The sequence below is a fragment of the Streptomyces sp. NPDC031265 genome (genome assembly GCF_055570295.1).
Genome location: NZ_JBVIHM010000017.1, coordinates 127,709 through 171,412, shown reverse-complemented (window position 1 = coordinate 171,412; position 43,704 = coordinate 127,709). Strand labels below are relative to the sequence as shown.

Annotated in this window: 41 protein-coding genes (1 of these 41 running past the window's edge); 19 read left to right on the top strand and 22 right to left on the bottom strand. The window is 72.3% G+C overall.

The annotated features are described in order from the left end of the window. The 3 genes from ACZ499_RS25185 to ACZ499_RS25175 form a co-directional block, all read right to left on the bottom strand. Nucleotides 1-1,454 (bottom strand): FAD-dependent oxidoreductase (locus ACZ499_RS25185; RefSeq protein ID WP_468678134.1); only part of this gene is annotated, 1,454 nt, incomplete at its 3' end. After that, complete coding sequence (locus ACZ499_RS25180) at nt 1,438-1,749, bottom strand: (2Fe-2S)-binding protein (protein WP_468678132.1); 312 nt, start codon at nt 1,747-1,749, stop codon at nt 1,438-1,440. The genes ACZ499_RS25180 and ACZ499_RS25185, both read right to left, overlap by 17 nt. Before the next feature lie 135 nt (nt 1,750-1,884). Beyond that, nucleotides 1,885-3,042 (bottom strand): NAD(P)/FAD-dependent oxidoreductase, encoded by a 1,158-nt coding sequence (locus tag ACZ499_RS25175; RefSeq protein ID WP_468678131.1) that lies wholly within the window; start codon nt 3,040-3,042, stop codon nt 1,885-1,887. 182 nt (nt 3,043-3,224) lie between these two features. Between ACZ499_RS25175 and ACZ499_RS25170 the strand changes: the two genes are divergently transcribed. From ACZ499_RS25170 to ACZ499_RS25150, 5 genes are read left to right on the top strand one after another with little or no spacing between them, the layout of a single operon-like run. Further along, nucleotides 3,225-4,976 (top strand): ABC transporter substrate-binding protein, encoded by a 1,752-nt coding sequence (locus tag ACZ499_RS25170; protein WP_468678129.1) that lies wholly within the window; start codon nt 3,225-3,227, stop codon nt 4,974-4,976. A 14-nt stretch (nt 4,977-4,990) separates the two neighbouring features. Then, nucleotides 4,991-5,923, top strand: a complete 933-nt coding sequence (locus ACZ499_RS25165) for an ABC transporter permease (protein WP_468678127.1) — start codon at nt 4,991-4,993, stop codon at nt 5,921-5,923. Continuing rightward, entirely contained in the window at nt 5,920-6,906 is a 987-nt protein-coding gene (locus ACZ499_RS25160; RefSeq protein ID WP_468402106.1) for an ABC transporter permease, read from the top strand. Before ACZ499_RS25165 ends, ACZ499_RS25160 begins: the two co-directional genes overlap by 4 nt. Further along, complete coding sequence (locus ACZ499_RS25155) at nt 6,906-7,964, top strand: ABC transporter ATP-binding protein (protein ID WP_468678124.1); 1,059 nt, start codon at nt 6,906-6,908, stop codon at nt 7,962-7,964. The genes ACZ499_RS25160 and ACZ499_RS25155 overlap by 1 nt, the downstream gene beginning before the upstream one ends. Beyond that, nucleotides 7,961-8,941, top strand: coding sequence for an ABC transporter ATP-binding protein (locus tag ACZ499_RS25150; RefSeq protein WP_385545053.1), 981 nt, complete (start codon nt 7,961-7,963; stop codon nt 8,939-8,941). The genes ACZ499_RS25155 and ACZ499_RS25150 overlap by 4 nt, the downstream gene beginning before the upstream one ends. A gap of 76 nt (nt 8,942-9,017) precedes the next feature. Here the strand turns inward: ACZ499_RS25150 and ACZ499_RS25145 are convergent, their stop codons facing one another. Then, nucleotides 9,018-10,250: a M6 family metalloprotease domain-containing protein gene (locus tag ACZ499_RS25145; protein ID WP_468678123.1), complete on the bottom strand. Its 1,233-nt coding sequence runs from the start codon at nt 10,248-10,250 to the stop codon at nt 9,018-9,020. Nucleotides 10,251-10,351: 101 nt separating this feature from the next. Between ACZ499_RS25145 and ACZ499_RS25140 the strand changes: the two genes are divergently transcribed. Beyond that, nucleotides 10,352-11,323, top strand: coding sequence for a LysR family transcriptional regulator (locus tag ACZ499_RS25140; protein WP_468402109.1), 972 nt, complete (start codon nt 10,352-10,354; stop codon nt 11,321-11,323). Nucleotides 11,324-11,556: 233 nt separating this feature from the next. On the opposite strand, the gene ACZ499_RS25135 is transcribed toward ACZ499_RS25140, so the two are convergent. Next, entirely contained in the window at nt 11,557-11,871 is a 315-nt protein-coding gene (locus ACZ499_RS25135) for a L,D-transpeptidase (protein WP_468678122.1), read from the bottom strand. A gap of 227 nt (nt 11,872-12,098) precedes the next feature. Here ACZ499_RS25135 and ACZ499_RS25130 point away from each other — a divergent pair, with 227 nt between their 5' ends. Then, nucleotides 12,099-13,190, top strand: coding sequence for a Dyp-type peroxidase (locus ACZ499_RS25130; protein WP_468678120.1), 1,092 nt, complete (start codon nt 12,099-12,101; stop codon nt 13,188-13,190). Between the two features lie 45 nt (nt 13,191-13,235). Here the strand turns inward: ACZ499_RS25130 and ACZ499_RS25125 are convergent, their stop codons facing one another. Next, entirely contained in the window at nt 13,236-14,225 is a 990-nt protein-coding gene (locus ACZ499_RS25125; RefSeq protein ID WP_468678118.1) for an Acg family FMN-binding oxidoreductase, read from the bottom strand. A gap of 211 nt (nt 14,226-14,436) precedes the next feature. Here ACZ499_RS25125 and ACZ499_RS25120 point away from each other — a divergent pair, with 211 nt between their 5' ends. The 4 genes from ACZ499_RS25120 to ACZ499_RS25105 all read left to right on the top strand — a co-directional run bounded on the left by ACZ499_RS25120 (nt 14,437) and on the right by ACZ499_RS25105 (nt 19,351). Further along, nucleotides 14,437-15,312 carry a universal stress protein gene (locus ACZ499_RS25120; RefSeq protein ID WP_468678116.1) on the top strand — a complete coding sequence of 292 codons (876 nt, stop codon included), beginning with the start codon at nt 14,437-14,439 and terminating at the stop codon, nt 15,310-15,312. Between the two features lie 47 nt (nt 15,313-15,359). Then, nucleotides 15,360-16,184 carry an HAD family hydrolase gene (locus ACZ499_RS25115; protein WP_468678114.1) on the top strand — a complete coding sequence of 275 codons (825 nt, stop codon included), beginning with the start codon at nt 15,360-15,362 and terminating at the stop codon, nt 16,182-16,184. Next, on the top strand, nt 16,181-18,562 hold the full coding sequence (locus ACZ499_RS25110) for a glycoside hydrolase family 65 protein (RefSeq protein WP_468678112.1): 2,382 nt from the start codon (nt 16,181-16,183) through the stop codon (nt 18,560-18,562). The genes ACZ499_RS25115 and ACZ499_RS25110 overlap by 4 nt, the downstream gene beginning before the upstream one ends. 96 nt (nt 18,563-18,658) lie before the next feature. Beyond that, nucleotides 18,659-19,351, top strand: coding sequence for a response regulator (locus tag ACZ499_RS25105; protein ID WP_468678110.1), 693 nt, complete (start codon nt 18,659-18,661; stop codon nt 19,349-19,351). A 23-nt stretch (nt 19,352-19,374) separates the two neighbouring features. Here the strand turns inward: ACZ499_RS25105 and ACZ499_RS25100 are convergent, their stop codons facing one another. The 4 genes from ACZ499_RS25100 to ACZ499_RS25085 form a co-directional block, all read right to left on the bottom strand. Then, on the bottom strand, nt 19,375-21,108 hold the full coding sequence (locus ACZ499_RS25100; RefSeq protein WP_468678109.1) for a sensor histidine kinase: 1,734 nt from the start codon (nt 21,106-21,108) through the stop codon (nt 19,375-19,377). Nucleotides 21,109-21,204: 96 nt separating this feature from the next. Further along, nucleotides 21,205-22,290 (bottom strand): DUF1918 domain-containing protein, encoded by a 1,086-nt coding sequence (locus tag ACZ499_RS25095; RefSeq protein WP_468678107.1) that lies wholly within the window; start codon nt 22,288-22,290, stop codon nt 21,205-21,207. A gap of 47 nt (nt 22,291-22,337) precedes the next feature. Continuing rightward, on the bottom strand, nt 22,338-23,198 hold the full coding sequence (locus ACZ499_RS25090) for a universal stress protein (RefSeq protein ID WP_468678106.1): 861 nt from the start codon (nt 23,196-23,198) through the stop codon (nt 22,338-22,340). Then, nucleotides 23,198-24,097, bottom strand: coding sequence for a universal stress protein (locus tag ACZ499_RS25085; RefSeq protein ID WP_468678104.1), 900 nt, complete (start codon nt 24,095-24,097; stop codon nt 23,198-23,200). Before ACZ499_RS25085 ends, ACZ499_RS25090 begins: the two co-directional genes overlap by 1 nt. A 473-nt stretch (nt 24,098-24,570) precedes the next feature. Between ACZ499_RS25085 and ACZ499_RS25080 the strand changes: the two genes are divergently transcribed. From ACZ499_RS25080 to ACZ499_RS25070, 3 genes are all read left to right on the top strand, one after another. After that, entirely contained in the window at nt 24,571-24,738 is a 168-nt protein-coding gene (locus ACZ499_RS25080; protein WP_468678103.1) for a hypothetical protein, read from the top strand. A gap of 28 nt (nt 24,739-24,766) precedes the next feature. Next, on the top strand, nt 24,767-25,474 hold the full coding sequence (locus ACZ499_RS25075) for a CBS domain-containing protein (RefSeq protein WP_468678101.1): 708 nt from the start codon (nt 24,767-24,769) through the stop codon (nt 25,472-25,474). Between the two features lie 216 nt (nt 25,475-25,690). Beyond that, on the top strand, nt 25,691-26,344 hold the full coding sequence (locus ACZ499_RS25070; protein WP_468678099.1) for a CBS domain-containing protein: 654 nt from the start codon (nt 25,691-25,693) through the stop codon (nt 26,342-26,344). 39 nt (nt 26,345-26,383) lie between these two features. Here the strand turns inward: ACZ499_RS25070 and ACZ499_RS25065 are convergent, their stop codons facing one another. The 4 genes from ACZ499_RS25065 to ACZ499_RS25050 form a co-directional block, all read right to left on the bottom strand. Next, the gene (locus ACZ499_RS25065; RefSeq protein WP_468678098.1) at nt 26,384-26,671 is read right to left on the bottom strand and encodes a dsRBD fold-containing protein; all 288 of its coding nucleotides are present in this window, start codon (nt 26,669-26,671) and stop codon (nt 26,384-26,386) included. Nucleotides 26,672-26,693: 22 nt separating this feature from the next. Further along, the gene (locus ACZ499_RS25060; protein WP_468678097.1) at nt 26,694-29,381 is read right to left on the bottom strand and encodes a cation-translocating P-type ATPase; all 2,688 of its coding nucleotides are present in this window, start codon (nt 29,379-29,381) and stop codon (nt 26,694-26,696) included. Nucleotides 29,382-29,477: 96 nt separating this feature from the next. Continuing rightward, complete coding sequence (locus ACZ499_RS25055) at nt 29,478-30,155, bottom strand: helix-turn-helix domain-containing protein (protein WP_468678094.1); 678 nt, start codon at nt 30,153-30,155, stop codon at nt 29,478-29,480. A gap of 21 nt (nt 30,156-30,176) precedes the next feature. After that, complete coding sequence (locus ACZ499_RS25050; RefSeq protein WP_468678093.1) at nt 30,177-31,250, bottom strand: alcohol dehydrogenase catalytic domain-containing protein; 1,074 nt, start codon at nt 31,248-31,250, stop codon at nt 30,177-30,179. 179 nt (nt 31,251-31,429) lie between these two features. Here ACZ499_RS25050 and ACZ499_RS25045 point away from each other — a divergent pair, with 179 nt between their 5' ends. Then, a complete protein-coding gene (locus ACZ499_RS25045; protein ID WP_468678091.1) occupies nt 31,430-32,866 on the top strand; it encodes an MBL fold metallo-hydrolase RNA specificity domain-containing protein in 1,437 nt (478 codons plus the stop codon). Nucleotides 32,867-32,960: 94 nt separating this feature from the next. Continuing rightward, on the top strand, nt 32,961-33,431 hold the full coding sequence (locus ACZ499_RS25040; protein ID WP_468678090.1) for a Crp/Fnr family transcriptional regulator: 471 nt from the start codon (nt 32,961-32,963) through the stop codon (nt 33,429-33,431). Between the two features lie 57 nt (nt 33,432-33,488). On the opposite strand, the gene ACZ499_RS25035 is transcribed toward ACZ499_RS25040, so the two are convergent. The 7 genes from ACZ499_RS25035 to ACZ499_RS25005 form a co-directional block, all read right to left on the bottom strand. Next, complete coding sequence (locus ACZ499_RS25035) at nt 33,489-34,310, bottom strand: ABC transporter permease subunit (protein WP_468678088.1); 822 nt, start codon at nt 34,308-34,310, stop codon at nt 33,489-33,491. After that, nucleotides 34,307-35,224: an ABC transporter ATP-binding protein gene (locus ACZ499_RS25030; RefSeq protein WP_468678086.1), complete on the bottom strand. Its 918-nt coding sequence runs from the start codon at nt 35,222-35,224 to the stop codon at nt 34,307-34,309. Before ACZ499_RS25030 ends, ACZ499_RS25035 begins: the two co-directional genes overlap by 4 nt. Nucleotides 35,225-35,320: 96 nt before the next feature. Beyond that, a complete protein-coding gene (locus ACZ499_RS25025) occupies nt 35,321-35,491 on the bottom strand; it encodes a hypothetical protein (protein ID WP_468678084.1) in 171 nt (56 codons plus the stop codon). 94 nt (nt 35,492-35,585) lie between these two features. After that, on the bottom strand, nt 35,586-35,795 hold the full coding sequence (locus ACZ499_RS25020) for a hypothetical protein (RefSeq protein ID WP_468678082.1): 210 nt from the start codon (nt 35,793-35,795) through the stop codon (nt 35,586-35,588). A 340-nt stretch (nt 35,796-36,135) separates the two neighbouring features. Beyond that, a complete protein-coding gene (locus tag ACZ499_RS25015; RefSeq protein ID WP_468678080.1) occupies nt 36,136-36,633 on the bottom strand; it encodes a flavodoxin domain-containing protein in 498 nt (165 codons plus the stop codon). 4 nt (nt 36,634-36,637) lie between these two features. Beyond that, a complete protein-coding gene (locus ACZ499_RS25010; RefSeq protein ID WP_468678079.1) occupies nt 36,638-36,952 on the bottom strand; it encodes a CBS domain-containing protein in 315 nt (104 codons plus the stop codon). 13 nt (nt 36,953-36,965) lie between these two features. Then, a complete protein-coding gene (locus ACZ499_RS25005) occupies nt 36,966-40,286 on the bottom strand; it encodes a GNAT family N-acetyltransferase (RefSeq protein WP_468678078.1) in 3,321 nt (1,106 codons plus the stop codon). Between the two features lie 99 nt (nt 40,287-40,385). Between ACZ499_RS25005 and ACZ499_RS25000 the strand changes: the two genes are divergently transcribed. From ACZ499_RS25000 to ppk2, 3 genes are all read left to right on the top strand, one after another. Then, complete coding sequence (locus ACZ499_RS25000; RefSeq protein ID WP_468678076.1) at nt 40,386-41,255, top strand: universal stress protein; 870 nt, start codon at nt 40,386-40,388, stop codon at nt 41,253-41,255. Between the two features lie 362 nt (nt 41,256-41,617). Further along, nucleotides 41,618-42,283 (top strand): CBS domain-containing protein, encoded by a 666-nt coding sequence (locus ACZ499_RS24995; RefSeq protein WP_468678074.1) that lies wholly within the window; start codon nt 41,618-41,620, stop codon nt 42,281-42,283. Nucleotides 42,284-42,368: 85 nt separating this feature from the next. Further along, nucleotides 42,369-43,214, top strand: coding sequence for a polyphosphate kinase 2 (gene ppk2, locus ACZ499_RS24990; RefSeq protein ID WP_468402135.1), 846 nt, complete (start codon nt 42,369-42,371; stop codon nt 43,212-43,214). Nucleotides 43,215-43,244: 30 nt separating this feature from the next. Here the strand turns inward: ppk2 and ACZ499_RS24985 are convergent, their stop codons facing one another. Next, nucleotides 43,245-43,704, bottom strand: partial view of a universal stress protein gene (locus tag ACZ499_RS24985; protein WP_468678072.1) — the 3' portion only. Its footprint extends 455 nt past the window's final position; only the last 460 of its 915 coding nucleotides appear in the window; its start codon lies off the right edge, out of view; its stop codon occupies nt 43,245-43,247.

The following is a 43,704-nucleotide window of genomic DNA, read 5'->3' as shown; positions in this document are numbered from 1 at the left end:
TGGAAGGAGCAAAGTGTGCGGAGGGGTACAGAAACGGAGAGGTCCCGCCGTGGGGGGGGAGGACCCGCGGGCGTTTCCGTTCCCCCTCCCCGCGCGGCCAGACAGGCCACGGCCGCACCGCACATCCGGCCCTGGCACCAGCCCATCCCGGCCCGGGTGAACAGCTTGACGGTGCGCGCGTCGCGCGCCCCGAGGTCGGTGACCGCCGCGCGGACGCTCTGCGCGGTCACCTCCTCGCACCGGCACACCTCGGTGTCGTCGGCGAGCCACTGCGGCCAGCCGGTACCCGGTGCGTGCTCGGCGGCCATGGCGTCGGCGAAGGCGCGCATCCGGTCCCGGCGGCGCTCCAGTTCCCGGACGCGGCCGCGACGGTCGGGGCGCCCGCGCAGCCGGGCGGCGATCGCGAGACCGGCCAACTCGCCTTCCACGCCCGCCAGTCGGGCCCCGCCGACGCCGCCGGTCTCCCCCGCCGCCCACAGGTCTCGTACCGAGGTCTCCTGGGAGGCGTCCAGGACCAGGGCCGTGGTCCGGTCGGGGGTGCTGCGGGTGGCGCACCCCAGGGTCGTGGCGAGTTCGATCTGCGGTGCCAAGCCGTGGCCCACGGCCACTGCGTCGCACTCGATCCGGCGACCGCTGCCGGGTGCTGGCCGCCAGTCGCGGTCGAGCCGGGACACGGTGACCGCCTCCACGCGGTCGGTGCCGTGCACCTCGGTGACGGCGCTGCGGGTGCGCAGCCGTACCCGGTGGCGCAGCAGCGCACCGCCGTGCACGGCCGCCTCGGCGATCTTGCGCGGGTTGGCCGCGAGCGCGTACGGGTGGCGGGCGTAGCCGAGGTAGCCGGACGCCTCGATGACGGCGGGCACCTGCGCCCCGGCGGCGGCCAGCGAGGAGGCGACCGCGAGCAGCAGCGGTCCGCTGCCCGCCACGACGACGCGCCGGCCGGGGAGCACGAGGCCGGACTTGAGCATGGCCTGAGCCCCTCCGGCCCCCACGACACCGGGGATCGTCCAGCCGGGAAAGGGAAGTTGGCGCTCGTACGCGCCGGTCGCGAGCAGCACCGCCCGGGCCCGGATCCGCACCGACCGCTCCTCGCCTCCGTCGGCCCCGGTGACGGCGTGCACCACCCAGGGGCCTCCGTCGCCGTCGCGCGTGACGGTCCACACGTGGTGGCCGCCGAGACGGTCCACCGCACTCGCCTCCAGGCGACGGCGGAGCCCGGCGAAAAGGGACCAGTCGTGGTGCAGGGCCTCGGGGCGGGCCGCCCCGGTGGCCGGTGCGGGGTGCCGGAAGAACTGCCCGCCGATCTGCGGCGAGGCATCCAACAAAACGACAGACAAGCCGAGTTCGGCGGCGGCGACGGCACCGGCGAGCCCGGCGCAGCCCGCGCCGATCACCGCGAGATCGTAGGGGTCGCGCTCCTCCGGCGCCGCGGGCGTCTCAGCCGAGGGACGCATGGCCGTGTCCTTCCTGGGTGACCACGGTGTCTCCGGGGCGGGCTGGCACCAGACAGGCCCTGCGGTTGGGCTGCCCGTTGATGGTGGCGAGGCAGTCGTAGCACTGCCCGATGCCGCAGAACGCACCGCGCGGGCGGCCGGTGGTGCGGGTGGTCCGCCAGGCGAGGATGCCCGAGGCCCAGAGCGCGGCGGCGACGGACTGCCCGGGCAGCGCGGGCACGGGCCGGTCCTCGAAGGTGATCTCGAACGATGGGCCGGTGCGCGTCCCGACCAGGTCGGCGGGGGTTCGGGCCACGGGAAGCCTCCTTGTGCAGCGGGCGGGGTCGGTCCATCCACAGGAGTACGGAGCGGACGGACGAGGGGGGATGACAGGGGTGCCCTTCCGGGAAGTCCGGGAGGAGGCCCGCGCGGACGGCGAGCCGGGCTCGTCTCAGCCCTTCGCCGCGAACCGGCCGGGAGCGAACGGGGCGATGTCCAGCGACAGTTGGCCGCCCGTCACGCACGCCGCCACGATCAGCCCGGTGACGGGGGCGAGCCCGACCCCCGCTCCTTCGTGGCCGCAGGCGTGCAGGAGGCCGGGGACCTCGGGGTCGGGGCCGATGGCGGGCAGATGGTCGGGCAGATAGGGGCGGAAGCCCGCGTACGTACGGAGCGCCCGCACGGTGCCCAGGACCGGGAAGAGGGCGACGGCCTGGGCGGCGAGACGGCACAGCGCCTCGGTGGACAGGGTGCGGTCGAAGCCGACCCGCTCCCGGCTGGCACCGATCAGGACCGGGCCCGCCGCGGTGCCCTCGACCACAGCCGAGGTCTGGAGCGCCGCGGAGTCGCTGGCGACATCGGCGACGTAGTCCGCCGCGTACACCTTGTGCCGCACCACGCGCGGCAGCGGCTCGGTGACCAGGACGAAGCCGCGGCGCGGCAGGACGGGCAGCTCCACACCCGCGAGCCGGGCGACCTGGCCGCCCCAGGTGCCCGCCGCGTTCACCACGTACGGGGCGTGGATCCGCGCGCCGCTCGCCGTGTGGACCCCCCTCACCTCGCCGCCCTCCCCGGTGAGCAGAGCCATGACCTCCTCACCGAGCCGCAGCCGGATCCGGTCGCCGCCCGCGCGCAGCAGATGGGCCGCGGCGAGGGCGGGCATGACCTGGGCGTCCTGCGGGTAGTGGTAGCCGCCCGCCAGGCCTGGGGCCAAGTGGGGCTCCAGGTCGTTCAAGCGGTCCGCCGGGATCTCCTTGACCCGTACACCGGCGCTCTCCTGTCCGGCAGCGAAGCCGCGCAGTGCCGCCATCCCGGCCTCGCCGGAGGCGACGACCAGGCCGCCCTTGGGTTCGTACTCGATCTGCGGCGGGAGCAGTTCGGCCAGCTCGCGCCACAACTCGGCGGAGGCGAGGGCGAGGGAGAGTTCGGGGCCGGGTTCCTTGTCGGAGAGCAGGAGGTTTCCCTCACCGGCGCCGGTGGTGCCGCCCGCTACGGGGCCGCGGTCGACGACGGTGACGGTGAGGCCGGCGCGTGCGGCGTAGTAGGCGCAGGCCGCGCCGACCACGCCCGCACCGATGACGATGACGTCCGAGGATGTTCTCGTGGGCACAGCAGTAATATTTCACATTGCACTGCGTTGGCCAAGGGGTGCGCCTCGACGGCCCATTGGGACACGAGTAGGTAAAGGAGCGGCCAATGGGTTGTCAGTACAATTTCACATTACTATGTTACAGGTCACATTCCAGCCAGCTCTGGCTGTCAGACTGCTCTCGCGCTCCGGAGTGACCACTGATGAACAAGCGCACCCTCACCGCCCTCGCCACCGCCCTGGCGGCGTCCCTCGCCCTCGGGGCGACCGGCTGTTCGAAGACCAAGCACTCGGACGCGGGCCCGGACGCCGGGGGCAAGAATCCGGCGACCGCCAACGCCGGCACCGTCGTGGGCGGCACTCCCCAGAAGGGCGGCACCCTGACCGTCCTGTCCAACCAGGACTTCACCCATCTCGACCCGGCCCGCAACTGGGTCATGAACGACATGGACTTCGGCACCCGGCTGCTCTACCGCACCCTGGTCACCTACAAGGCGACCCCCGGCACCGGCGGCGGCGAGCTCGTACCCGACCTGGCCACCGATCTGGGCACCTCCTCCAACGGCGCGAAGACCTGGACCTTCCACCTCAAGCCGGGGGTCAAGTACGAGGACGGCAGCCCCGTCACCGCCCAGGACGTCAAGTACAACGTGGAGCGCTCCTTCTCGCCCGACCTGCCGGGCGGCGCCGACTACGCGGCCCGCTACCTCGCCGGCGCCGACGGCTACCAGGGCCCGGCCCAGGGCAAGCACCTGGACTCCGTCAAGACGCCGGACGACCACACGATCGTCTTCGAGCTGCGCAAGCCCTTCGCGGAGTTCCCCAACGCCACCGTGATGCCGACCTTCGCGCCGGTCCCCCAGGCTCAGGACAAGGGCCCCCAGTACGACAACCGGCCGTTCTCCTCGGGACCGTACAAGATCGAGTCGTACCAGCGGGGCAAGAAGCTGGTGCTGGTCCGCAACACCCACTGGGACGCCGCCACCGACCAGGTGCGCAAGGCGTACCCGGACAAGCTCGTGATGGTGATGGGACTCAAGGCCAACCAGATCGACGACCGGCTCATCGCCTCCCAGGGCGCCGACGCCTCCGCCGTCTCCTGGGGCGCCCTGCGGCCGGAGAGCGCGGCCAAGGTGCTGCCCAGCGCCGAGGTCCGCAAGCGGCTGATCGCCGAGTCCACCAACTGCACCGACATGGTCCAGATGAACACCGGGCGCGCCCCGTTCGACAACGTGAAGGTCCGTCAGGCCGTGCAGTACGCCCTCGACAAGGACGCGGTCCTCACCGCGTCCGGCGGCCCCGCCTTCAACGACCCCTCCACCGCGTACATGCCCGCCTCCCTGTTCGGCGGCAAGCAGCCGGACACCGTGAAGGTGCCGGTGGCCGGCGACGTGGCCAAGGCCAAGCAGCTCCTCAAGGACGCGGGCAAGCCGGACGGGTTCACGACCAAGATGACCGTCTCGACCGGCGACAAGGGGCGCGCCGAGGCGATCCAGCAGGCGCTCGGCAAGGCCGGGATCAAGGTCACCATCGAGACCGTCGACCCGTCCGCGTTCTACGCGACGATCGGTGACACCAAGAACCGGACCGACATGGTCTACACGGGCTGGTGTCCCGACTACCCGTCGGGATCCACCTTCCTGCCGTTCGTCTTCGACGGCCGCTACATCAAGGAGAAGGGCAACTCCGGCAACCACTCGCTCTTCCGCGACGACACCACCATGAAGAAGATGGACGAGATCGCCGCCATGACGGACGCCAAGCAGGCCAACGCCGCATGGCAGCAGCTGGACGGCGAGATCCTCGCCAAGGCCCCGGCCGTACCGGTCCTGGTGCGCCGCTGGCCGCTGGTGCTCGGCACCAACATCGCGGGCGCCTACGGCCAGACCTCCTTCGGCGGTCAGCTCGACTACGCCACGGCCGGCCTCAAGGACCCCTCGAAGAGCCAGGGCTGAGGGTCTGCCGGATCATGACCACCACCCTCGCACCGGCGGCCGCGCCGGCGGGCCGCGGCCCCTGGCAGCTGGCCCGCGCGGAACTGCGCCGCCGCACCTCCGTCAAGATCTCCCTCGCCGTCGTGGCGCTCTTCGTCGTCATGGCGGCCGCCGCCCCCCTGCTGAGCAGGCTCGGCGGCTGGTCGCCCGAGGAGTTCGACAAGACCGCCGTCGACCCGTACCTGGGCGGTCAGCCGCTCGGGACCCTCGGCGGTGTCTCCGCCGACCACTGGCTGGGCGTGGAGCCCGTCACCGGGCGCGACCTGTTCGCCCGGGTCGTGCACGGCGCCCAGGTCTCCCTCCTGATCGCCTTCACCGCGACCGCGATCGTCGTGGTCGCGGGTACGGCCGCCGGGATCGCGGCCGGCTACTTCGGCGGGCGCACCGACGCGGTCCTCAGCAGGCTCATGGACCTCACCATGTCCTTCCCCTCCCTCATCTTCATGATCGCGATGATGTCGGTGGCCAAGGACGTCAACCGCATCGCCCTGATGACCGCCGTGATCGGCCTGTTCGGCTGGCCCGGCATCGCCCGTGTCGTCCGCGGCCAGACCCTCTCGCTCAAGCACCGCGAGTACGTCGACGCGGCGCGGGTCAACGGCTCGGGCTCCTGGCGGATCCTCACCCGCGACATCCTGCCGGGCGTCGCGGGGCCCGTCATCGCGTACACCACCCTGATCATCCCCGGCATGATCGCCACCGAGGCGGCCCTGAGCTATCTCGGCGTCGGCGTCCGCCCGCCCACCCCCTCCTGGGGCCAGATGATCGCCGAGAGCGTCGCCTTCTACGACACGGACCCCATGTACTTCGTCATCCCGAGCACCTGCCTCTTCCTCACGGTGCTCGCCTTCACCCTGCTCGGCGACGCGCTGCGGGACATCCTCGACCCGAGGGGAAGCCGCTCATGATCCTCTACATCGGCCGTCGGCTGCTCGGGGTGACCGGCGTCCTGATCGCGATCGCCGCCGTCACCTTCACCATCTTCTACGTCCTGCCGTCCGACCCGGCCGCCGCCGCGTGCGGCAAGTCGTGCAGCGTCGAACGTCTGGCGGCGATCCGCACCCACATGGGCCTGGACCAGCCGGTGTGGAAGCAGTTCTGGGAGTTCGCCTCCGGCATCTTCACCGGCCGCACCATGGGCAGCGGCCAGTACGCGCTGCACTGCGACTTCCCGTGCCTGGGCTACTCGTACGAGAACAGCGAGTCGGTGTGGGGCCTGCTCATGGACCGCCTTCCCGTCTCCGCCTCGCTCGCCCTCGGCTCGGCGGTCCTGTGGCTGGTGCTCGGTCTGTCCGCCGGGGTCACCGCGGCGCTGCGCAAGGACACCCTCACCGACAAGGTCCTGATGGTCGGCGCGGTCGCCGCCGCCTCGCTGCCCGTCTACTTCACCTCCATCATGCTGATCTACGGCCTGATCAGAACCGCCGGGCTGCTGCCCTATCCGCAGTACGTGCCCCTCGGCTCGGACCCGGTCCACTGGGCGTCCAACCTGCTCCTGCCCTGGCTCGCGCTCGCCGTCCTGTACGCGGCCATGTACGCACGCCAGAGCCGCAGTTCGATGATCGAGACCATGGCGGAGCCGTACATCCGCACCGCCCGCGCCAAGGGACTGCCCCGCCGCACGGTCGTGGTCAAGCACGGGCTGCGGGCGGGGATGACACCGATCCTCACCATCTTCGGCATGGACCTGGGCGGCCTGCTCGCGGGCGCGGTGATCACCGAGTCCATCTTCGGGCTGCCGGGCATCGGACGGCTCTTCTACGGCGCCCTGTCCAGCGGCGACCAGCCCGTCATCCTCGGCGTGACCCTGCTCGCCGCCGCCTTCATCGTCGTCGCCAACCTGGCCGTCGACCTGCTCTACGCCGTCGTCGACCCGCGAGTGAGGTACTGATGGACGCGCCCCGCCCCACCTCGCCCGCACTCCCACCCCGAGCCGCGCACCTGCGGGACGCGCGCGAGCCCCTGCTGACCGTGCGGAACCTGAGCGTCACCTTCCCGACGCAGCACGGTCCCGTACGGGCCGTCGACTCCCTCGACTTCGACGTCCACCGGGGCCGCACCCTGGGCATCGTGGGAGAGTCCGGCTCCGGCAAGTCCGTCACCTCCATGGCCGTCCTCGGCCTGCACACCGGCGCCGAGGTCACCGGCTCCATCGCACTCGACGGCCAGGAGCTGGTGGGCCTGACGGAGCGTGAGCTGAACCGGCTGCGCGGCCGCCGGATGGCGATGATCTTCCAGGACCCGCTCTCCAGCCTCCACCCCTACTACACGGTCGGCGAGCAGATCGCCGAACACCACCGCGTCCACTTCCGCTCCGGCCGCGCGGTGGCCCGCCGGCGTGCGGTGGAGATGCTCGCCGAGGTCGGCATCCCGGAGCCGCGGCGCCGGGTCGGCGAGTACCCGCACCAGTTCTCGGGCGGCATGCGCCAGCGCGTGATGATAGCGATGGCGCTGGCCTGCGAGCCCGAGCTGCTGATCGCGGACGAGCCGACCACCGCGCTCGACGTCACCGTGCAGGCCCAGATCCTGGAACTGATCGCCCGCTTGCAGCAGGAGCGGGGGCTCGCCGTCGTCATGATCACCCACGATCTGGGGGTGGTGGCGCGCGTCGCCCACGAGGTCCTGGTGATGTACGGCGGCCGGGCGGTCGAACAGGCCCCCGTGGACACCCTGTTCGCGGCCCCGGCCCACCCCTACACCCGCGGCCTGCTCGACTCGCTGCCCCGCCTCGACGACCCCGACGACGCACCGCTGCGGGCCATCCCCGGCAGCCCGCCGTCCCTGCTCACCCCGGCTCCCGGCTGCGCGTTCGCTCCCCGCTGCTCGCGGGCCGCGTCGGCCGCCGCGAGCGAGCGGCTGCGCTGCGAGACCGAACCGCCCCTGCTGTCCGGGCCCGCCGGCCACGCGTCCGCCTGTCACCTCACCACGCACGAAGGCGCCCCTTCATGACCACAGCGACCCAACCCCTGCTGTCCGTACGGGACATGACGAAGGTGTACCCGGCCCGGCGGCGCGGCTCGGCTCCCGTACGGGCGGTCGACGGCATCAGCTTCGACGTGGCACCCGGCGAAACGCTCGGCCTCGTCGGCGAGTCCGGCTGCGGCAAGTCCACCACCGGCCGCACGATCGTGCGCCTGCTGGAACCCTCAAGCGGATCGATCGCCTACGACGGCCACGACATCAGCCATCTCTCCCAGCGCGACCTCAAGCCGCTGCGCCGCGAGATCCAGATGGTCTTCCAGGACCCGCACTCCTCCCTCAACCCGCGCCAGACCGTCGCACGGATCATCTCCGACCCCCTGCTGGTGCAAGGGAGTTCGGCGGCGGACGCGCGCCGGCGGGCCGCCGAGCTGATGGAGCTGGTGGGGCTCATCCCCGAGCAGATCGACCGCTTCCCGCACGAGTTCTCCGGCGGCCAGGCCCAGCGCATCGGCATCGCCCGCGCGCTGGCCACCCGGCCGCGGCTCGTCATCGCGGACGAGCCCGTCTCGGCCCTCGACGTCTCCGTCCAGGCCCAGATCGTCAACCTGATGGAACGCCTGCAGCGGGAACTCGGGCTGGCCTACCTCTTCATCGCCCACGACCTGTCGGTGGTCAAACGGGTCTGCGACCGGGTCGCCGTCATGTACCTGGGCCGGATCGTCGAGATCGGCGCGAAGGAGCGGGTGTACGCGGCCCCGGCCCACCCCTACACCCGCGCACTGCTCTCCGCCGTCCCGCTGCCCGACCCGGCCGCCGAACGGGCCCGCGAGCGCATCACGCTCCTGGGCGACCCGCCGAGCCCGGCCGCACCCCCGCCGGGCTGCTCCTTCCACCCCCGCTGCCCCAAGGCGCAGGCCCGCTGCCGCAGCGAGGCGCCCGTACTGCGGATCGCCGCACCGGGCGAGGCACGCCAGGTCGCCTGCCACTTCCCCGAGGCGGCCTGACCGCGGGTGTGCCCCGGAACCGCGAACGGTTCCGGGGCACACCTGCGTGGTCCGGACGCGCCTTCCCCGATTCGGCCTATGACTTGGTGATACGGACCCGCTCCCCGTACCCGTCGGCGCTCAGCACGTCGATCCGCACCCCGGCCGCGGGGTCCGCGAACGACTCGCCGGACCAGTACGGCGCGTCGTCCAGCGGACGGCAGCCGCCGGCCGGAGTGGCGGCGGGCTTGGCGTCCACGACGCGGATCGGCCCGTATCCGGTCGGCACGGACGTGTCGACCTTGTAGATGAGCGCGCCGGTCGAGCAGGCCGCCGTGTCCGCCTGGACCGCGCGGCGCGATTCGACGACGTACGCGGTCGTCGGCCCGGTCGGCACCACGGCGATCTTGGTCCCGCTGCCGTACTCGACGGCGGTGAGGTCCACCGTGCGGGTGCCGCTCGACGCCTGGCAGGCGACCTGGCCGTCGTCGGTCCAGCCGAGCTTCCACGACTCCCACCCGAAGTACTGCGACGCCTTCCCGCCTATCAGGCCCATGACGTCCCAGCCGCCGACGAACCGGTGTGCGTCGCCGCCGGCGTCGAAGGCGTACAGGTCGGGCAGGCCGAAGGTGTGCGCCGTCTCGTGGCCGACCAGCTTGGGGCCCCAGTTCCACATGTCCTGGCCGAAGGTGACCGCCCACTTCACGGTCGTACCGTCGGCGACCACGCCCGCGGTGCCCGGTTGGTACACATAGGTCGGCGTGAAGGAGATGGCTTTCGCGTTCCTGGTGGGGACGACGTAGACCATGTCGTACCGGGAGAAGTCCACCGCCGGGTCGGCGGCCCTCACCGCGTCCCTGAGGTACGCCTCGTGCGCTTCGTGGCTCAGGCCGCGCGCGAAGCCGTACGAGGTGGAGTCGTGCGGCATGCGCACCCACCACCGGTGCTGGCTGACGGCGAGCCACACCTTGCCGTACGAGGCGTTCCACAGCCAGTTCGCGCCGGGCGTGAGCTGCGCCGCGTCATCGGCCGGGGCCTCGGTGGCCGCCGCGTCCGGGAAGTCCACGAAGATCATGGCGACCTTGAGGGTGCCGGTCGAGCGCTGGAAGACAGTGCGGTCGGTGCTGTGACCCTCGTCCGACCAGCCGGTCGTGCCGCGCAGTGCGCAGTCGGAGGCGGTGTCGGCCTGCGCGCGGGCCGGCGCCACGCCGAGCAGGAGGAGCAGCACGGTGACGGCCAGGGCGGGCAGTTGCAGAGCCCGGCGCAGAGCCGGCCAAGGCCGCTCGGCGCGCGCGGACTTGGGGGAAGGGACAGGAGCGGTGCTTCTCATGGACTCGCGACCTCCATATGAATGGCATGTGACATTTCACATAAGAGTGGTGGAGTCTCGCCCCTGTCCGAAAGATGTCGTCGCTCCATAACATCCGCGCCATGGATCTGGAGCTGCGGCACCTGCGAGTGGTGTGCGCGATCGCGGAGGCCGGGAGCCTCACCAAGGCGGCCGCCGCGCTGCGCATGACCCAGCCCGGGCTCAGCGCACAGCTCCGCCGGATCGAGACCATGCTCGGCGGGGCGCTCTTCGACCGCAGACGGGACGGCGCGGTCCCCACCGGCTTCGGTGAACTGGTCCTCACCCGCGCCCAGTCGATCCTGCCCGGAGTAGACGGTCTGCTCGCGGACACCACCCGCGCCGCCCGCCGGATGTCCGCCCCGCACCGCGTCCGCCTCGGCTCCGTCGGCGGCCCCCTCCTCGGCCATCTCATCCTGGCGGTACGGGAGTTGCTGCCCGGCACCGAGGTCACCGCCCGCTCTCACCCCTCCCCCGTGCCCCTCCTGGAGGACGTGGCCGCGGGCCGCCTGGAAGCCGCCGTGCTCGGTGACAACCCCCACGACGAGCTCCTGCCGCGCGACGGGGTGGTCCTCGTCCCGTTCGCCACCGAGCCCGTGTTCGCCCTGCTGCCCGCGGCCCATCCGCTGGCCGCCCAGCGGGAAGTGGCCCTGGCCCAGCTCCTCGACGAGGACTGGGCGGTGCCCGGCCCGGACCGGGACCGCACCCGCGAGTACTGGTCGTCGGTCTGCGCCCTGCAACACCGCCGCCCCTCGGCCCCGTACGAGGCCGAGGGGCGCCAGCTGATCGAGATCGTGCGGGCCGGCCTGGCCGTCAGCCTGTGCCAGGCCACGTTCATCGAGGTCCCGGGTGTCGCCGTGCGCCCGCTGGCCGGAAATCCCCTCCACTACCGTCATGTTCTGGCCTGGCGCCGCGACGGGCCGCTCGCCCCGCACGACACCGAGATCCTCCGCCGGGTGCACACCGGTTACGCGAACGCCCGGGCCGGCAGCCCGGCGTACACGCGGTGGCTGAAGCACGGGTCGTACGAGGTGCCGGGGCCGGTGGAGCCATGACGCCGGGCCCCCCGGGGCGCCTCCCTTCCCCTTTCCCTTGTCCGGTTCGCCTCTCTGGTTCACGAGGCTGATCTCGATGCCCTGCTCGGCGTTGGCGGCCGTCACCGTGTACGGGCCGGTCACCGGCTGCGCGGGCACCGCCCGGAATCGGATCCGGCCCGAGGGAGGCCGTGGAGGATGGTGCATGGTGATGTCTCACCCGTGCGCTACGACGGATACAGCCGGGCGGTCCTTCACGTCGCCGGTTTGCGGCCCCAGATGAAGACGGCGTCGCCGAGGTCCGTGGTGTTCCACAGCAGCTGGGCGTCGTGGAGCTGGAGGTTGATGCAGCCGGCCGAGCCGCCGCCGTTGAACAGGTCGCCGTAGACACCGTGGAAGGCCTGGCCGCCGGAGAAGTACTGGGAGTACGGCATGGGCGCGTTGTCGTACAGCTCGGAGTGGTCGTCGATGCGGCGCTCGGTGATCTCGTGCCAGCCGTTGCGGGTCTGGTGGCCCCAGCGCCCGGTGCGGACCGCGACCGCCGGGAGTCGTCCGCCGGGCCGGAACACGCCGGAACGAGCAGGAGCAGCGCGGCGACGGGCAGGCCGAGCCGACGCCGCGGCAGAAGACGAGAAACGAGAGCGAGCCCGGTGCCAGGTGTATCGTGCGAAGTGCCGCGAATGCGAACTACACCCCTTATACGACTACTTGCCGTGTGACCGGCATGAAGGGGGATGAACAGCGTGCCTCTTCCGCACGAAGCTCATCGGACGGCGGTCCCGCCGGGGGCGCCGACGTGAACGGGCCGGCCCGGCGCGGCCTGCTCGGCGGGCTGGCCGCCCTGGGCACGGCCGCCGCCGTGAACGGCTGCCAGGGATACCGCGCCCCCGCGCCCGCCCCGTCCTCCCAGCCCGGCCGCCAGCCGGGCGTGACGGACCCGCAGCCTCCCCGTGTGCTGCTGCTGTCCTACGACTTGAGCCCGGGCACCCACGGTCCGTCGGGCCGGGACGCCGTCCGCCGTATGTTCGCCGCGTGGACGCCCCTGCTCACCGCCCGCCCGTCCACCGTCCGCGACGGGCCCACCGTCACGGTCGGCTTCGGCCCGGCCTTCTTCCCCCGCCTCGGCTCACGCACACCGGAGGCGCTCCGCGACCTCCCCGCCTTCGCCGGTGACCGGCTGCGCCCCGCGGCCGGCGGCGGCCAGGTGTTCCTGCAGATCTGTGCCGGCACCCCGGCCGTCTGCACCGACCTCGCGCGGCGGCTGGAGCGGGCCGTGCCGGGCGTGCTGCGCCCGCGCTGGCACCAGGCGGGCGTCCTGCCCGCGACGCCGCCAGGAGAGACCCCCCGCAACCTGTTCGGCTTCAAGGACGGCACCTCCAATCCGAACGCGAAGGAGGCCGAACGGTGGGTGTGGCTCGGCCCCGGGCCCCACCACAACGCCACCTACCTGGTGGTGCGCCGCATCCGGCTGGCCACGGCCGAGTTCGGCAGTCTGCCCGTCGAACGCCAAGAACGCGTCGTGGGCCGCCGCAAACCGCACGGCGGCCCCCTCCAGGGCGGCCCCGAACACACCGAGGCCGATCTCTTCGCCAAGACGTCGCAGGGCAGCTACCTGCTCCCCGCCGACGCCCACGTCCGCCTCGCCCACCCCCGATTCGACGGCGGGGCCCGGATACTGCGCCGGGGATACTCCTACGACAACGCCCCCGACGACCAGGGCCTGCTCTTCCTCGCGTACATGAACGACCCCGACCTGTTCACCCGCGTACAACGCCGCCTCGCGGGCCACGACGCACTCGGCCCGTTCGTCGAACACTTCGGCTCCGCCCTGTTCTTCGTCCCGCCCGGCGCGGGCCCGGAGCGGCCGCTGGGCAGCACCGTCCTGTAGGCACCGGCGGCAGCTCCGGCCAGGAGCCGACGCGTGTCCAACGCCCTAGGCGAACGTCACCACGTCGCGCACCCTGCGCCGGGGGCTGCTCGGCCCGGTCGGCCCGTAACCGATCCGCAGCACCATCTGTACGTACGACATCGCGGTCAGCGGATCCCGGGCGGCCCAGCGCAGTTCACCGCGTTCCAGGACCTGGCTGCTGAGGCCCACGGCGAGATCGTGGCAGGTGGCCAGGAGCAGAACGCGCTGCAGGGCCTGACCGGACCTGAGCCACGCGGCGGGATCGTCCTCCGAGGTTCCCAGCAGGGCGAGTTGGGGCACGGACTCGAAGTCCACCGCACCCCGGTCGGCCACCGGCCGCCGCGCCGCGAAGTCCCGCACCGCCGCACCGCCGGTCCGCCTGCGGGGCCCGAAGGCGTACTCGGGTACACCGTCGGCAGCGGTGTCGGCGGCCGCCGCGCCCAGCCGGGTCCACCGGCCCAGCTCGGCGACGCGTTCAGGGTCCTCGGAGTCGTGCCGCTCCGCGTCCTCGACGAGGTCCAGCAGCGCCTTTACGTGCCACGCCCCGGGGAAGACGAGCAACGCGCCCTCCGCGAGCGCCGCGGCGGCGAGCGCCTCCCTGACCTCCTGCGGCACAGGTGTGTCCGCGAACGGGAAACGGCTGGTGTGCCTGCGCCGCACGGCCGGGTGGAGCGCCGCCAGCTCCTCGACCGTGCGCGGAGACCTCGCCAGGCGCACGGCGGCGAGCAGACCGGGCCGGGCGGCGTCGGGCAGCACGGAGACCTCCGGCTCCCAGCCCCGGTGGGCGGCCGCGACCCGGAGCGTGAAAAGCGCGGCCCCGCAGCTGATGTGCAGTGCCCGCCCCGCCGGATCGGCGTGTGGCAGGGACCTGCTCGGGTCCGCGTGCAGCTCCAGCACGCCGGACTCCCGGCGGAAGACGAACTTCCACGGCTGGGCGTTGTGCAGCGACGGCGCGGTCGTGGCGTCGTTGACGAGCGCGGTCACCGTCTGTGTGTCGAGCACCGAATACTCCATCGTCTCTGCCCCGTCCTCATCCGCAACGGCCTTTTCCCGGCCTTTCACCCACGTTCCCCCCTCCTGACGCGCGCCCCAGTGCCGAACGGCCCGGGGAAGGGGCCGGATGGCCCGGACAGGGGCCGAACCGGACCTGTCGAACACCGCCGTCAAGGGGCGACTGTGGCAGCGAAGAGCCCTGTCCGAGGTGAGATGAGAGGGGATGGCCGCCATGAGGATGCCGTTGGTCGTCGGGGTCGACGGCTCCGAGTCGAGTCTTCGGGCACTGGACTGGGCGGTGGACGAGGCCGAACGCCTGGGGCTGCCGCTGCGCATCGTCCACGCCTCGCTCTGGGAGAGGTACGAGACCGCCCCCTATCCGTACGGATATGTGATCCCCTCGGCTGAAGTCCCCTCGGAAGACCTCCTGGACTCGGCCGCCGAGCGCGCTCGGCGGCGCGTGCCGGATCTGGTGATCTCCACCGAGGAGCTGCCCGAGGCCCCCGAGACCGCGCTGCTCGACGAGGCCCGCAACGCCACCGCTCTCCTCACCGGTTCACGGGGCCGGGGGCCGTTGACCGAACTGCTCCTGGGCTCCGTGGGCCTGGCCGTCGCCTCCCGTGCGCACTGCCCTGTGATCGTGGTACGCGGCACCGAGGAGAGCCTCAAAGCCCGGCACCACCGCGTCGTCCTCGGCATCGGGGAAGCCGACACCGCGGGAGCGGCGGCCAGCTTCGCCCTGCGCGAGGCCGAGGCCCGTGGATGCGTGCTGGAAGCGGTCCGCGCCTGGCGCTGCCCCGCCTATGAGGGCGCCGGTCACCCGTCCCTGGCGAACGGGCCCGCCGACGACCACAAGGAACGGGCCGCCGCGCTCATCGACGACACGCTGCGCGAGCCCCTGCGCGAACACCCGGGCCTCGACGTCCTGCGGACGACGTCCGAGGGACCGGCCCACAAAGTCCTCCACGACCGCACGGCGACGGCGGATCTCCTGGTCCTCGGCGCCCGTCGGCGCCACAGTCACCTGGGGCTCCAGCTGAGCCGGGTCGCCCACACCCTCCTCCACCACGCCGACTGCCCGGTGGCGATCGTGCCCCAGCACGGCTGACCGTTCCATACTGCTCGCAGTGACACGGAGGAGCCGCTCATGACCGCATGCGTCAGCGACACCGGGCCCGGACCCGTCCACCACCGGGGGCCGCGCGCCACGCCGCCGTACGGTATCCGCCCCGCCACCCGCCCGTGATCGCCGGGCCGCTGAAGGGGATCGCGGCGGTGGTCCTCGACACCGACGGAGTGATCACCGACTCCGCCCGGGTGCACGCAGCCGCCTGGAAGGCGGCCTTCGACGCCCATCTGAGGGAACACCCGCCTCCCGACCCGGCACAGCGGCGCCCGTTCGACGACCGTACGGACTACCTCCGTTACGTCGACGGCAAGTCCCGGCACGACGGCGCCGCGTCCTTCCTCGCCTCGCGGGGGCTGCCCTCGGACGATCACGCCGTGGCCCTCGTTGCCGAGCGCAAGGAGCAGCTCTTCGCCGCCCGGCTGCGCAGCGGCGACATCCCCGCCTACCCGGGGACGGTGCGGCTGCTGCGGGCGCTGCGCGCCGAGGGCGTCAAGCTCGCCGCCGCCTCCGCTTCCCGGCACGCCCGGGAGCTCCTCGACCGCGCCCAGGTGCTGGACCTGTTCGAAGCACTGGTCGACGGGGCGGAGGCGAGCCGTATGGGACTGCCGGGGAAGCCCGATCCCGCGCTGTTCCTGGAAGCCGCCCGGCGCCTCGGCCGGCCGCTCACCCGGACCGCCGTCGTGGAGGACTCGCTCGCCGGTGTCGAGGCCGGGCGGCGCGGCCGCTTCGCGCTGGTCGTCGGCGTGGACCGGACGGCGGGAGCGGGCACCGGCGACGCCCTGCTGCGGCACGGCGCGCATCTGGTCGTCCGGGACCTCGCCGAACTACTCACCGAGGAAGCGGGCCCGTGAACGACTGGACGTGGGAGTACGAGGGGTACGACCCGGCACGCGAGCGCCTGCGCGAGTCCCTGTGCACCTTGGGCAACGGCCTCTTCGCCACCCGTGGTGCCGCACCCGAGTGCGCGGCGGACGACATCCACTATCCGGGGACGTACGCGGCGGGCTGCTACAACCGTCTCACCTCGACCGTCGCGGGCCGCCAGGTCGTGAGCGAGGACATGGTCAACCTGCCCAACTGGCTGCCGCTGCGCTTCCGGATCCTGGACCCGCAAGGACAGGGCGCCTGGTTCACCCCCGACGGCGAGGCGCTGGACTCCCACCGCCAGTGGCTCGACCTGCGCGCCGGAATCCTGGAGCGCGAGGTGCGCTACACCGGGCCCGAGGGCCGTGCCCTCGCGGTGCGCCAGCGGCGCCTGGTCCACATGGGCGATCCCCATCTGGCCGCTCTGCGTACGGAGTTCACCGCCGGGAACTGGCAGGGCGTGCTGGAGGTCGAGTCCGCGCTCGACGGCGGCGTGCGCAACAGCGGTGTCGAGCGCTACCGCTCGCTCAACTCCACCCATCTGACGCACGTCCATACCGGGACCTCCGGGCCGCAGACGATGTGGCTGCGGTGCCGCACGAGCTCCTCCGACATCCGCGTCGGCATGGCCGCCCGCACCACGGCCCCCTCCGGTACCGAGACACACAGCGGCGAGCACAGAGCGGTCCAGCGCTTGCGGATCCCGCTCTCGCCCGGGCTCACCGTCACCGTCGACAAGACGGTCGCCCTGCACACCTCACGCGACCGGGCGATCAGCGACCCGCTCGGGGCGGCGGTCGACCGCGTGAACGCCGCCCCCGGCTTCGACGTGCTCCTCGGCACCCACCGCGCGGCGTGGCAGGAGCTGTGGCGCAGGGCCGAGTTGGAGGTTCCGGGTGAGCCCGGCCGTATCCTGCGGCTGCACCTCTTCCACGTCCTGCAGACGCTCTCTCCGCACACGGCGGACCTCGACGCCGGGGTTCCCGCGCGCGGTCTGCACGGCGAGGCCTACCGGGGCCACGTCTTCTGGGACGAACTCTTCGTACTGCCCTATCTCAACCTGCACTTCCCCGAGGTCTCACGCGCCCTGCTCACCTACCGCCACCGGCGGCTCGGGCAGGCCTGCGCCGCCGCCCGCGAGTCCGGCCGCGCCGGAGCCATGTATCCATGGCAGAGCGGCAGCGACGGCCGCGAGGAGAGCCCGCGGCTGCATCTCAACCCCCGCTCCGGCCACTGGCTCCCGGACCGCTCCCACCTTCAGCACCACGTCGGCTCGGCCGTCGCCTACAACGTCTGGCGCTACTGCGAGGCGACCGCCGACATCGGCTTCCTGCACACCAAGGGCGCCGAGATGCTGCTGCAGATCGCCCGGTTCTGGTCGGACTCGGCGGAGTACGACGACGGCCTGGGCCGCTACCGGATCCGCGGGGTGCTCGGACCGGACGAGTACCACGACGCCTACCCGGACGCGAAGAAGCCGGGGCTCGACGACAACGCCTATACGAACGCGACCGCCGCCTGGGTACTGACGCGCGCCCTGGACCTCATGGGCACGCTGCCCGAGCCGCGCCGCCGCGAACTCGCGGAGCGCCTCGGTTTCGACGGCCGGGAGCTGTCCCGGTGGCAGGAGGTCTCACGCAAGCTGTACGTGCCCTTCCACGAAGGTGTGATCAGCCAGTTCGAGGGCTACGGCGAGCTGGCCGAGCTCGACTGGGAGGGCTACCGCTCCCGGTACGGGGACATCCGCCGGCTGGACCGGATCCTGGAGGCCGAGGGCGACTCGGTCAACCGGTATCAGGCCTCCAAACAGGCGGATGTGCTGATGCTCGGCTACCTCTTCCGGCCCGCCGAACTGAGCGACCTCTTCGCACGGCTGGGCTACCGCCTGGACGACGAGGTCTGGCGGCGCACCGTGGACCACTATCTGCTGCGCACCAGCCACGGCTCCACCCTCAGCGGCCTGGTGCACGGCTGGGTACTGGCGCGCGACCGGCGGTCCCAGGCCTGGCAGTTCGTACAGGAGGCGCTGCGCGGGGACATCGCGGACGTGCAGGGCGGCACCACGGGCGAGGGCATCCACCTCGGCGCCATGGCGGGCACGCTCGACCTCGTCCAGCGCGGACTCACCGGGCTGCATGTGCGGGCGGACGCACTGTGCCTGGATCCCGTGCCGCTGACCGGGCTCTCGCAGTACGGCTTCACGATCCGCCACCGGGGCCACTGGGACGTACGCGTGCGGATAACACCGGGACAGCTGCGGGTGGAAGTGCCGCCGTCCGACCGCTCGCCCCTGGAGATCGGGTTGCCGGACCGAAGGGTGCTGGTGACGCCGGGCGAAGTGTGCGACCTCCCTCTGTCCGAGTGAGCGGTCACGGGTGTCCTTGCTACCGGGTGAGAGCACGCCCCACCTGAGACAATGGCTGTGCAGCAGGGGATCCGCGGTCAGACGACAGGGGCTCACATGTCCGAAGCACCGGCAGCCTCACCCGGCGCGCCCATCCGGGTCTTTCTGCTCGACGACCACGAGGTCGTCCGGCGGGGTCTGCACGACCTGCTGGACACCGAACCCGGCATCGAGGTGGTGGGCGAGGCCTCCACAGCCGAACAGGCCATGGCCCGAGGTCCGGCTCTGCGGCCGGACGTGGCGGTCCTGGACGTGCGGCTGCCCGACGGCGACGGCATCACCGTCTGCCGCGAACTGCGCTCGCGCATGCCGGAGCTCGCCTGCCTCATGCTGACGTCGTTCGACGACGAGGACGCCCTCCTCGACGCGATCATGGCCGGAGCCGCCGGATACGTCCTCAAGCAGATCAAGGGATCCGACCTGGTCGCCGCCGTGCGGACGGTCGCGACGGGGCAGTCGATGCTCGATCCGGCGACCACCGCCCGACTCATGCGCTCACTGCGGGACCCGGAGGCCGCCAAGCCACCGGTCGACGAGCGCCTGGCCGTACTCACCGAACGTGAGCGGGCGGTGCTGGAACTCATCGGCGCGGGCCTGACCAACCGGCAGATCGCCAAACAGCTCTATCTGTCCGAGAAGACCGTCAAGAACCACATCTCGCGGCTGCTCGGCAAACTGGGCGTCGAACGACGGGTCCAGGCCGCGGTCATCGCCGCCCAGGTGCACGAGCACGAAGAGGACAAGCGCTGACAGGCGCTGTGGAGCGGACGGGATCAGACGGCGGCCCCGGGCAGCGGAACCGTCCATTCGAGGCAGGTTCCGGTCCCCACCCCGCCCCGCGCCGAGACGGTCAGCCGGCCGCCCAGCTTCTCCGCCCGCTCAGCCAGGTTGCGCAGACCGCTGCGCCGTCCGCCGTCCGGGAACCCGATGCCGTCGTCGGTCACGGCGACCACCAGTACGCCGTCGGCCACCGCGATGGAGACCTCCACGTGCCGGGCACTGGCGTGCCGGGCGACGTTGCTGAGCGCTTCGCCGATCACGGCCAGCACCTCATCGGCCACTGCCGTCGACACGGCGGTCTCGACCAGGCCCTCCATCCGCAGGGCGGGGGCGAAGCCCAGCACGTCGGCGGCCGCGCCGACGGCCTGCACGGCACGGAGTCTGAGTTTCGGCTCCGCACCCGGCACCTGGTGCTCCCGCAGGCCGAAGATGGTCGACCGGATGATCTTGATGGTGGCGTCGAGGTCGTCGATCGCCCGTGCCAGCCGCTCGGACGCCTCGGGATGCTCCACGAAGCGCTGGGCGCTCTGCAAGGTCATTCCGGTGGCGAACAGCCGCTGGATCGCGAGATCGTGCAGGTCCCGGGCGATGCGGTCATGGTCCTCAAGCAGACTCATCTGCTCGGCGTCCCGTCGACGGTCGGCAAGCTCCAGGGCGAGCGCCGCCTGCCCCGCGAAGCCAGGCAAAGCCGAGATCTCCATGGCGGCGAACGGCGCGCGACCGCGGCGGCGGGCCAGCATCAGCACACCGCTCAGCCGCTCCTTGGTCCCCACCGTCACCGCCACCGCGGGCCCGAAGCCCATCCAGCGCTCGGTCTGTACGGTCAGGCGCTCGTCGCTCGCGACGTCGGAGACGGTGATCAGCCCGTCCTGGGCGAGGGCGGCCGCGACAAGGGTCCCCTCGCTGCTCGGCAGCACCATGCCGCGGTGCGCCTCGGCTCCCTCCCCGAGGGCCAGTGAGCCGCGCAGTTCGCCGCCCGGGCCGACCAGGTAGAAGACGCCCATGTCGGCCGCGGTGATCTCACAGGCCCGTTCGAGCATCCCCTCCAGCACCTGGATCTCGGCGGAGCCGGACAGCAGCTCGTTCGTGAAGTCCGAACTGGCCTCCAGCCAGCGTTCCCTGACCCGGACCTCCTCGAACAGCCGGGCGTTCTCGATGGCGATTCCCGCCGCGACGGCCAGGGTCGACAGGACGGCTTCGTCCTCGGCGTCGAACTCCGCGCGTCCCCGCTTCTCGGTCATGTAGAGGTTGCCGAACACCTCGTCGCGCACCCGGATGGGCACACCGAGGAAGGAGTGCATCGGCGGATGATGGGCCGGGAAGCCGTACGAGGCGGGATGGTCGGACAGTTCCGCCAGGCGCAGCGGCTCGGGCCGGCGGATGAGCTCTCCGAGGATGCCGTGTCCGGTGGGCAGATCACCGATCCGGGCACGCAGCTCGTCGCTGATGCCCACGGGAAGGAATTCCGCGAGTCTCCGGTCGTCGCCGATCACGCCGAGCGCCCCGTACTCCGCGTCCACGAGCACCACGGCCGCTTCCACGATCCCGGTCAGGACCTGCGGGAGGTCGAGTTCACGGCCGACCGACATGACGGCCTCCAAGAGGCCGTTGAGACGGTCCCGGGTACCGCGAACCTCGTCCATCCGCACTTGGAGCTCGTCGAGCAGCTCATCCAGCCGCAGTCGGGGCACCGGGTTGCGCGGGGTGCCGTGGCCCTCCCCGGCCATGGCACCTCCAGGGGCACGCGGGAACGGAACTGACATCTGCCTCCACGGTAGCTCGGCACGGCACGGGGTTCACTCCGGCGACGCGCACGGCCGCCGCTACGCCCTGCGGCCCGCCGGCTTTCCCCCGGCCTCACCCGGGTGTCTGACGTGGGCGTCCGGACCGGGAAAGAAGAGCGTGACTCGGCCGGTGTCCGACCAGCGGACGTCGTACGGCGGAGTGCCGTCGTCGTGGCGCAGGCCGACGACTTCGCCGTCACGGCCGGGCTTGCCGACCGAGCGACCGCCCACCACTACCTCGTCTCCCACGTGGGCATGGATGCCGCTCTCGCCAGGGTCGGGGTTCATCGTCTTTTCTCCTTGTGGGATGCGGCTCGCGAGAGCCGGGCCGCAGCGCACCCGGTGACGGCCGCGATCGCCGCAAGGCCGGCACCCGTCCAGCCCAGGGGCCTGGTGTCCAGTACCGACCGGAGGAATGGCACGTAGAGCGCGGCCGCGGCAAGCAGGACCGACGCGAGTACGGACAACGGCAGGAAGGGGTTCCGGCGGGCGGCCGAGGCCTCCGAGACGGCGCTGTAGCGGAGTCTGTTCGCGTCGGCCGTCGAGCAGGGCGGCGATGCGGCCGAGCGCGCTGTCGGCTCCCGTGGCCGTCGCGGTGGCCACGCCTCTTCCCCGCACGACGACGGTCCCGGCGCTCAACCGGGCGCCGGCGTCCTTGTCCACGGACTCCGATTCGCCGGTGAGCATGGACTCATCGACCAACAGGGCCGATGCCTGCGCGAGTTCGGCATCCGCGGCGACGACGTCGCCTTCGCCGAGGAGCAGTACATCACCGGGAACGACCGTCGGGGCGGGAACTTCCCGCGGGGCGGAGTCACGAAGGACCCGGGCATGCGGCGCGGACATGGCCGACAGAGCGGCCACTGCGTTGTCGGCCCGGATCTCCTGCGCCACGCCCACCGTGGTGTTCACCAAGATCACCAGCGCGATGACCACCGCGTCGGCGTGGTCGCCGATGGCGAGGGTCAGCACCACGGCCGCCAGCAGGACCATGATCAACGCATCCCTCAGCTGCGCGGCCACCCTGGCGTACATCGGCACAGCCCTGTCGGCCGCCACCTCGTTGCGGCCGTGTTCCACGAGCCGGCGCGCCGCCTCCGCCTCCGTCAGCCCGCCTCCGGTCACCTCGGCAACCTCTGCGTGGCGAGCGGCGGACGTCGTCACAGCGGCCCTCACACGAGGGGGACCGTGATCACCGGGCAGTGCGCCCGGTGCAGCAGCCCGTGGACGACCGAGCCGAGCCGCATACCGGTGTAGCCACCTCTGCCCCGCCGGCCCACGACCACGGCAAGGGCGTGCTCGGCGGCGCCGGCGAGCTCCTCCACCGGGTGTCCGATCGGTACCTCGTGCTTCAACGTGACGTCCGTGTACTTCTGCGACCATCCGGCCGTCGTCTCGGACAGCATCCGTCGCTGCGCCTGCAGCGCGACCTCCTCGCCGTGGAGCAGGAAGACGGGAGGTTGCCACACGGAAACGGCACGCAGCACGGCTCCTCTGAGCGAGGCCTCTTCGAACGCCAGCGCAAGCGCCGCCTTCGACGATTCACTGCCGTCGATTCCCACCACCAGGTAGGGCGGCTGCTGCGTGGCGTGCTCGGCGTCCCCCACGACGACGACCGGACACCGCGCCTGCGCGGTGACGGGGACGACCAGGGAACCGGCGCTGAAGAACTCCGAGGTCCGGCTCAGATGGCGCGAACCCAGGACGATCATGCGGGCGCGCCCGGACAGCCGGCCCATCACCGAAGCGGGGAAGCCGTCGGCCAGCTCCACGGCCGGTTCGCCGTCCGGGTGACGCTCCCGGCCCCAGGCGGCAGCCGCGTCGAGGGCTTCCGAGGCGGTGTGGTGCAGGGCGATGTCGTGCGGGGTGTCGTCGACGTGCTGCGCGTCGTGCTGGGGTGGTACGGCGGCGACGAGCCGCAGCCCGTCCCCGCGTCGTCGGGCTTGGTCCACCGCCCAGGCCAGAGGCAGACGCCAGTCCCTGGCCGGGTCGATGCCGACGACGATCTCCTGGCGTCCACCCGGGGCCGTCATCACTCGCTCCCGTGGTCGTGGTCGGGGCGCGGAATGAGCTGCACGGGGCAGTGGGCATGGTGGACCAGGGTGTGCGTCGCCCGCCCGAGAGTGGGTCCGAGGTAGCTGGGTGCTCTGCGGCCGCCCATCACCAGCAGGTCCGCGTGGCGCGAGGCCTCGACCAGGACACCGGCCACCGACACGGCCTTCTCGGCGTCCGCCTGCACGGTCAGGTCCGGGAACTCCTCGCGGATCCGGTCGGCCACCGCGTTCAGGTGCCGGACGTGCTCACCTGCCATTTCCTCCACGTCGTCGAGCATGCTCACGGCGTTGCCGACGGACCCAAGGAGGTTCCACACATGGAGCAGCCGCAGCGAGCCCTTGCGGAGACCGGCCTCGCGGGCCGCGAACCGTGCGCAGCCGAGGTCGTGTTCATCGCGGACGGCGGCGAGCACCGCACCCGTCTCGGCCCCGTCGTCGATGCCCCGGACGACGATGACGGGCGTCTTCGCGCCCGCCGCGAGCTTCAGCCCGACCGAGCCGAGCATCAGCGAGCGGAATCCGCCCGCGCCCCGGTTGCCGACCACGATCGTGCCGTGGTTGCCTGCCGACCGGTGGAGGCTCGGGACAGGTGCGCTGCGACTGAACTCCGTGCTGACCTGCAGGCCGGGGAAGCGTTCCGTCACCGCGGTGGCGGTGGCGTCCAGCAGTTCGCGGCCCTCGAGGCGGACGCGCTCGATGCTCTCCACCGAGAGGTAGAGGGCCCGGCCGTCCGTGTCGGCCCCGTACACGATGCGCAGCGGGCGCTCACGGCGCGCGGCCTCGGCCGCTGCCCACAGCGCCGCCTGGCGGGCCGGCCCGGAGCCGTCGACACCGACTGCGACGGGGCCGAGTTCCGAACCGCTCGTGGTGTCTTCCATGGTTCCTCCTCGGAGAGCCCCCATGGTGCGGCTCCCAGACTGACACTGCGGATTCCCCGCCGAGAGGGCCGCTCAGGTCCCGGCAGGGGCCAAACGTCCCTGTTGGTGCAGCGAGGAGCCTGCATACGCGAGGGTAAGTGATGATTTGCGAGGTTAGGCCCGATGGGTCACCGCGCCGGACCGTTCGGCACTTTTCCTCTCGCCGGGGGTTGGCGGATCGTGGGTGCTTGAGCGACCTCCGGCCCACGTCCGTGTGGATCGCTGTGACGGCGGGAGGTGCCCCACGAAGCACATCAAGGTGGGAGACCTGATGACCGACGACATCAGCGGACTGCCCGTCCTCGACGACGAGGACCGGGTGCTGGCCGGTCCCACAAGGGACCACATGGCCCCTCGTCCCCTCTGGCCACCCGGGCCACGCTGGAAGCTGGACCCCAGACCGCTGACCCACGGGCGCACAGGAGGTTCCCGCGATGAGACACCACATGAGCGCCGGTGCCGACGGCTCTCCCGAGAGCATGGCGGCCCACCGGGGAGACCGGTCGGCCTCCGCACCGCTCGCCGCCGGTCACTCGTCCCGGGCCGCGCATACCGTTCCGCGCCCCGCCGCCGCACCTGTCGCCGTCGTCTCCCACGACTGACGACGCCGCACGCAAGGGAGATCCGGCCATGCCGCATCGCACCGTCGCCGAAGTCATGACCAGGGAGGTGGCCACGGCCAGTCCCGAAGCCTCGCTCAAGGCGGTCGCTTGGAGCCTCCACTACAACGGCGTCTCCGCCCTGCCCGTCGTGGACACCCGCCGCCATCCCATCGGGGTCGTCTCCGAAGCCGATCTCCTGCGCAGGCAAGCCGCCCTGCCCGACTCCGAGGGGCGTGACCCCCTGCAGGGGACGACAACCGTGGACCGCCACACCATGGACGCCCGCACGGCCGGCGACTTGATGTCCGCCCCCGCGCTCACGGCCCGTCCTGAGTGGGGCATCGTCGAGACGGCCCGCTATCTGCACGAGCGGGGCGTCAAACGGCTCCCGGTGGTGGACGACACCGGGACACTCGTGGGCATCGTCAGCCGCATGGACCTGCTGCGGCCCATGCTCCGGCGCGACGATGCGATACGCGAGGAAATCGTCGACGACGTGCTGGGCCGGACACTCCGGATGGTCCCGGGCGGCGTGGAGGTCACCGTGCGGGAAGGAGCCGTCTCTCTGAGCGGCCGGGTCGAGGAGCGCTCCACCATCCCCGTCATCGAACAGCTGTGCCAATCGGTCGACGGTGTCGTCAGCGTGGACCAGTCCCTGGACTACGCGGTCGACGACCTGTCGGAGGACCCCGGTCCAGAGCGCGGGCACGGCTCTACGCCGACGTCCCCACGTTGAAAGAGAGCGGCAATGAGGCACCGCAGCGTCACCGGCCCGATGACTCCCACGGCCGTCAGTGCAGCGCGGCACGGTGCTCCGGCGCGGCCTCGTCCCCAACGTCCTGCGGCCGTGCCAGAGCGTCGCCGGGGTGGTGACGTGATCGATCGGCTCGGATACGAGCAGGACGACTTGCCGGCCGGCGCACCGACGGCCACCGAGCGGTAGGAGAAGACCGTGAGGCATCGAGAAGTCAGCGAGCTGATGACCCGAGAGGTCGTCACCGTCCCCGGGAACGCCGTCTTCAAGGACATCGTCCGAACGCTCACCGGACACCGGGTGACGGCGGTCCCGGTCGTCGATCGCGCCGGACGTCCCCTCGGCGTGATCTCGGAACGCGACCTGCTGCCCAAGTCCGCGGACCAGGGCGACTACTTCCGCTCCCTGCCCGAACGCGAGGCATGGGGGCAGGACAAGGCAGAGGGGCAGCGCGCCGAGGATCTCATGTCCGCTCCCGCCGTGTGCGCGAGGCCCGACTGGACCGTGGCGGAAGCAGCCAGGCTGATGGAGTCCCAGGGAGTCAAACGGCTCCTGGTCGTGGACGACGCGGACGTACTGGTCGGCATCGTCAGCCGACGGGATCTGCTGCGCGTCTTCCTCCGTGACGACGACGACATCCGCCACGAGATCACGGCCGAGATCCTCGACCGCACCCTGCGCCAGAGTCCCGCGGCCGTCACCGTCAAGGTGGCCGACGGCCGCGTCGAGCTGCATGGAACGGTGCGGTTCAAGAGCCTCGTCCCGGTCGTCGAACGGCTGTGCCGCACCGTGGACGGCGTGATCTCGGTGAAAGCGCTGCTCGGCTACGCCGTCGACGACACGGCGGAGTGAGGAGCCTCGGGAGCGGGTCGGCTCAGGAGATCGGGCGGATCACGGGACCGACGGGCCCTGGCGGGGCGTTCTCCGGAGCGAGGGGGCGCCGACCGCCTGCATGTCGCCGTACGCCAGTCGCTTGAGCTGTTCGGCCAGATGCTCCAGGGCCCTCGCCGCCGCGAGTTCGGCACCGATCTCAGGGACGTCCGTGTCCTGCGGGGCGCAGCGGGCCGTCCCCTGCGCGGTGATCTTGTTCGTGCCCGTGTCGAGTTCCAGGCGGGCCTTCGTCGTGTGCTCCGCCTCGAAGAGGTGGAGACGCACCTTCCACTCGTCCGTGCGTGACATGGGAGCCTCCAGGATGCGCGGATCAGGGCTTGGTGGCGCGGTGAGCGTGCGTACGGCGGACCCGGCGCCGCAGTTCGTCGGTGCCCCAGACGAGCACCGGGAAGCAGGCGATGAGGGCGACGACGTCGAGGGGCAGGGCGGCGGTGCCGAACAGACCCTGCAGCGGCGGTGCGTAGACGAGGGCTGCCGTGAAGGCGAGCTCGAAAGCGATGCCCGCCAGCAGCAGGGGGTTGGTGAACAGACCGATGTCGCGCAGCGCCGCGTGGTCGGTTCGGGCGGCCACCGCTGTGCCGACCTGGCAGGTCACGATGCCGGCGAACGTGGCCGTGGTGGCGGTGAGGTACGCGTGGTGGAAGTGGTCGCCCGCGCCGGTGGGGTCCCCCGGGTGCCAGCCCGCGCGCCACAGCACGTAGAAGAAGGCGGTCATGACCAGTACCGCGGAGACGGCGCCGAGATAGCCCCAGCTGCGGATGAGCATGTCACGGGAGATCACCCCTTGCGTGCTCGGGCGCGGCGGGCGGCTCATGGTGCCCGGCTCGGCCCGTTCACGGCCGAGGGCAAGGGCGGGGAGGGTCTCGGTACCGAGGTCGATGGCCAGGATCTGGAGGACCGTCAGCGGCAGTGGGACGGCGCCCGCCGACAGGGCGAAGACAAGGAACGGAACGACCTCGGGCGTCAGATGGGCGAAGATGTAGACGATGAACTTGCGGACGTTGTCGTAGACCCGGCGGCCGGACTCGATCGCGGTGACGATGGTGGCGAAGTTGTCGTCGGTCAGCACCATCGTGGACGCCTCGCGGGCGACGTCGGTGCCTGATCTGCCCATGGCCACGCCGATGTGAGCGCGGTGCAGGGCAGGAGCGTCGTTGACCCCGTCCCCGGTCATGGCGACGATCTGGCCGTGGGCGCGCAGGGCGTCGGCCACCTTCAGCTTCGTCTCGGGCGAGGAGCGGGCGAAGACGACTTCGGCGTCCGCCGATGCGAGGAGCTCGTCGAGTTCGTGGTCGCCGATCGCCTCGGACTGCGCCACCACGTGCAGCCGGGGAAGACCGATGCCGACCTCCCGGGCCACGGCCGCGGCCGTCGCTCCGTTGTCGCCGGTGACGATGTGCACGCGAAGTCCTGCCTCGTGGCACCGTCGGACCGCCGCGGCGACCTCGGGACGCGGTGGGTCGTACAGGCCGACCAGCCCGAGCAGCCGCAGCCCCGTCTCCGCGTCCTGTCGGCGGCTGGGCACCTCGGTGTCCGCGGGCACCGCCCGGGCGGCGACCGCCAGGACGCGCATCCCCTCGCGGGAGAGTTCCTGCGCCGCGGCCGCCGCGGACGGTGAACCGCCTTCCAGGGTGGGCAACACCGCCTCCGGCGCACCCTTCGCGATGACCCGCAGACCGTTCGCGCCATCTGCCTGGAGGACGGACATCAGACGCAGCCGCGGATCGAAGCGGAACAGGGCCCGGCGCCCGGCGTCACGCTCCTGGAGGTCGACGGGATCGCCATGGGCGGCCGCGCCTTGCACCAGAGCGGTCTCCGTGGGGTCGCCGTGCAGTTCGCCTTCCTCGTCCCGGGTGACCGTGGTGCACAGTGCGCCCGCTCGCATCAGGTCCCCGTCCCAGGGACCGGGCTCCCTCCCGTGCTCCGGCGTCCACACGGCTGCGAGCCGCATACGGTTCTGGGTGAGGGTTCCGGTCTTGTCGGTGCAGATGACATTGGTGGAACCGAGGGTTTCGACGGCGCTCAGGCGTTTGATCACCGCTCCCTGGCGGGCGAGGACGCGTACGCCGACGGCGAGTGCGAGCGTGATGGTCGGCAGCAGTCCCTCGGGGACGTTGGCGACGAGCAGGCCGATCGCGAACATGAGCGTGTCGGTCACCGGCAGGCCCACGGCGACACCGGCCGCCAGGAACACCCCGCCCATGGCCACCGCAACCGCGGCGATGAGCCAGGCGACCCTCTTGACCTGCTGTTCCAGCGGGCTGGGATCGCGTCGGGTGCGCTGGCTCAGGGCCGCGATGCGGCCCAGTTCCGTATGGTTCCCGGTGGCGAACACGACCGCCCGGGCCTCGCCCCCGGTACAGACGGTGCCGCTGAAGACGAGGTTGGGTTCCTGCAGCAGCGGCGCCCCCGCACGTCCGGGGCCCACGACGCGTTCGGCGGGTGTGGACTCCCCCGTCAGCATCGACAGGTCGACCTCGATGCCTCCCTCGGTCAGCCGTGCGTCGGCGGGAACCTTGGCGCCCTCTTCGAGAACGACCAGATCACCCGGAACCAGTTCGCGCGCCTCCACCTCCGAGGGCCGGCCGTCACGGATGACCAGGGCGTGCTCGGGCAGGTAGTGCGCCAGGGTCTCCACCGCCTGTTCTGCCTGCCGTTCCTGAAGGAGCGCGAACGCCGCATTGACGAGAACGACCGCGACGATGGCCCACCCGAGCACGGGAATGCCCGCGACGTACGCCAGCGCGGCGGCGGCCCAGAGCAGCAGGGCCAATGGGTGGACCAACTGCCGTACGAGTTCGCGTCCCAGGGAGGTACGGCCCTTGCGGCGGACCTCGTTGGGTCCGTAGACCGCGAGGCGCCGGGCTGCTTCCCGTGCCGACAGCCCACGTGGCCCCGTGCCGAGCTCGCGCCGCAGCAGCGGCAGCGGCTCCAGCGGGTCCGGATTCGGGAGCGGATCCTCGTCGGCGGAGCGCGAGGGCGTAGCCGCCTCAGCCATGTCCGGCTCCAACCCTCCGCTGCCGCCGGGGCCACGTCTTCGCGTGCGTGTCGAGCATGCCGTGCCTCCGCTCTTCGGCCTTGCACAGACGCATGCTCAGCGGTGCACCACGCGCCGCCCGGTGATCCGGCCCGGTGTGACCTGCATCCAGTGCGTACGGTCGTCTCCGGCCCAGGGCAGGGAGTGAGCGGCGGCATCGAGTCGCCGCACGGCCGCGGCATCGGTGATGCCTTCCGCCTCTCCCACGGCCATGACGCTCCACCCTTGCCTCATCGCGTCGTCGATGTGGTCGACCTCGAAGGCCACTTCCGTCCCGGCCGCCCTGGCCAGCACCGCCTCCGGGGACGTACGGAACGCGATCCCGGCACCGGCCACCACATAGTTCACGGGGAAGATCGCAGGCCCCTCGGGGGTGATGACCGCGACCCGGCCGACACCGTGCGTGGACAGCAGGTGCCTGCACTCGTCCTCGGTCAGCGCGACCAGTTCCGCGTCCCGCAGCGCCGTGCCCCGCCCGGGCGGATACTCGGTGGTCGCGCCGGTCAGCTCCGCCACGGTCGTCCCCAGCGCGTCGGCGATGCGGACGAGGGAGTCGATCGCGGGTGACGCGACATGTTCTTCCAGGTAGGCGATGTACCCGGCATCGGCCCCGGAGCGCTCGCCCACCTGTTCCCGGGTGAGGCCGAGCTCCTGACGGCGCGTGGCCAGGCGGCGGCCCAGATCGGTACGAGCAGCGGGCACCTCCGCGGAGGCGGATCCCGAAGTGCTGTCCATGACCATCGCGTCCTCTCTGCCTCACGCCGGAGCCGGTGTGGTGACCACGTCGTGCTGGGGACCGCCCAGCACCACCTTGAGCGCGCCCGTGTGCGCGGCGCGGGAGAACACGTCGTACGCCTCCTCCATCTGCCCCAGCTCGAAGCGATGGGTGACCAGCGAGCCCCCGGGCAGGCGGCCCGCCGCCATCATCCGGAGCAGCATCGGCGTGGAGTAGGTGTCGACCAGCCCCGTGGTGATGGTGACGTCCTTGATCCACAGGTCTTCGAGGTGCAGGGTGGCGGGCTTGCCGTGGACGCCGATGTTGGCGACACGGCCGCCGGGGCGGACCATGCGGGTGCACATCTCGAAGGCCTCGGGGACGCCGACGGCTTCGATGACCACGTCGGCGCCGAGCCCGTCGGTGAGGTCGGAGACCAGCTGTTCCGGCTGCTCGGTCGCGCCGGCGGTCGCGTCCGCGCCCAGTGCGCGGGCGGCGGCCAGCCGTGACTCCGCGAGGTCGACAGCGATGATCCGTCCGGGGCTGTACAGGCCGGCGGTGGCGATGGCGGCGAGGCCGATCGGTCCCGCCCCGACCACCACGACCGTGTCGCCCGGCCGCACGTTCCCGTTGAGCACGCCCACCTCGTACGACGTGGGGAAGATGTCCGCGAGCAGCACCGCGTCGCCGCTGTCCACGGCGCTGGGAAGCGGGTGCACGGAGAGGTCGGCGAAGGGCACGCGGACGTACTCGGCCTGCGTGCCGTCGATGGTGTGGCCGAGTACCCATCCGCCGCCTCCGCGGCACTGGCCGTAGTGGCCCTCGCGGCAGAAGCGGCACCGGCCGCACGAGGAGATGCAGGAGATGAGGACCCGGTCCCCGGGCCGGACGGTGCGGACGTCGCCGCCGGTCTCCACCACGGTCCCGACGGCCTCGTGACCCAGTACGCGGCCGGGCGTCACCTCGGGCACATCACCCTTGACGATGTGCAGGTCGGTGCCGCAGATGGTCACCGCGTCGACGCGGACGATCGCGTCGGCGGCGTCCTTGATCCCCGGATCCGGCACGTCCTGCCACGCGGTCCGGCCCGGACCGTGAAAGACGAGTGCCTTCATGGCGTCGACCTTCTTCCTGTCTGTCGTCCAGCGGGGGACAGTGCCAGGCTGTCCCGGCAGCCGCTTCGGGCACATGGGCCGGTCGGGCCCGGCCCGGGGCCTGTCGGGCCACTCCCCGGGCCGCCCCGGGAAATGCGATCGTGAGGACCGGTACCCGCCTCGGAAGGAGGGCTGCCGCCATGTCCGAGACAGCCCCGACCGTCCCGACCACCGCGCCCTCGCGCTCCCGTCCGGCCCTGCTGCGCTTCCTCGGGGGTGTGCGGACGGTGACCGGAAGCAAGTTCCTGGTCGAGAGCGACCACGCCCGGATCCTCGTCGACTGCGGTCTCTTCCAGGGTTTCGCGAACCTGCGGCGGCGCAACTGGGAGAAGCAGGCGTTCGCCGCCTCCGACGTCCACGCGGTGGTCCTCACCCATGCCCACCTGGACCACTGCGGCTATCTGCCCCGGCTGGTGCGGCACGGTTTTCGCGGGCCGATCCTCACCACCTCCCCCACCGCCCGCCTTGCCGAGATCGTCCTCCGTGACAGCGCGAAGCTGCAGATGGAAGCCGCCCGCCACGCCAACGAGCACGGCTGGTCCAAGCACCGGCCCGCCTCGCCCCTCTACGACGAGAACGACGTGGAGCAGACGGTCAAGTACTTCGACCCCGTGCCGATGGGCGAAGAGGTCGAGATCATGGCGGGGACGAAGCTGAAACTGCACCACGGCGGCCACATCCTCGGCTCCGCCTGGGTCCACCTCACGCTGGAGGACGGGCACACGCTGGCCGTCAGCGGCGACCTCGGCCGTCCCGGGCACCCCTTGCTCCTCCCCCCGGAACCGTTCTCGGGTGCCGACGTGCTGTTGACGGAATCCACCTACGGAGACCGGCGCCACGACCGCGAGACCGGGCGGCGGGAGTTCGCCTCGGCGATCACCCGGACCTTCGCGCGGGGCGGAACCGTGGTGATCCCGGCGTTCGCGATCGACCGGACCGAGGTGGTGCTCCACGAGCTCGCCGGACTGCGCCGCGACGGCGTCCTGCCGCGGAACGTTCCCGTGTACGTCGACAGCCCGATGGCCCTCGCCGCGCTGGACGTCTACCGGGACGCGCTTCGCTCCCGCTCGCCCGAGCTGCGGCCCGAGGTCCTGGCCCAGGGCGAGCGGGCGATCAGCCCTGATCCCTTCCTCGCCGCCCGCACGGTGCAGGAATCGATCGACATCAACAATGCCGAGCGACCGGCCGTCATCGTCTCCTCCGCCGGTATGGCGACGGGCGGGCGCGTCCTGCACCACCTGAGCAGGGTCCTGCCCGACCCGCGCAGCACCGTGATCATCGTCGGGTTCGCAGCTGCCGGCACCCGCGCCCGCGACCTCGTGGACGGCGCCCGCACCCTCAAGATGTTCGGCGAGTACGTACCCGTACGAGCCGAGGTCGCCGACGTACCGCACTTCTCCGCGCACGCCGACGCCAACCAGATCATCGACTGGCTGCGCGGCGCGCCCGCGCCCCGCACCACCTACCTGGTGCACGGTGAGGAGAGCGCGACCGAGTCTCTCCGGGACCGCATAGACCGCGAACTGGGCTGGACAGCCGTCGTACCCAAGTCCGGGGAGGCCGTCCTGGTCCGCTGACCTGAGCCGCTTGGGCCCCTCGGTATGTCCCGGCAGGCCCTCCCGGAGCCGCGGTACCGGGCGCGAGTCTGTGAGGGAGGGCTGGAGGCACACCATGAGCACCATGAGGACCCTGCTCGACGAGATGACGCCGGAGGCATGCGAGGCCCTGCTGGCCCACTCCCGCCGGGTCGACTTCCCCGCCGGGACCCGCATCTTCGAGGAACGGCGGCGCGCCGACCGGTTCTGGATCATCGAGTACGGCACGGTCGAGCTCGACATGCACGTCCCCGGGCACAGGGCCGCGGTCGTGGACACCCTGGGCGCCGGGGAGCTGCTCGGCTGGTCCTGGCTGGTCCCGCCCCACGTCTGGCACCTCGGTGCCACCGCCGGCCACGCCGTCGGGGCCCTGGAGTTCGACGCGAAGGCCGTGCGGGAACTCTGCGACGAGGACTCATCGGTCGGCCGTTCGGTATCGATCGCCGTGGCCAACGTCATCGCCCGCCGACTGGCAGCCTCCCGCACCCGGATTCTCGACCTGTTCGCCCCCCACGGCAGCGCAACGCCCGCCTACGTCCGTCGATGAGCGCGCGCCCTCCAACCCGTACAGGCGCGGACGCGACGGGACCCACGGCGACGGAGCCTACGGGGCCAGATCCCGCCTCATCAGCAAAGGGTGCGCCACGAGCAGCCCCAGCACCCCGACACCGACGAGGACGCCCAGCTGCGGCCAGAGCACCTGCCCCCGGGCCATGGCGTCACCCGGCGCGTAGTAGTGGAACGGGCTGATGAAGCGCAGTGGTGCCGCCCTCGACCACGCGAGGGCGATGAAGTTCACCGCGAAGCCCACGGCTCCGATCGCGATGGTCGCCCCGACCACCTGGGCCCGTGTGCGCGCCCACGCCGAAACGGCCACGGCCGGCCCGATGAGGCACAGGGCGAACCCGCACCCCATCACCCCGGCGGCGGCCACCCCTCCGAGCGGCACGTCCCGGTGGATGTCGGGCGAGAGAGCCACCCCGGCCGCCACCGTCAGCGTGGCCGCCGCGTTCAGGGCCAGCACGGCGAGCCCCAGGGCGACCGTGCGCTCGGCCAGGAGGCGCTGCCGGGACACCGGGCGGACGATCAGCAACTCGATCGTCCCCGACTCCACGTCCGCGGCCACGGCTGCGGCCGCGAGGGATCCGATGGCGGTGAGCTGCATGGCGATCCAGAACGGATGTACCAGTCCGGCTCCCAGCAGCCCCGGATAGCTCGCGATCGACACGTCCCCGCTGGACCCGCTGAACGCACGGTACGCCGAGGGCGGCCCCTTCCCGTTGCCGGAGAACAGCCGGCCCGGCGAGATCGTGTTCGCCACCACGACGATCAGCACCTCGAAGACCACCATCCCGATCACCAGGGCGACCAGCATCCGCCGGCGCCGGTGCAGTGCCAGCCACAACAGCGGCCACCGGGCGGTCACTGGGCCTCCCCCGAGGCGCCGTCCCGGTAGAGGTCCAGGAACGCCTCGTCCAGTCCCGCCTCCTCCACGGTGACGTCGGCCACCGCCAGCTCCAGGAGTCCCCGCAACGCGGCCACCACCTCGCTCGGCGGCACCAGCAGCTCCACCCGGTCGGCCTCCCACCGCGGCGACCACTGATCGGCGCGCCCCAACGGCCGCGGGCCCGTACCGTCACCGAAGGTGAGCCGGATCTTCCGGGCCCGTGCCTCCCGGAGCGCCGCCACGCTCTCCACGGTCACCAACCGCCCCTCCCGTACGATCGCGACGCGCCCGCAGGCGCGCTGCGCCTCGGGCAGCACATGGCTGGACAGCAACACGGTCCGACCGTCTGCCGCGGCTTCCTCCATCAGCTCGAAGAACGTCTCCTGGACCAAGGGGTCCAGTCCCTCGGTCGGCTCGTCCAGCACCACGAGCCGCGGATCGTGCTGCAACGCCTGCACCAACCCGATCTTCTGCTTCATGCCGCGGGAGTAGCCGCCCACCGGCCGCCGCAGGACCGCCGGGGTGAGACCCAGCCGCTCGCACAGCTCCCGGCGGCTGCGCGACGGCGCACCTTGCAGGGCGGACAGCAGATCCAGCGTCTGCTCACCCGTGAGCTCCGGGTACAGCCGCAGCTCACCCGGCAGATACCCGATCTCCGCGGCCACCCGACGGTGATCGGCGATGGGGTCGAGCCCCAACACCCGCGCCCGGCCCGCGGTCGGCCGCAGCAGACCCGTCAGGCACCGCAGCGTGGTCGTCTTGCCCGCGCCGTTCGGCCCGAGGAACCCGAACACCTCCCCGGCCCGCACATCGAGCGTCAGCTCCTCCACGCCGACCACGGACCCGTACCGCTTGGTCAGCCGGTTCAACTCGATGGCGTACCCCGTACCCATACGACCAGTCTGTCCCCGCACCGGAGCCCACGCCCCGTGAACCTTCGACGGCCGGTCCGCCGGCCCCGGCCCCGGTCCTGCGCGCATGCGGCTCTCCTACAGATGGGGCGCGACGGCCACGGGGCAGCCGGTGTGATGGATCGCGGCGTGGGTGACCGGCCCCGTGCGAGGGCCGACCGGCCGTTCGGCGAGGCGGTGCCCGACGACGAGGAGGCCCGCTCCGGTCGAGGCCCGGACGAGCGCGGTCGAGGCCTTGTCCTCCACCACCGTCTCAGCACCTCCACGTCGCGGTACTTGTCGCGCCACACCTGGAGCACGGCCGTGAGCAGCCCCAGCCACTCCTCGCCCCGCGGGCGGTCGTTCACCGCGCCGACGTCGCCGGGGCCCAGGCCGACCGGGCGGGGGCGAGCCGGGCGTGCACGGCCCGCAGCCGCGCGTGCCGCAGCCGGGCCGCCTCGAAGGCGAACTCGACGACCAGCAGGGTGTCGACGGCCGTTCCCTCCGACTGCACGTCGCAGAGCCGGACTTCTGGGCCCTCGGCGCGTGCGCGTTCCTCCGCCGGGCGCAGCACATGCCCGGATTCCGCTGAGCGATGTTCGCGATCTCGCGCTCCCTGCGGCGGGGGCGCCCGTCCCGGGCGGGCACCAGGCGCAGCGGCCGGTCCCGCCGCACGGCCTCGCGGGCCGCCCACGCGGCGGCGGCCGGACTCCCGGCGGAACCGTCGACTCCGGTGGCAACGGACGCAAGCATGTCGGCACCTCCAGCGCTGGGTCTGACATCCGCCACCAGCGTCGCTCCGGGACCCGCGCGGGTGCAGGGGCCGGGCAGGTCCTGCCGGGGAGCCATCCGGCCCTCTCGGCCCCGCCCGCCCTGGTCTGCCCGGCGCACTGGCCCCGGTCCGCCCCGTACTTCTATACGCGCGTCAGGGCACCGGCGACACCTGCCGCCCATGCCTCGATCGCGTCGAAGTCCCGGAAGTCGCCGCCCTTTCCGGACCGGACGATCATCCTGGCCACTCGCCCCTTGGCGCCTTCTTCCAAGCACCCGCCGAAGGTGACGTGCTCCCGGACGTCCAACCGGACCATGGCCCGCTTCACGCCGGGCACGGGCGGGATGTCCCGCTCCGAGGCCGAGGCGTCGAGCGGGCCGCTGCTGAAGAACCACACCGGGCGCTTCGCGAGTTCGCCGCGGTGGCGACGGACGAACCGCTGTGCGTCCCTGTGCCAGCGTCCCGCGTACAGTCCCCCGCCGACCACCACGGCGTCGTACGACGTCACGCTCGCCACGGACCGGGCCGACAGCGTCTCGGCCGTCAGCCCGTCCTTGCGCAGGACGCCGGCGACGGCTTCGGCGATCTGTGCCGTCGATCCGTTCTTCGATCCGTAGGCGACCAACACGGTGCAGGTCATGGCGCTACGCCTCCTTCCAGTCTCCGCCCGGCCGGACGGCGGCCACGCCGTGCGGGCCCTGTTCCCCGGTAGGCGGGCATGTGTCGTCCAGGACGAGCCCCGTGCGGCGCTTCGGGCGGAGGGGCCGGGCGGCGGCCGCCTGGCGCGTCGTCAGGTCCGTTTCGGACAGGACACCGATGACGTTGTCGTCCTCGTCCGCCACCGGGAGGCCGTTGATCCGGTGGGCCGCGAGCAGCTGGGCCACCTCCTTGAACGGTGCGTCGCACACGGCACGTACGACGTCCGTGGTCATCACGGAGCCGACCTCGTCGTGCCTCATGGCCGTTCCTTCCTCAGCGCAGTCGGCGCAGATACGGGTCCTGGGGGCGGCGCGGCAGCAGGCGTATCCGCGCGTCGAGCACGGTGACGCCGCCCGGCGCCGCCAGGACCGGGTTGAAGTCGGCCTCGGCGAGCTGCGGCAGGTCCGCCGCCAGCCGGGACAGACGCAGGAGCAGCTGCTCCAGATCCATGAGGTCGACGGGGGTGCTTCCGCCCTCGCCCAGCAGCAGCGGGGCGCACCGCGGCGAGGTGATCAGCTCGTGTACGTCGCGGTCGGTGAGCGGGGCCAGGCGCGCGGCGTGATCGGCCAGCACTTCGGTGACCGTGCCGCCGAGGCCGAACAGGACGAGCGGTCCGAAGACCTCGTCCTGGACGACACCGGCGAACAGCTCGGTGCCGCGGGCGGCGAGCGGTTGCAGGACCACGCCGGTCATGAGCCCCGCGAACCGGGTCTCCAGGTCGCGGAACGCGGCCCGCACTTGGGCGTCGCCGCGCAGGTCGAGGTGGACTGCGTGCTGCTGGGTCTTGTGCAGGAGGCCGGGCCAGTGGGCCTTCATGACCACCCGGCCGTCGAAGCCGCGGAGCCGGCCGGCGGCGCGCACGGCGTCGTCCTCCGTCTCGGCCCAGGCCCATGGGATCTGCGGGATGCCATAGCAGGCCAGCAGGTCGGCGCAGGTGCGCGGGCCGGTCCAGCCGCCGTCGGGGTGCGCGGTGAGGTATTCCTCGACGAACGCGCGTGCCCGGTCGGTCTCGACGCCGTCGAGGTCGGGGACGCTACCGGCGGGCCGGGCGAGCCAGGCCGCCCGGTCGGCCGCGTGGGCCAGCGCGCGGGCCGCCGCCTGGGGTTCGGCGTAGGAGGGGATCGTGCCGCCGTCGGCGGCGGGCAGCAGCCGGACGGACCGGTCCTGCTCCAGGCGTACGGCGAGCACCGGCCGCGGCCGCCGGGCCGGCGCCGTGGTGACAGCCCGCACCAGGTCGTCACCGGTGGCCGCGGCGACCGCCGTGGGCACGAGGGCCACGATGACGGCGTCGACGCCGGGGCATCGGGTGAGGCGGTCGACGCACTCCGTCAGCTGTTCCTCGGACACCGCCGCGGTGGCGTCGATGGGATTGCCGATGGCGGCGCCGTCCGGCAGCACCGCGAGCAGTTCGTCGATCACCGCGGGGGTGAACGGGGGAAGGGCGAGTCCCGCCTCGGCGCAGGCGTCGGCGGTGAGCACTCCCGCGCCGCCCGCGTTGGTGACGATCGCGACGCGGCTGCCTTCCGGCAGCGGCTGGGAGTGCAGCAGAGCAGCGGTTTCGAGGAGTTCGCCGACCGAGCGGGTGGCGGTGATGCCGGCCTGGGTGAACAGCGCGCCGCGGGTCATCGTGCGGGTGGCGGCGGCCGCGGTGTGCGAGGCGGCGGCCTTGCGGCCCGCGTCGGTGCGGCCGGCGTCGACGGTCAGCACCGGGAGACGGCGCGTCACGCGACGGGCCGTACGCGAGAAGGCACGCGGGTTGCCGAAGGACTCCAGGTGCAGCAGCGCGAGACCGGTTCGGGCGTCGCCCTCCCACCACTGGAGCATGTCGTTCCCGCTGACGTCGTACTTGTCGCCCAGAGACACGAAGGACGAGACGCCGATGCCCAGCCGGGACAGCCCGTCGAGCAGCGCGATCCCGACCCCGCCGGACTGCACGGCGACACCGGCCGTCCCCGCGCGGGGGTGATCGGCGGCGAACGTCGCGTCGAGTCGCACCTGCGGGTCGGTGTTGGAGACGCCGAGGCAGTTCGGGCCGACGAGCCGCATCCCGTGCCTGCGGCAGGCGGCCAGCAGCGCCTGCGCCTGGACGTGGTCGAGGCCCGCGGTGACGACGACGAGCGCGCGTACCCCGGTCGTGCCGCACTCCTCGGCGACGGACGGGACCGCGGCGGCCGGCACGGCCACGATCACGAGGTCGGGGGTCTTGGGCAGGGCCGCGACGGACGGGTAGGAGGGCACTCCGAGTACCGACGTGACGTGGGGGTTCACGGCGAAGAGGCGGCGGGTGAAGCCTCCCTTGTGCAGGTGGTGGAGGACGGCCCGGCCCACCGACCCGGGCGTCCGTCCGGCGCCGACGACCGCGACGGCGTCCGGGCGCAGCAGCGGCTGGAGGCTGGCCACGTCGGCGGACCGCCCGCGGGCTTCGACGGCCGACAGGTAGCTGTCGTCCTCGTCGAGGTGGAAGGTGCAGCGCACCTCCGGGCCTTCGAAACTGCGGGAGGTGCGCAGGCCGAGGTCGGCGAAGAGCCGGAGCACCTCGTGGTTCTCGCTCAGCGCGTCGGCCGTGAAGGTGGTGATGCCCTCCGTGCGCGCCGCCGAGACCAGGTGCTCGACGAGCAGGGTGCCCACGCCGCGGTGGTGCAGGCCGTCGGCAACGGCGATGGAGAGCTCCGCGCCGTCCCTCTCCCCGGCGGTGTCGTACTCGGCGAGGCCGATCACCTGGCCGTTCGCCTCGGCCAGCAGGGCCCGGTAGCCGGGGTGGGCCGGGCCGCAGGCCCGGTCGGCGGCTCCGACGGCCGACCTCCGGCTCGCCACGAAGAACCGCAGGCGCAGGTTCTCCGGCGACATCTCCTCGTAGAGCCCTCGCAGCCGATCGTGGTCCCCGGGCACCGCCGGCCGTATGCACACGGTGGTGCCGTCCGCGAGCAGGGCGTGCACCGAGGGTCGGTCGATCAGGCCATCCGTCATCGCAACTCTCCTCCATGCCTCTCGATACGTCGATCGTCCGGCGGGGCGGGACGGAATCCCATGGGCTGTCCGGGTCGGGCCGGGGGCCGGTCGGCCCTGCCCGCCGCCGGTGGTCCCCCTCCGGGAGGCGTCAGTCGTCCGCCACCAGGGCCGTGAGGTCCAGGAGGCGATTGGCGTAGCCCACTCGTTGCCGTACCAGCCGAAGACCTTGGCCAGGCTGTCGTTGGCCTGGGTCGGCGCCGGGTCGAAGACGCAGGACGAGGGGCCCCCGATGACGTCGCGGGAGACGACGCAGGACGAGGGGTCCCCGATGACGTCGCGGGAGACGATCGGGGCCTTGGAGACGCGCAGGATGCCGTTCAGCGGGCCGTCCGCGGCCTCCTCGAACACCGCGTTGATCTCGTCCGCTGTCGCCTCCCGGGCGAGGATGACGGTGAGGTCGGTGAGCGAGCCGTCCTCCACGGGCACCCGGACCGCGATCCCGTCCGGGGTCCCGGCCAGCTCCGGCACCACCAGGCCCACGGCACAGGCGGCACCGGTGCTGGTGCTGGTGCTGGTGGGAATGATGCTCAGGGCGGCCGACCGGGCCCGGCGCAGGTCCTTGTGCGGGCCGTCCCCCGGCGGCACCGGGGCCCGGGCGGCCCTCGCACGGGACCGTTCGGCCCTCGATGGACCGGACTCCCGTGCGGATCATGGATTTATGGCCCACCGAAGGAGGTCCACGTCATGGCACACCACGTGGCCGTCGGAGTCGACGGCTCGCCCGAGAGCCGCGCCGCCGCGCACTGGGCAGCAAGGGAAGCCGAGTTGCGCGGGGTGTCCCTGCGCGTCGTATACGCCGCGGACTGGCAGGAAGGGGCCGCCGCCCCGGCGAAGGGGTCCGTCACGCCGAGCCGCTGGGCGGACGACCTCCTTGCCGAGACCCTGGAGGCACTGCGGCGCGTCCGGCCCGACCTGGAGATCACCAGCGCCTGTCTGCCCGGAAGTCCGTCCACCGTACTGGCCGCCGAGGCCTCGGACGCCGGGCTGCTGGTGCTGGGCAGCCGCGGCCTGGGAAGCGCCATGGGCTTCCTCGTCGGCTCCGTGAGCCTTGCGGCCCTCGCGGCCGTCGAGACACCCGTCGTCCTGGTACGGGAGACCGGCGCACCCGAGGAGGCACCACGCGCCCCGCACGGTGACATCGTCGTCGGCCTGGACATCCAGCAGTCCTGCGACACCCTCCTGTCCTTCGCCTTCGAGGAGGCGGCGCGCCGCGACTGCTCCCTGCGAGTCGTGCACTGCTGGAAGCTTCCGCCTGCCTTCGCCTACGCCCCCATGCTCGACCCGGCCATCGAGGACGAGATCAGCCGGAGCGTCCTGCAGACCTTCGAGGACGTCCTGCTGCCCTGGAAGCGCAAGTTCCCCTCGGTGGCCGTCGAGGGGCACGTGATGCGCGGGTCGGCGGGCCACCGGCTCGTACAGGCCTGTTCCGACGCGGGTCTCGTGGTCGTGGGCCGGCTCGTGCGCCGCTCACCCGTCGGCGCCCGTCTGGGGCCGGTGGCCCATGCCGTCCTGCATCATGCCGCCCCGCCGGTCGCCGTCCTCGCGCACGAGTGATCCGACGAGGCCGGGGAGGCACGCCGACGGACGGAAAGAGCCCGCCCGCTTCTCGCGGATCCCGACTGCGCGGTGCACGGCCGTCAGCCGCTTCGCCACATCCTCGTAGGGACTCTCTCCATCCCCTCCATGGCATCACCGCACCGGCCGCGCCACCAGAGCCGACCGGACCTCATCCGCTCCTGTACAGCCCTGTGCGGGACCCGTGCCGGCGACCACGCTCGCGCGTGCGGGGTACCCCGCGTCCGGCGACTGAGGCATCAGCGCCCCCGGAGGCCGTCCGGGCCCCGTCGAGTGCCCCATCGGGCCCTCGCGCCCGCGCCGGCGAGGTACGAGCCTGGTGGGGAGGACCGGAGGCGAGCATGACCACCACCAAGACCCACAGGTACACCGTCGCCGATGTGATGACCCGGACGGTCGTCACGGTCACGGCGAGCGCGGAGTTCAAAGAGATCGTCGCCGTCATGCACGAGTGGAAAGTGAGTGCTCTTCCCGTGATCGAGGGCGAAGGCAGGGTCGTCGGCGTGGTCTCGGAGGCGGACCTCCTCGTCAAGGAGGAGGTCCACGGACACCGGCTCGGCCTGATCGAGCAATGGCACAGGCAGGACGACACCGCCAAGGCCGGATCGACACGCGCCGCCGAGCTGATGACCTCTCCCGCCGTCACCATCGATGCCGGGGCGACGCTGCCGCAGGCCGCGCGCCTCATGGCCGGCAAGCACGTCAAACGCCTCCCCGTCGTGAGTGCCGGCGGAACACTTGAGGGCGTCGTCAGCCGTGGTGACCTGCTCAAGGTGTTCCTGCGCTCCGACGGCGACCTCGCGGCCCAGATCCGTCGGGAGATCGTCGTTCCCCTCTTCCCCCTCTCGCACCGGGACGTGGGGATCAGCGTCACCGAAGGAGTCGTGACCCTCTCCGGCGGGGTACGCGACAGCCGCCTCGTCCCGGTCGCCGCGCACCTGGCGGAGGGCGTCGAGGGGGTGGTGGGCGTCGAGTGCGAGCTCACCGCGCCGCTTTCGGCCTCGTAAGGACGAGGGCTGGTCGGCCCCTCCCCGGGCGCGGGGTCCGGCCGCACCCTGGCATGGAGGCGAGGGCGGACCGAGGGAGAAGACGATGGGCCAGAAGTCGGGCAGGTCCGGCGGTGCGGCGGCCGGTGCGCCGTCGGCGCTGCCGCGCGCCGTGTACGAGCGGGAGCTCTACCGGCTCCAGACCGAACTGGTGAAACTCCAGGAGTGGATACGGCTCGAAGGAGCCCGGCTGGTGGTCGTGTTCGAGGGGCGCGACGCGGCGGGCAAGGGCGGCACGATCCAACGGGTCGCCGAGCATCTCAACCCCCGCGTCGCCCGGACCGTGGCCCTGCCCCGGCCCACCGAGCGCGAGCGCACGCAGTGGTACTTCCAGCGCTACTGCGCGCACCTTCCCGCCGCCGGCGAGATCACCCTGTTCGACCGCAGCTGGTACAACCGGGCCGGGGTCGAGCACGTGATGGGCTTCTGCACGGACGAGGAGCACGAGCGGTTCCTGCGCCAGTGCCCGGTCTTCGAGCGGATGCTCGTGGAGGACGGCATCCTGCTGCTCAAGTACTGGTTCTCGGTGAGCGACGCCGTGCAGGAGCAGCGCTTCCGCCGCAGGCTGGAGGACCCCACGCGCCGCTGGAAGCTCTCCCCCATGGACCTGGAGTCCATCACCCGCTGGGAGGCGTACTCCCGGGCGAAGGACGAGATGTTCCAGCACACCGACATCCGCGAGGCCCCCTGGCACGTCATCGAGAGCGACGACAAGCGCAGGGCGCGGATCAACATGATCGCCCATCTCCTGTCCGCGGTGCCCTACCGCGAGGTCCCGCGCGCACCGCTGTCCCTGCCCGAACGCCCACCCGCCCCCTCGTACCAGCGCCCGCCGCGCGACCTCCAGTCGTACGTACCGGATCACGCGGCGACCCTGCTGCGCCGGGACTGAAGCCGCTCCACCCGCACGCCACGCCGCGTCTCAGACGTGCGGCACCACGGCGACCGGGGTCCGGGCGTGGTGCAGCACGGCGTGGGTCACCGGGCCTATGTGCACGAGACCCCCGTGGCCGCGCATCCGCCGGCCCACGACCAGCAACGCGGCATCCGCGGCGGCCTCCACCAAGCGGGCGGCCGGGCGGTCCGCCACGCACCGCGGCTCGACGCGGACCTGGGGGTACGTGGCCCGCCAGGGCCGCACGGCCTCCTCCAGGGCGTCCTGCTCCCGGAGCCCGAGCTCGACGACGTGCTGGGGGTCGACCGCGGCGGGGTCGTAGCCGAAGACCGGCGGGGGCGCCCACGTGTGGACGACCCGCAGCGCGGCTCCCCGGACCCCGGCGGCGTTCACCGCGTACTCGACGAGCGGGTCGCACGGGCCGGTGAGATCGAGGCCGAGCACGACATCGCCCTCCTGCGCCCCGCTCCTCGCGGCCGGATCCGGC

Coding starts and splice junctions, on each gene's coding strand:
- ACZ499_RS25015 (WP_468678080.1), bottom strand. CDS start 36,633: ATGACCTGCACCGTGTTGGTCGCCTACGGATCGAAGAACGGATCGACG.
- ACZ499_RS25060 (WP_468678097.1), bottom strand. CDS start 29,381: ATGGCTGAGGCGGCTACGCCCTCGCGCTCCGCCGACGAGGATCCGCTC.
- ACZ499_RS24995 (WP_468678074.1), top strand. CDS start 41,618: ATGACCACCACCAAGACCCACAGGTACACCGTCGCCGATGTGATGACC.
- ACZ499_RS25055 (WP_468678094.1), bottom strand. CDS start 30,155: ATGGACAGCACTTCGGGATCCGCCTCCGCGGAGGTGCCCGCTGCTCGT.
- ACZ499_RS25080 (WP_468678103.1), top strand. CDS start 24,571: ATGAGACACCACATGAGCGCCGGTGCCGACGGCTCTCCCGAGAGCATG.
- ACZ499_RS25120 (WP_468678116.1), top strand. CDS start 14,437: ATGAGGATGCCGTTGGTCGTCGGGGTCGACGGCTCCGAGTCGAGTCTT.
- ACZ499_RS25150 (WP_385545053.1), top strand. CDS start 7,961: ATGACCACAGCGACCCAACCCCTGCTGTCCGTACGGGACATGACGAAG.
- ACZ499_RS25100 (WP_468678109.1), bottom strand. CDS start 21,108: ATGGCCGGGGAGGGCCACGGCACCCCGCGCAACCCGGTGCCCCGACTG.
- ACZ499_RS25030 (WP_468678086.1), bottom strand. CDS start 35,224: ATGGGTACGGGGTACGCCATCGAGTTGAACCGGCTGACCAAGCGGTAC.
- ACZ499_RS25155 (WP_468678124.1), top strand. CDS start 6,906: ATGGACGCGCCCCGCCCCACCTCGCCCGCACTCCCACCCCGAGCCGCG.
- ACZ499_RS25045 (WP_468678091.1), top strand. CDS start 31,430: ATGTCCGAGACAGCCCCGACCGTCCCGACCACCGCGCCCTCGCGCTCC.
- ACZ499_RS25000 (WP_468678076.1), top strand. CDS start 40,386: ATGGCACACCACGTGGCCGTCGGAGTCGACGGCTCGCCCGAGAGCCGC.
- ACZ499_RS25170 (WP_468678129.1), top strand. CDS start 3,225: ATGAACAAGCGCACCCTCACCGCCCTCGCCACCGCCCTGGCGGCGTCC.
- ACZ499_RS25050 (WP_468678093.1), bottom strand. CDS start 31,250: ATGAAGGCACTCGTCTTTCACGGTCCGGGCCGGACCGCGTGGCAGGAC.
- ACZ499_RS25105 (WP_468678110.1), top strand. CDS start 18,659: ATGTCCGAAGCACCGGCAGCCTCACCCGGCGCGCCCATCCGGGTCTTT.
- ACZ499_RS25090 (WP_468678106.1), bottom strand. CDS start 23,198: ATGACGGCCCCGGGTGGACGCCAGGAGATCGTCGTCGGCATCGACCCG.
- ACZ499_RS25125 (WP_468678118.1), bottom strand. CDS start 14,225: ATGGAGTATTCGGTGCTCGACACACAGACGGTGACCGCGCTCGTCAAC.
- ACZ499_RS25165 (WP_468678127.1), top strand. CDS start 4,991: ATGACCACCACCCTCGCACCGGCGGCCGCGCCGGCGGGCCGCGGCCCC.
- ACZ499_RS25040 (WP_468678090.1), top strand. CDS start 32,961: ATGAGCACCATGAGGACCCTGCTCGACGAGATGACGCCGGAGGCATGC.
- ACZ499_RS25065 (WP_468678098.1), bottom strand. CDS start 26,671: ATGTCACGCACGGACGAGTGGAAGGTGCGTCTCCACCTCTTCGAGGCG.
- ACZ499_RS25145 (WP_468678123.1), bottom strand. CDS start 10,250: ATGAGAAGCACCGCTCCTGTCCCTTCCCCCAAGTCCGCGCGCGCCGAG.
- ACZ499_RS25085 (WP_468678104.1), bottom strand. CDS start 24,097: ATGGAAGACACCACGAGCGGTTCGGAACTCGGCCCCGTCGCAGTCGGT.
- ACZ499_RS25010 (WP_468678079.1), bottom strand. CDS start 36,952: ATGAGGCACGACGAGGTCGGCTCCGTGATGACCACGGACGTCGTACGT.
- ACZ499_RS25160 (WP_468402106.1), top strand. CDS start 5,920: ATGATCCTCTACATCGGCCGTCGGCTGCTCGGGGTGACCGGCGTCCTG.
- ppk2 (WP_468402135.1), top strand. CDS start 42,369: ATGGGCCAGAAGTCGGGCAGGTCCGGCGGTGCGGCGGCCGGTGCGCCG.
- ACZ499_RS25075 (WP_468678101.1), top strand. CDS start 24,767: ATGCCGCATCGCACCGTCGCCGAAGTCATGACCAGGGAGGTGGCCACG.
- ACZ499_RS25115 (WP_468678114.1), top strand. CDS start 15,360: ATGCGTCAGCGACACCGGGCCCGGACCCGTCCACCACCGGGGGCCGCG.
- ACZ499_RS25140 (WP_468402109.1), top strand. CDS start 10,352: ATGGATCTGGAGCTGCGGCACCTGCGAGTGGTGTGCGCGATCGCGGAG.